Below are 55,606 nucleotides of genomic sequence, written 5' to 3'. Positions count from 1 at the left end.
GTGTTACCGACGTGCTTCCGCTTCTTCAAGGAACCGGCATCAAATACTATCCCTTCGCCGGCAGGATCATCGGCCACCCAAGCGTCTTGGGAGGGTCGATCGCCGACATCACGGCCAGCGCCATCGATCTGGCAAGCCACGACGGCGTCCATGGACTGGACCTGCTTGCCTATCGCTCTCAAACCGACGTGCCGGCGCTGATCAAGTCCGTTCGCGCCTCCGTGAACAAACCGGTGATCGTTGCCGGATCGATCGACAGTGCCGCCCGAATCCGGGCCGTTCTCGGCAGCGAAGCTGCCGGCTTTACGGTCGGCACCGCTGCACTCGACGGCCTCTTTCCGGCATCGCGGCCGGGACTGACGCAGCAATTGTCGGCGATCAGGGCCGCAATGGCAAAAGCGCCCTAACGCGCGCCTAAACCGGCATCCCGCGGCGCCGCCTTGCCCGACAAACCCAGGCCGCGGAGTGCTGCAAGTGTTGCCTTGATCACATCGGCTGCGGATTGATTGACATCGACGACGACCGTCCGGGGCTCGCCGATCGGCTCCTCCAGTGTCGCCAACTGCGTGTCGAGCAGCGATGCCGGCATGAAATGGCCTTCGCGGTGTTGCATTCGGCCGGCGAGGACGTCGCGGCTGCCTTGGAGATAGACAAAGACCAGACCGCCACCGGCACCCTCACGCAACAAGGCGCGATAGCTCCGCTTCAACGCAGAACAGGAAACGACAAGCGGGTCGGTACGTCCGGAAAGCTGCCGGCCGATCTCGCCAAGCCAGGGCCATCGGTCCTCATCGGTGAGCGGGATGCCGGCCGACATCTTGGCGATATTGGTTTGCGGATGCAGGGCATCACCCTCGATGAAAGCATAACCAAAAGCCCGCGCCACCGCCTCGCCGACGGAGGTCTTGCCGCTGCCGGAGACGCCCATGACGACGATCGAACCGGGGAATTTGTCCACGTTGCCAAGGGGGGATGTGTCGGGGCTCGCCATGGATCGTTCGTCTCTCCGGCTCGTGATTGCGACGCCATTTGCTGATAGCGCCGCCCCGGTATCGAGACAAGCCGACTTGCCGCGAAACCGCTTCCGCCTCAGACAAGAGCGCTCCGGCTTTTTGCATTTCCTCAGAGAAACCGGTTCGCAGCTTTCCTTGGAATATCTTAGCTCGCGACACGCGGCCGGGCGATGTCGTTGACGCCCTCGTCGTCCGGCGCCTGGCCGTAGCTCATCCGTCGCATCTGGGCGATCACCCGCTCCATCTCGTCATCGGGCAGAACCGGCGGCTCGCCGAGCGTCAGGGCCTGGACATACATGCGCGAGAGCGTCTCGATCTCGATCGCCATCCACAACGCCGATTCCAGCGTCTTGCCAAGCGAGATCTGCCCGTGCTGGCCGAGCAGGCAGGCCGTGCGATCCCTGAGCGCCACGAGCGCATTGTTGGAGAGCGCCTGGGTGCCGAAGGTCGCATATTCGGCGCAGCGGATCGTCGTCCCGCCGGCAATGCCGGTCATGTAGTGGAAGCTGGGAATGGTCCTGTGATGACAGGCAAGCGTGGTCGCATAGATCGAATGGCAATGAAGAACCACGTTGATATCCGTGCGCTCGCGCAGGATGTCGCGGTGAAAGCGCCATTCGGACGATGGCCGGGGGCCGGTGTAGTTGCCCTGAAAATCCATCTCGACCAGATCTTCCGGCTGCATCGTGTCATAGGCGAGCGAGGACGGCGTGACGAGGAAACCGTCGGGGGTGCGTACCGAAAGGTTGCCGGCCGTGCCCTGGTTGATGCCGCTCGAATTCATCCGGCGGCAGATGTCCACCATCTCGCGACGGAGGGAAAGAATATCGGGCTGGCTCATCGGTGTTTCCTTTCGAAGTGTCATTGAAAAACGGGTTCGGTTTGAAGGCGCGCAACGGCGCGCCACTCTGCGGCGTAATCGGAAATGGCGGCCGTGAGGGGCGGGACATCCGGGGGCTCGGCCAGGTATAGCGGTGCCGGCCGTGTCCGAGTGCGTTGACCGGCTAGCAGAGCAGCACCGGACGCAACGCCGTAAGCATCGAGATTGAACCGGACCTGCCGGCCCGGCAGCAATGCTGCGACGAGACGCACGTAAAGCGGGTCGCGCAGGAAGCTGCCGTCGAGAACGACGAGCGGTCCCGCCCCCAGCGCCTCGACGCATTCGGCAGTCAACAGCGCGCAGTAGATCAGCGCCAGCGCCTTGCGCTCCATCGGCGTCTCCGGCTTGGGACCGATCACGTGCCCATGTCCGGCACTGCCGGGGAACAGACCACTGTCGTCGCCGAAGGAAGGCAACGCCATGGTCTTGCCGGCGATCAGGCGCCGGACAATTTGTTCGGATACCGGCCCGTCCGGCGGGTCCTGCCCCGCCACATGCGAGAATTCACGCCCGCCCATGGTCAGCACGCCGCCGAGCGCATTGCCGAAAACGTCGCTGTTGAGCGTCATGCCCCTGTCTTCATCGAGCCGGTCGAGGGGCGTCTGCCCGCAGAAACCGACAATCCAGGTGCCGGTGGAAATGACGGTGAAATCGCGCAGTCCCGCAGCATGGTAGCGGTAGTGATTGAGGCTGCTGTCGTGCGCGCCGGTAAGGATACGAAGATCCTGCGGCAAGCCATGACGGCGTGCCAATTCCACGCGTACCGGCCCGAGATCCTGCCAGGCGTCGGCAAACGGTGGCATCAGCCGGCCCCAGCCGCGCTGATCGACGATCGGCGCGAAATGCCTCTCCGCCACGTTCCAGAGATGGGACTGGGCGCCGAGCAGGCTTGTCTCCGCGCTCGCCACACCGGAGAGACGCCACGCCCAGTATTGCGGCAGGCCGAGATACCATCGCGCCCGCGAAAACGCCTGCGGTTCACACTCCTGCATCCAGTAGAGCTGCCGGGCCTGATGGGTCGCGGCATGCATCGTTGCACTGCCGCGATCGAAGAAAGAACCGGAGAGCGGAGCATAGCCCGCCCGGATAACCTCGGGCGGCGCCTGTTCATAATCGATCATCGGCAGGGCCGCGCCGTCACCGCTATCCGGATCGTCTCCGACCAGCAGGCCGCCGGAACCATGTCCGGAGGCGACGAAGGTCGAAAGCGGGTGGCGCCGGGCAAGCTGTGCGAGGCCGGAAAAGACCCACTCGCCGATCGCACCAAGATCATGATGACGCCAGGGCGGCCCAGGCAGCAGCGGATTGGGGATGCTGAGCGTCTCAAGCACGACACCATCCGCCGTGACCACATTGAGCTTGACGTTGGTCTTGCCGACGTCGAGCACGGCGATCGTGCCCTCACCGTTGCGTGATGGCGTTGGCATGACGCCGCACCTCCCTCACCGTCCGAGCTGCCAAAGACTTGCCCGCCGTCTAGATCAGCCCGTATTGCCTGGCCTTGTTGCGCAGGAATGGCAGGCCGTTGCCCATCACTTCCTCCTCGTCCTTGGCGACCGGCCGCCAGACAGCGAGGCCGTAAGCCACTTCCGGCGGCATGTTGATGAAGCTCTCCATGGCAAGCCCGCCCTTGAAGCCGATCGCCGAAAGCGTCGCGAAGATCTCGTCCCAGGCGCAGTTGCCGTAGCCCGGCGTGCCGCGGTCGCTCTCCGAAAGATGGATGTATTTGATATGCTCGCGCGCATCGAGAATGCCGGTGCCGATGCCCTTTTCCTCGATGTTCATGTGGTAGGTGTCGAGATGCACGAACACATTGTCGGCGCCGACGCGCCTGATCATGTCGACGGCCTGCCAGCCGGTGTTGATGAGATGGTTTTCGTAGCGGTTGACCGCCTCGACGCCGAGCTCGATGCCGCGCGACTTCGCGTGTTTTGCCGCGGCCTGCAGCACGCGGGCGATGTTGTCGTATTCGGCCTCGGTCGGCGGAACGCCGGTGCGCTCGCCGATGCCGCCATAGATGACGCCGGACAAAGCTTCGCCGCCGAGATCGGCCGTCTTGTCGATCGCGATCTTCAGGTGCTCGATCGCCGCGTCGGGCCGGACCGACGCCCAGGCGCGCTCGGGAAGACCGAGCGAGCAGACGGCGCGCAGCTTGTTCTTTTCCAGGAGCGCCTTGGTGTGGGCGGTGTCGACCGCCGGCGGATTGAGCATCGGAATTTCGATGAAATCGACCTTGTACTTGACCGCGGCTGCGACCGCACGCTCGGCACCCGGCCGATCCCAATTCATGGTCCACATGCTCGTATGGACGCCAAAACCCTGCATGATCACGTTCCTTTTCTGACAAATGAAATTTTGAACTTGGAGGCGGCGAAGCGCAGCACCATGACGCCGACGAGCAACAGGCCCCAGACCGCGGTGGCGAGATGCTGGTTGGCGCCGATCAGGTTGAGCCCTGACGACAGCAACTGCAGCACGACGAGCGCCACGAACACCGGGATCACCCGGCCGAAGCCGCCGAACGGATTGACGCCGCCGAGGAAGCAGGCGAGCACCGTGATCAGCAGGTAGGATTCGCCGTGGCCAATGCGCACCGAGTTGAACCGCGCCAGCATGATGATACCGGCAACGGCACACATCGCCCCGGAGAGCGTGTAAACGAGCACGATCACCTTGCGGGTGTTGATGCCGGAGTAGCGTGTCGCCTCGAGATTGGAGCCGATCATATAGGTGTTGAAGCCGAGCTTGGTGCGGGTCAGAAGCAGATGCCAGGCCAGCACGCAGCCAATGAAGACGATCAGCGGTATCGGTATGCCGGCGATAGAACCGTGCCCCAACGGCCCGATGAAAGCCGGGAAACCCGATACGTCGCCGCCGCGCGTCAAAAACTCGCCGAGACCGCGCAGGAAGATCATCATCGACAGCGAGACGAGGATCGGATGCGCGCGGGTAAACGCGATCACCAGGCCCATGACAACGCCGCTTGCGGCACCGACCATGACGGCAAGGATGCAACCAAGCGCGAAGGCGCCGGCACCGGCATCCGCCCCGCCATTTGCCTGAAGCACCCAGGCGAGTGTCAGCCCGGCGATATTGGCGGTGAAGGTCACGGCAAGGTTCAGGCCGCCGGTGAGGATCGGCAGCAGCATCGCCAGTGTCAGAAGCCCGAGCTCCGGAAGCTGGAACGCGACCGAGCCGAAGGTCGCAGCGCTCAGGAACTGCGGCGAGGCAAGGCCGAACACCAGGATGACCGCGACCAGCGCCAGGCCGGGACCCGCCATCTCCGGTCCGAACCATGCCTTCAGGCGATCCGAAAAGGATGTCATCGGCGTGCACCTTTCTGGCTGGCGAAGGGCAGAAGCCGTTCGATGCTGGTGTTGGAAAGGGTGATGGCGATCAGGATGATGGCGCCGACGATCATCTTGAAGGCGAAGGGAGAAACGCCCATCAGGTTCAAACCGTTCTGGGTGATCGCGATGAGCAGCACGCCGAGCACGCAGCCGAGCACCGAGCCCTTGCCGCCTCCAAGCCTGGCGCCGCCGAGAACGACGGCGGCCAGCACGTCCAGCTCGCGCCCGTAGAGTGCGTTCGGGACCACTTCCTGCGCGTAATGTGCCTGCACCAGGCCGCCGATACCGGCCATCAGCCCGAGCCAGCCGAAGGCAATGAACTGCATGGCGCCGATGTTGATGCCGAAGCGGCGCGCACCCTCCGGATTATCGCCGAAGGCGTAGAGCTGCCGGCCGGTGGTCGTGCGGGTGATCAGCACCCAGGTGGCAATGACGCACAGCACCATCACCAGCACCGGAAGCGTGATCTCGATCCAGCTGCCGTCGGCCGTTTCATGCTCGAACAGCACGACGCGATCCGTCAGCCATTCCGGCAGGTCGTAGATCGACACGCCCTTGGTGAAGAACATCAGGAGGCCGAAGTAGATGTTGAAGGTCGATATCGTCGCGACGATCGAGATGATGCGGAAGCGATGGATCAACAGAGCGTTGATGGCGCCGAGGCAGATGCCGATCGATCCGGCAATTACAAGACCGGAGATCCAACCCCCGCCTCCGATCCAGCCGAGCGCGATCGCCGTGCCGTACTGCACAACCGAGGCGGCGACCGCGAAGGAGATGTCGATGCCGCCGGCGATCAGCACGACCAGCAGGCCGACGGCGAAGATGATGTTGACCGAACTGGTGTTCAGGAGATCGAAGGCGTTGCCGATCGAGAAGAAATTCGTCGTGGCAAACGACAGCACCGTGCAGATGACGGCAATCACGGCGATGAGCGCGACCTCGGTCGCATGGGTGCGGGCGAAACTATGCATAGACCGCCCCTTCGATTTCGGCGAGCGGAACGCTGCGCGGATCATAACTGCCGACGATGCGCCCCTGCGCCATATGCAGGACGCGGTCGGCGTTGAAATAGACTTCGGGGACCTCGTCAGAAATCAGAATGATCGCGAGACCCGTTTCGGCAAGTTTGGCGACGATGTCGAAGATTCCGGCGCGCGCGCCGACATCGACACCGACCGTGGGCGCGTCGAGGATCAACAGCTTCGGATCGGTTGCCAGCCACTTGGCAATGGCGATGCGCTGCTGGTTGCCGCCTGATAGCGTCGAGATCGCATCGCTTTGCAGGCCGATCTTCACGCCGAGATCGGCGATCCAGCCGGCAACGAGCTTGCGCTTGCGCTCATTCGACAGGAAGCCGCCGGAAACGATCTTGCCAAGCGAACTGATGACGAGATTGTCGGCGATCGACTGCGGTTGGATGAGGCCGAGTGACAGGCGATCCTCCGAGAGATAGGCGACACCCGCCTTGATCGCATCGCGGTTGGAGGAGAAATGGACCGACTTGCCCTCAAGGGTGATTGTACCCGTGGCCGGCTGCAGCATGCCGAACAGTGTTTGCGCAAGCTCGGTTCGCCCGGCGCCGAGAAGGCCGGTGATACCCAGCGTCTCGCCGCGCTGGACCGTCAGCGATATGTCGTCGAACTGGCCCGGGCGGCTCAGGCCCTTTACTTCGAGGACGACCGGCTGATCCGGCCTGGATTTGGCGCGAACCTGCTGGTCGAACGTCTTGCCGGTCATCAGCTCGGTGATGCGCGACTGCGTCATGCCGGCGGCGGGATAAACGCCGACCAGCGCGCCATCGCGCAACACGGTAATGCGGCTTGAAATTTCCAGCACTTCCGCCAGGCGGTGGCTGACGAAGACGACGGCGACGCCGGAGGCCGAAAGGCCGCGCACGATGTCGAGCAGGTGGTCGGTTTCCGATTGCGTCAGCGATGCGGTCGGCTCGTCCATGAAGACCAGCTTCGCTTCGCCGACGAGCGCGCGGGCAATGGCCACGATCTGGCGCTGGGCAATGGCATACTCCTTGAGCGGCAGATCGACGTCGAGCGTGATGCCGAGACGCTCAAGTGCGTCCGTCGCGATCTTGCGCATGCGGCCGTAGTCGACAAGCTTCGGCCAGCGGCCGAGAACGGTCTGGAAGGCGATGTTTTCGGCAACGCTCATTTCGGGGAAAAGTGCCAGATCCTGCCAGATCACCTGAATGCCGCGATCCTGGGCAGTCACCGGCGACATGTGCGAGTAGGTTTCGCCGTCATAGTCGATCGAGGCGCCGTCGGCCGGACGATAAACACCGGTGATGATCTTGATCAGGGTGCTCTTGCCGCAGCCGTTTTCGCCGGCAAGGCAATGGACCTCGCCCGGGCGAACGTCGAAGCTCACATTCTTGAGCGCCTTGACGCCACCGAAGGTCATGTTGATGTCGTTGAGGGACAGAAGCGGCTTTTCGCTGCCTCCCGTGATCGCAAGCTGTTGCATGAACGTGTGCCCTAAGGACCGTTTTTGAAGGACGTGCCAGGCCGGCCGAAGCCGGCCCAGCAGCCGGGAGAACCCGGTGCATGCTTCGCTGAGGCTTGGTCGCCCCGGGGATTAAGACATGCAACAATTCAAGGTGCGGCAGCGGCCGGTGCGCGTCTGATGCGGGCCGGCCACTGGGGCAGATCAGAGCCCCATCGCCGCGAGGTCGGCGACCGTATCCTTGTTGATCGGCACGAGCTGATCGACGATGATGTTGCGGTTTTCGAAGTCCGGCTTGACCTTGCCGAGACCTTCGATCTCGTCGCCGTCCTTGACCTCTTCACCCTTCATCAGCTTGTCGGCGAGCGTCACGAACACCTCGCCCGCCTGCTTCGGATTCCACATGAAGCCGCCGGAGATCGCATCCGATTTCACCAGTTTCTGACCCTGGCCTGGCGAGAACGGGCCGAACACGAAGATCTCACCGACCTTGCGGCGCTCTTCGACGGCACGGCCTGCCCCGATCGGTCCCTGGCTGCCGAAGGCGAGGAAGCCTTTAAGGTTCGGGTGGGCCGAGATCAGATCGAGTGCGGTCGAGCGGCTCTTGTCGACGTCCTCCGCCACGCCGTAGCGTTCGCCGACCAACGTCATGTCAGGATGGTTCTTCTTGATATAGGCGATGGCAGCGTCGGCCCAGGCATTGTGCAGCGGCACGGTCAACGAACCGACGAAGACGGCATATTCGCCCTTGCCGCCCATCTTCTCGGCGAGCAGCTTGCCGTGCGCCTCACCGAAACCGGTCGAGGATGCCAGCTCGAAATCCCAGTCGGCGCCCTTCTGGCTCGGCGATTCATGGGTAATGACGATGATGCCCTTTTCCTTGGCCTTGGTCAGAACCGGCTCCAGAACCTTGGCGTCGTTGGGCACCACGCCGATGACCTTCACGCCCTGGGCGATCAGATCCTCGATGGCGCGCACCTGCAGCGCCGGGTCGGCGCTGGTCGGGCCGACCATGAAGGCGTCGATACCGAGCTTTTGGCCCCGTTCCTTGATACCGGCCTCCATGGCGTTGAACCACGGGATGCCGCCGATCTTGACCACGACGCCGACCTTGCCGGCCTCCTGGGCGAATGCGGCAGCCGCACCGGCAAGCGAAAGCGATGTCGCCAGAGCGGCGACCAGAATTTTCTTGATCATGTCTCTCCTCCACCGTTCCCCATGGGGAACACGCCCGGCTGCAAAAGCGCCGGCCTCCAGTTTCAAATCGCAACTGGCTGGGAACGAATTCCCGCCTCCCGGATCGCCGCCTCCTCAGACGGCCCATCATCTTGCACAATCGATATTTCTTGTTTGCACAATCGATGGTGCAAAGACTATTGTGCAGACTTAATCTTTCGTCAAGAGGAAATCGGCACTAAGACGATGAGGGAGGCCCACGATGACGAAGACCAGCAAGAAGAAGGCGACGATCTACGACTTATCGGTGCTGTCAGGCAGCTCACCTTCAACCGTGAGTGCGGTTCTGAACGGAACCTGGCAGAAGCGGCGGATCAAGGAGAGCACGGCGGCACTGATCCGGGATCTGGCGGAGACCCACCAATATACCGCCAACCGCCAGGCACGCGGCTTGCGCAGTTCGCGCTCCGGCCTCATCGGCCTCCTGCTGCCCGTCCATGACAACCGCTACTTTTCCTCGATGGCGCAGACCTTCGAAGCGCATGTCAGAAGCAAGGGGCAATGCCCGATCGTCGTCAGCGCCAGCCGTGACCCGGAAGAGGAACGCAAGACGGCCGAAACGCTGATCTCCTACTCGATCGACGAACTGTTCATCTGCGGCGCGACCGACCCGGATGGCGTGCACGAAGTCTGCGAAACCGTGGGCCTGAGGCACATCAACATCGACCTGCCCGGTACCAAGGTTCCATCCGTCATCAGCGACAACTACCAAGGCGGGCGCATGCTGACGGAGGCGATCATCCGCCACTTCCCAGCGGATCAGCCGCTTCGCCCGGACGAACTCTACCTCTTCGGCGGTCGCGACGACCACGCCAGCCGCGAGCGTATCCGCGGGTTCCGCGCGGTGAAGCGCGAACTATTGGGTGACGATCCGGACGGCTGCATCCAGCCTACCGGCTACGCCCCCAACAACGCCAGACTCGCCTTCGAAGCCTTCTACGAAAAACACGGCAAGCTGCCGCGCGGCGTGTTCATCAACTCCTCGATCAACTTCGAGGGCCTATTGCGCTTCATGGCGGGCCACCCGCACGAGAACTTCGCCGACCTGACCGTCGGCTGCTACGACTACGACCCCTTCGCCTCGTTCCTGCCCTTCCCCGTCATCATGATCCGCCAGGATGTCGAGGGCATGATCACCAAGGCATTCGAGGTGATCGAGGAAGGGCGGCCACAGCCGCGTATTCACCTGATCAGTCCCGAGCTCGTCCAGCCGCGCACCGCGCTGACCGGACCGCTCGACGCGCTCAAGGATATCGGCTGACACTGTGCACCACTGAACTTTCGGCAAATACGCATATTTTCCATCGATTCATCTGTACATACGTCACAAAGCCACGTATTCATTGGAAATGGATGAGATTGACAGAAAAATCATTGGAATTCTCGCGCAGGACTCCCGCAGGTCGCTGACCGATATCGGTGCGGCCGTGGAGTTGTCGCCCTCCTCGGTCAATGAGCGCATCCGCCGGCTCGTCACCAGCGGAGTTGTCCGCCGTTTCACCATCGACGCCGACCACCGCGCGCTCGGGCTTGACGTGCTCGCCTTCGTCTGGGTCGGGCTGTCCCCGGATGCGGATGAGGAAGCGTTTCGCACCTTCATGGCCGACCACCCTTCCGTTGCGGAATGTCACCACGTCACCGGCGCCTGGTCCTATTGCGTCAAGGTACGCATGCCGTCGCTTGGCGATATCGAGCCTTTCCTGGCCGAGCTCAAGCGTCGCCGGTTTCTCGCCCGCAGCGAGACCGTGATTGCTCTTTCGACCGTCAGGGAAACCCAGTTCACCAGCCCGGAGCGCTGAGCGATGTCTGCATTGTTGTTCGCAAAAGGCCTGCTGCTCGGCCTCGCCATTGCCGCTCCCCTCGGCCCGATCGGCGTCTTGTGCATCAACCGCACGCTCGAACGCGGCTTCTGGGCCGGTGTCGCCGGTGGATTGGGAACAGCGCTTGCCGACGCCAGCTACGCGCTGCTGGCAGCCGCCGGCTTTGCCGCATTCGCGACCTTTCTCGCCACGGTGTCGACGCCGCTCAGCCTTGCCGGTGGCGCGTTCATGATCTGGCTCGGCTGGCGAGGGCTGCAACCGAGCCCGGTCGTAGCCACAGCCAAGGTCGGAGCGCGCGATCTCATCCAGACGACCGCAGCGACCTTCCTGCTGACGATCGCCAATCCGCTGACGATCCTGTCTTTTGCCGCGTTCTTTGCGGTCCTTGGTCTGGCGAAAGCCGGTGGACTTGCAAACGCCACCGTCGTCGTTGCCGGCGTCTTCCTCGGCTCGCTCGCCTGGTGGATGCTCTTGAGCGGCGGGATTTCCCTAGCCCGAACCCGCCTGCCCGACAGTTTCGTCACCTGGGTCTCGCGCCTTTCAGGCTTGGTGTTGATTGCCTTCGGCGCAATCGCCATCGGCTCGGTCGTGGTAAGCCTCTTCTAAGGCAACACCCGAAGGAGGCCGCGCCGCCGGTGGCTATTCAGGCCCAGGCCTGGCGCATTCGACATGCCACCATTTCGGGCGCCCGCCTCGATAGCTGTGCGAGACCGGGATGAGGTCGACCGCGTTGGTCTTGTCGAAACAGCCCAGCATCAATGCGACGACGGGCGCATCGTCGATCGCTCCGATCGTGCTGCCGCAGGTGCCGCAGAAGGCCCGGCTGGAGTAATCGGAGGAGCGGTAGGTTGCGGGCGCTCCCCCAGGCCCGGTCCAGGTCACGGCTTCGCTTGGGAATTCGACCCAGGCAACGGTCAGCGCGCCGGAATGCTTTTGGCACAGCTTGCAGGAGCAAGTGTGCGGCTTTCCAGCACGCCCGTTCGCCTCAAAGCGAATTGCTCCGCATATGCACCCACCGGTGTAGGGCTTGATCTTCTTGGTCACCGCTCTTGTCACGCGTCACCTCCAGTTGCAGTTTGAATCGGCCGCAGCATAACTTGTACAAGCGGCTTGGTGTAACTCCGTTGCGACACACGCCATGAGGTTATCCATGCGCATGATTTTAGCGGCAACGGTCATGCGCTATGCATCTTGCGGTGACCCAAAGTTCCTGATCTCGCAGGAACCCCGCTCACGCACCGGCGGTCAATAAAACCATGCACCGATGTCGCGAAATGCACGTTTGCTCTGGTCGCGCCTGTTCCCGTCCCGCCCCGAGTGGCCATCGCCGATTGGCAGGCTGAAGCCGAAGGGCTCGGACGGTTCGCCACCCCTGTCTGCCCAGTAGGCATCGAGATCGGCGACCATCATCCGCCGACGTTTGCGCCGCCGGCGATTGATCACGTGCCTTTCGTTGGAGACGGCATAGAGGTGCGAAGCGTTGCCCTCGGAGGCGAGCCCCTGGAGCGTGAGCAGAACGGCATCCTTTGGCCGTAAGCCACCGAGGTCGCGGGTCGCGGTAATCAGCGCCCGTTTTCCGTCGCCGCCGCGCGGCCCCTGCATGCCGCCGATCACCAGGCTATAGGCATCGTCCCCACAGCGCACGAAGGCAAAACTGACGGTACAAAGCGCGTAGCGATCACTTTGCCGGCTGAGCCTGATCGCAAAGGCACCCTCGTGGCGGCCGCCGCAATGATCGGCGAGCAGCAACTGGACGCGGTAATTTTCGCCACGTCCGCCGACCGTTCCCATCTCCATCGATGTGCCACGCCACAGCGCCATCAACGATCGGCGCGACAGAACTTCGCTCGCGACATCGAAGTGGTTCATCAACAGCTCAAGACGCTGGCTTGAACGCGCACCGTGCAACAGAAATGTCGGCACAGACTTTCGGATGAGATCGTCGTGCGGAAGGCCCAATTTGTAGCGATCGCCGAACGCGCCGAGAAAGCCGAGCCAACGTGTCGTCAGCACCGGATGGCGGGCAAGGCGCATCGAGAAGACGACCGCACGCTTCAATGTCAGCCGCCCGCCGAGTTTGAGAACCTGCCATAGGATCTGCCGGCCCGACCGACCGCGTTCAGGCATATTGGCGGCGGCGACAAAGCCGACGGAGGATGACTGGGTTTCCGCCCTGCCATCGCTGACGTCTGAGGGCGATGGCAAGTCCGATCGAGCGTTACATTCCTGCAAACGACCTTCCAGGGACATGATGTAATTCCTTGAAAGCAAATGCTTGTCCAAGCATCGCCGGGATATCCGGCGCCGCTGGGTTTGCCTGCTGTTTGTCAAGGGAATGCGGAGAAGTGATCGGGAATCGAGCGCCTGTTGGCGGGGCTAGCCATCGGCATGCGCCAGGCCGGCACGCGGCTTACGCCGAACGCGGAACGAATGGCAATCAGGCCCTGTTCAAGGGGATGCCGATGGTGTTCAGGCGAGGCTCTCGCGCGGCAACATGATGGTGATCATCGCCCCGCCACCCGGGCGTGCTCCAAATTCCAGCCGGCCACCATGCGCCTTGGCAATGGCCTGCACCACGGAAAGCCCAAGCCCCGTCCCACCGGTTGCCCGTGAGCGGGACGCGTCCCCGCGCCAGAACAGGTCGATCGAGTGTGTCGAGACATCGTCCGGCAGGCCCGGTCCACGATCGAGCACGCGAATGAAAGCCTCATCCGCGCCACGTGCGCCGGTTTCGCAGCGCAGCACGCCGCCGGACGCCGCATAGCGGCAAGCATTTTCGACGAGCGCCAGCAACGCCTGGCGCAGACGCTGGGAATCACCCGACACGACAGCCGGGACAAGCGCCACCTCCAGCGAGAGACCGGCGGACGCAAGGATGGTACGGGATGCGCCGAGCACCTGCGTCGCCTCGGCAGCGAGATCGACGGCGCCGCGCTGTGTTACGAGCTTCTGGCCAGCGGCGAGCGAGAGCGTGCGCAGGTCCTCAACCAGCGCGGACAGCCCTTCGACCTGCACGAGCAACTGCCGCACGCGCTCCTGTTCGAGCGGGAAGACACCGTCAGCCATGCCCTGCAGGTTGCCTTGCAGGATCGTCAACGGCGTACGCAGCTCATGGGCTACCGCCATCGTGTTGAAGCGCAGGCGGCTTTCCATGCTTTCAAGCTCTGCCGCCAGTTCATCGAACGTTCTCATCAACGTCGCCACTTCTTTCGCCCCCTTGCGCACGGAGCCGACACGGACTGCGAAATCGCCGGCACGCAGATCCTCGGTTGCCTTGGCGAGCAATTCCAGCGGCCGGCTGATTTTGCGGGCAAGCCAATAGCCGATGAGGCTGCAGGTTGCCGCAGCGATGGCGCCGAAGGTGATAATCGACAGATCGATCTGGCTATTGCCCCATTCATCGATTTGCGGGATGTCCGCGACGAGCGCTCGAAGGTGTTCCTCCTGAGGCATGCGGCCGGCGTTGATATCGGTATAGGCTTGAGCAGCGCCGGGCGGCATTCTCGCGAGCATCCGCTCCTCGAGGTCCGACTCGCTCCAAATGACGCCGAAGTAGACGATACAAACACTGACCACGAGCAGGACAGCCTGCAGCATGGCCGTAAGCACGCCGAGCGGCATTCGCGACATTCTGATTTTCATCTCGGCTCCACGAATCGGTAGCCGACGCCGCGAACCGCTGAGAAGAAGCCACAGGCACCGAGATCCTCGAGTTTGCGACGCAGATTGGCGACATGGGTATCGACCGTGCGCGCCAGCGCATCGCTGTCGGGAAGGCAGGCGTCGAGAATGTCGGCCCGGTCAAACGCGTGCGTCGGGCGGCGGATCATGTGCGCGAGGATTCGGAACTCACTCAACGTCAGCGGCAAGGACTGGCGTTTGCCGCTGTTTTCGACAAAGGCAGCGTGGGCATCAAGGTCGACCTCGACATTTTCGAAGCGCAGTACCGTGGCACCGGCGCCGTTTCTGGTCCGCCGCAGCACCGCATTGACGCGCGCCACCACCTCCTGCGGGTTGAACGGCTTGACGACATAGTCGTCCGCACCGAGCCTCAGCCCCGCCAGCCGATCCAGATCCTCGGCAAGGGCTGTGACCATGATCGTCGGCGTGTTGCTCTCCCGGCGGATGCGCGCCAACACCTCGAAACCGTCGAGCCTGGGGATGCGCACATCGAGCAAAACGAGATCAGGCGAAAGCACGGAATGATGGGTGAGCGCGGTTTCGCCGTCCGCCGCCCGCACCGTCCTGAAGCCATCACGCACGAGGTAAGCATCGAGGATCTGCGCGATCTCCGGCTCGTCCTCGACCAAAAGGATGAGACCCTTGTCGACCATCTGCAAACTCCTCGCGCATGTGTTGTAGCAACGAGCTTATGGGATGAAAAAATCCGGCTTGCAATTCATCCTGGCAGCGCTCGACACCGTCGCCGGGCGTTCCGCATCAAGCGTTCTTCGTTTCTCCGCCATTTCTTGACAAATCACGCCGAGTGTCCCCCTGGCACCGTCGGATCCAGTGTCGCACGCACGGTGAACGTGCCCACGAATGCCGATTTTGCGGCCTCATCCCGTTCCACCGACCCACGTAACAAAAGCCCCGGAGCCCTAGGGATCCCGGCCAAGCGAGCGGCGCTGCCGCTTCCCGCTCGAAGGCTCGCTCAGGGCCACCACCAAACCCAAGGGGGAATTCTCATGCCTGTTGAAACGAGCGAACTGACGTCAGCCGACATCGGCAAGATCTTGCAATGTATCCCGCATCGTTATCCCTTTCTGCTGGTCGACAGGCTCGTTTCGATCCGCGGCGAAGAAGGCTGCATCGGGATCAAGAACGTTTCGATGAACGAACCGCAATTCCAGGGGCACTTCCCTGGCAATCCGGTCTTTCCGGGAGTGCTCATCATCGAGGGCATGGCGCAAACTGCCGGTGTCATGTGCGCCGCCGCAAAACTTGCCGAGGGCTTGACGCCAAAGATCATCTACATGCTGACGGTGGACAAGGCGCGGTTTCGCAAGCCCGTTCGCCCGGGTGACGTCATCGAGTATCACCTGACGAAGCTGGCCTATCGCCGCAATGTCTGGCGCTATCGCGCCGAGGCACGCGTCGATGGCGCATGCATTGCGCAGGCCGAGATCTCGGCATACCTCGAGACGGAGAAATAGCGGCCCGACGCCGCAGCTTGACGTTCATTGCCCGCGGCAGGCAGCGATCCGAACAGTCATCCGCTCTTCTCCTCCGCGAAAGGTGCCGCATCGCGCCTCCTTCGTTTCCGGGCCCACAACGATGACCGGGCGGAAAACTCTGCCCGGCAGCCTGGCGCCGCACAGCGAATGCTGATGCGTCTTCCGCTCCGAGCCTTCTCCAGTTGCCCGTCCATCCTTGACAGTCACCAGCAATTCTCGCGCTCGCCCTCCTCCTATCTTCCCTATCGCGAGCATTCGGAATGTCCAGCATCCTGCAACCCACCACGACACCTGCTGCCGGCCATTGGTGGCGGCTTGCCAATCCCCGGACATGGCCCGCCCGACTGCAGGCCCAGATCTACCACCACCCTGTCCAGGCGGCCGCCTCGGCAACGATGTTTGCAGGCTTCGTGGTCATGGCTTTTCCCGGCATCGATCTGGCCGTGTCACGCTGGGCGGCCGCAGGCAACGCGGACTTTCCGTTGTCGCGGGAGCACGCGCTGCGTCTGCTGCGTGATTTCAACCGCGTGATCCCGATCTTGCTCCTGCCCGCGCTTGCGGTCGTGCTTGCCGTGCAGATGGCCAGGCCGCGCGCATGGCTGCCACGTCCGCATAAAATATTGTTTTTCCTGACTTTCTATGCGCTAGGCCCAGGGCTTGTCATCCAGCTTCTGAAAAGGTTGGTTGGCCGCGCCCGCCCTTCCGAGATCGTCGAGTTCGGCGGAACCCTGCCGTTTACGCCCGCCTGGCAGGTTTCCGGCGCGTGCTCGCGCAGTTGTTCGTTTGCGTCTGGCGAATCGGCGACGGCGATTGCCTTGATCGCCTTGGTATTCTTCCTGCCCCTGGCTTGGCGTTGGAAGGCGGTCGTCGCCCTGGTGCCTGTCGTGCTCGTCTTCTCGCTCAACCGCATCGTCTTCGGCGCGCATTTCCTCTCGGATGTCGTGCTCGCCTGGCTGCTGATGCTCTGGATCATGCTCTGGCTTTGGTCCGTGTTTGCAGGCAATGGCGCACGCATCGATGCCGCGCTGACGCGTGGCCGATACCCCATTGCAGCCTGACATCGACGCCGACCTTGCCGCCGGCCGCTTGGCTTTTGATCAGGCGCTGCGCACCGACCGGCGCCAGACGAAGGGGGCGTTAAGCCGCAAGGATTGCGATTGCCCGACGTCCTCGCTCATCAGCCACGCAACCGCCGCCGCCGCGATCTCCTCGATCGGCTGGGAGAACGTGGTCAGGTCGTAGGAACTCCAGGCGGCCTGCGGAATGTCGTCGAAGCCGACGACACAGAGATCCTCCGGGATCGACAGCGAAAACTGATGCCGGGCCGCATCCATGAAACCGAGCGCGACAAGATCGGTAACGCAAAAGACAGCATCCGGGCGCTCGCGACGGGTCATCAGCCGCTGCGCCAGGACCTTGCCGCTTTCATAACCCGTCGGGCCGAAGCGCTCGACGGTCACATCGAGCCCCTGGTCCCGCGCCGCTGCGACAAAACCCGCTTCTCGCGTCATGAGGCTCGGTGTCCCGGCCTCCGAATTGGCAAAGGCAAGCCGGCGACAGCCGGCCCGCAGGAACGCTGTCACGACACTTTGCGCCGTATCATCGTCGTCAAGGTTAATTCTGAGCGGGCCTTGGTGCTCGTCGTCGCGATTGATCAGAACCAGCCGCTGGCCGTTTCTGACGCAGAGATCGACGAGCGACTTGTCGGGCATGCCCGATAGCACGATCGAGGCGTCGGCGCGGTACCGGATCGCCTGGCGCAACGCCATGTCGACGCGTTCGTCGGATCGATCCGTGTTGACGATCATCGCGATTTTGCCGGCATTCTGCAGCTGCTGCGTCAGCGCCTTGATCAGCGCCGAACGGTAGGGCGTGCCCATGTCGGACACGACGAGGCAGACAATGCCGCTTTCGTTGCGCATCAATCCGCGGGCCAGATGGTTGACGTGATAACCAAGCGCTTCGGCCGCCTCCATGACCTTGCGGCGCGTCTCCGGCGCGATGCTGGCGCCCGCTGTGAACGCGCGCGAAACGGCGGAGCGGGAAACGCCGGCCTTCCTTGCCACTTCCTCTGCACTGACGAATATCTTGTCGCTCATCGTGACCCACCATTGCACGGCTTTGCAAACTTCTTGCAACAAATATCAGGCCTGTGCAAGCTTGCACAAACCCAACCGATTAAACTTTCCACTTTCGGCCGAAGTCGGATTGACAACATTCCGATCCCTGTGACACTTTGCACGCGCTTGCATTACTGCGATGTGGAGGCATCGCACCATTGGGAGGAAATTATGAAAGCTGTATCCATTTCGGTTGCGCTTGCCGCAACCGGCCTAGCATTCGCAGCGTCTCAGGCGCAGGCGGCAGGCAGTCTCAATCTGATTTGCTCGGCGGACGTCGTCATATGCGAGCAGATGACCGCCGATTTCGAGAAGGAAAGCGGGATCAAGGTCAACATGGTTCGCCTGTCTTCGGGCGAGACCTATGCCAAAGTGCGCGCAGAAGCGCGCAACCCCAAGACCGATATCTGGTGGGCCGGCACCGGCGACCCGCATCTGCAGGCTGCATCCGACGGCCTGACGCTCGAATACAAGTCGCCGATGCTGGATCAGCTGCAGGATTGGGCGAAGAAGCAGGCCGAAGGCTCGGGCTACCGCACCGTCGGCGTCTATGCCGGCGCGCTCGGCTGGGGCTACAACACCGAGATCTTCCAGAAGAAAGGCTTCAAGGAGCCGAAATGCTGGGCCGACCTGCTGGACGCCTCGCTCAAGGGCGAGATCCAGATGGCAAACCCGAACTCGTCGGGCACGGCCTATACGGCGCTCGCCTCGCTGGTGCAGATCATGGGTGAAGATCAGGCGTTCGACTACCTGAAGAAACTCAACGCCAACGTCGCGCAGTATACCAAATCGGGCTCGGCACCGGTCAAATCGGCCGCCCGCGGCGAGGCCGGCCTCGGCATCGTCTTCATGCACGACGCCGTCGCGCAGACAGCCGAAGGCTTCCCGATCAAGGCAATCGCGCCGTGCGAAGGCACCGGCTACGAGATCGGCTCGATGTCGATCATCCGCGGCGCCAAGAACCTCGACAATGCCAAGGCCTGGTACGACTGGGCGCTGAAGCCTGAGGTGCAGTCGCGGATGAAGGATGCCAAGTCCTTCCAGCTGCCATCCAACAAGAGCGCGGAAGTGCCGAAGGAAGCACCGAAGTTCGAGGATATCAAGCTGATCGACTACGACTTCGCCACCTACGGCGATTCCGAAAAGCGTAAGGCTCTGCTCGAGCGCTGGGACCGCGAGGTTGGCGCCAACGCCAACTGACGCACTTCGGTTTGCGAGCGGCCGGATCGAAGGATCCGGTCGACCGCACCTCGAAAGACCGCAGGTGCCTCCGGCTCTCGCCAGCCGGCCCTGCACCATGATCGACATTCCAATAGTGAAGAGACGCGAGGACCGTGATGGAACATCGCAACCGTAGGCTCGACCTCACGCTCGGGCTTGGGCTGGCCGCATTTTTGGCTGTGCCCTGGTACCGCATCGAGGGAGGCTTCTTCGGCCTTGGCTGGCTTTCCAGCTTTCCCTCCGATGCTGCCGTGGCACCCGGCCTTGCGCAGATCTTTGCCCACGGACATTCGTGGCTCGCCGTCGCGCTCCTGCTTCTCGGCGCCTGCGCCGCCGCCCGGTTTGTCCGCGACCCGGATCGCCGCGGTCTGGTGCTGGCGGTGGCCGGTGCAACCGGCCTCCTGTTCATTGCTCTCCAAGGTCTGGCGATCGGCTTTACCGGCTGGACCTGGACCATCAGCGAGACCCTCTTCGGCCCGCTTGCCGACGGCCAACCTTCTATGGGCGCCGGCGCCGTGCTCGCTGCCCTCGCCTTCATCCTGATCTTTGCATTCGGGCTGGCCGAGCGCGGCGTCATGAAGGGCGATGCCTTCATCGTCGCGTCAATTTCGCTGCTCGTCTGCCTCGTCGTCGTCTTCGTGTTCTATCCCGTCGGCAGCATGTTTGCGGCCTCCGTTCAGGATTTCGACGGCTCGTTCAAGCCGGATGGCTTCCTGCGCAACATTCAGGACGGTTCGATCTGGAGCCTCGGCTGCGTCACCGGCGGCGAGCGTTGCGGTGTCGCCTGGCGCACGCTGTGGCTGGCGCTGATGACTGCGTCCGGCTCGACGTTGCTCGGTCTTGCTTTTGCGCTGGTCGCAACCCGGACCCGATTTCCTTTCAAGAAAGGCATGCGCCTGTTGACGGTCCTGCCGATCATCACGCCGCCCTTCGTCATCGGCCTCGCGCTGACCCTGCTCTTCGGTCGCGCCGGCGTCATAACCGAGTTTCTGTCCGACGCCTTTGGCATCGAGCCCGGACGCTGGCTCTATGGCCTCACCGGCATCTGGATCGCCCAGGTCCTGTCCTTCACCCCGATCTCATTCCTGGTGCTGATCGGTGTCGTCGAGGGCGTCAGCCCGTCGATGGAGGAAGCGTCGCAGACGCTTCGCGCCGACCGCTGGCGGACATTCTGGCACGTCTCGCTGCCACTGATGAAGCCGGGCCTCGCCAACGCCTTCCTGATTGGCTTCATCGAGAGCATGGCCGATTTCGGCAATCCGCTCGTGCTTGGCGGCAGCCATGGCGTGCTGTCGACGGAAATCTTCTTTGCCGTCGTCGGGGCGCAAAACGATCCGTCGCGCGCCGCAGTGCTCGCCATCATCCTGTTGTGCTTCACCCTGTCGGCCTTCCTTGCCCAACGCTACTGGCTGGCGGGCAAGAATTATTCGACCGTCACCGGCAAGGGCGACAGCGGCTCGCATATCGCCTTGCCCCGCTCGCTGTCGATCGGCGTGCACGCGGTGGTGATCCCCTGGATGATCTTCACGGTCGTCGTCTACGGCATGATCCTGTTCGGTGGCTTCGTGAAGACCTGGGGTCTCGATAACTCGCTGACGTTCGAGCACTATATCAAGGCCTTCTCGATCTCGGTGACCGACGGCGTGATCGCGTGGACCGGCGTTGCCTGGAACTCGTTCTGGACGACGATGGAGATCGCGCTGATCTCGGCGCCCTTGACGGCCCTTGTCGGGCTGCTGACCGCCTACCTGATCGTTCGGCAGCGATTTGCCGGACGGGATGTGTTCGAATTCGCGCTTATGCTGAGTTTCGCCATTCCCGGCACCGTCATCGGCATCAGCTACATCATCGCCTTCAACCTGCCGCCGCTCGAAATGACCGGCACGGCGCTGATCCTGGTTGCCTGCTTCGTGTTCCGCAACATGCCCGTCGGCGTTCGCGGCGGCATCGCGGCGATGAGCCAGCTCGACAAGAGCCTTGACGAAGCTTCTCTGACGCTCAGGGCAACCAGCTTCCGCACGCTGCGCAAGGTGATCCTGCCGTTGTTGCGGCCGGCCATCGTCGCTGCCCTCGTGTATTCCTTCGTCCGGGCGATCACGTCGATCAGCGCCGTCGTCTTCCTCGTCAGTGCCGAATACAACATGGCAACGTCCTACATCGTCGGCCTTGTTGAAAACGGCGAGTTCGGCGTGGCGATCGCCTACTCATCGGCCCTCATCGTGGTGATGATCACCGTCATCACCGGCCTGCAACTGCTTGTCGGCGAGCGCAAGCTCCGACGGGAGAACCGCGTCTTCGGCGCGGCTCCGGCCCGCGCCGCCGCCAAGACCCTTTCCCAGGAGAACCCCGCATGAGCACCCCACGCACCGGCTCGGTCGTCTTCCAGAACGTGCGCAAGCAGTTCGGCGCCTTCACCGCCATCCACGACCTTTCGCTCACCATCGAACCCGGCACCCTCGTCACCCTGCTCGGCCCATCCGGTTGCGGGAAGACCACCACGCTGCGCATGCTCGCGGGCCTGGAACACCCGTCCGCCGGCCGGATCCTGATCGGCGGCAAGGACGTCACCATGCTGCCAGCAAACGAACGCGACGTGTCGATGGTGTTCCAGTCCTACGCGCTGTTCCCGCATATGACCTCGCTCGACAACGTCGCCTATGGTCTCGAATCCTCCGGCATGAAGAAGAAGGAGGCGCGCGACCGGGCCGAGGAAGGGCTTAAGCTCGTCGGCCTCGGCGGCCTGGGCCAACGGCTCCCGGCCGAACTCTCCGGCGGTCAGCAGCAGCGCGTCGCCGTGGCGCGCGCGCTGGTGCTCGAGCCGCAGGTGCTGCTGCTCGACGAACCGCTCTCCAACCTCGACGCGCGGCTGCGCCGGCGGGTGCGAACGGAAATCCGCGAGCTGCAGCAGCGGCTTGGCTTTACCGCGGTCTACGTCACCCACGACCAGGACGAGGCGCTTGCGGTCTCCGACCGGATCATCGTGATGAAGGATGGCGAGATTGCCCAGGAAGGCGCGCCCCGCGAACTCTACGAGGCACCGGCATCCGCCTTCATCGCCGACTTCATGGGCGAAGCCAATGTGCTGCCCTGCGAAATCACTGCGTCCGATGCCGGCCTTGCCACCATCCGTGTCGGCGGGCTCGAACATCGGTTGCCGTCGCGCAACGCCCAGCCGGGCCCGTCGAAACTCGCCGTGCGGCCAAATGCCGTGACGCTGACGCCAGCGACCGGCGCGGCACTTCCGGGGACCATCAGCACGGCTGCCTACCTCGGCGGTCATATCGAGTATGAAGTTGAAACTCAGAATGGATTGCTATTCGTGGTTGATGATGCGATCGAGCAGATGCTATCTCCTGCGACCGAAGTCGCCATCGGCTTCCGCGATCGCGGCCTTGCTTTGATTACGGCATAATTTTCGAGACCGACACAGGAAGGACTTTTCGCATGACTTCGCCAATCGCGGGCCTTGAAGCCCGCTTCGCGCTCACCAAGACCGTTGCCGGTGAAGCCGGACGGCTTGCCCATGACTACTTCGTCCAGCGCGAAACACTGGTGATCGAGACCAAGGCTGACGCCCATGACGTCGTCTCGATCGCTGACCGCAACGTCGAGACACTGATCCGCGACCGCATCAGTGCCGCATTTCCTGACGATGGCGCGCTTGGCGAGGAACACGGCCTTGTCAGTGGCACGTCGGGCTTCACCTGGGTGATCGACCCGATTGACGGCACGACGCCCTTCGTCAACGGCATGCCCAACTGGTGCATCTCGATCGCCGTGCTTCATGCGGACAAACCGGTGATCGGCGTGATCCAGTCGCCCTGCCACGACGAGCTCTATGCGGCTGCGGCCGGTCACGGTGCGACGCTCAACGGCAAGACCCTGCGGCTCGATGCGACGCGGACGATCCGCGATGCGGTGACCGGTCTTGGCGCCAACAATCACGTGACACCGGCCGAAGTCGCCGGGATCGTCGAGCGCCTTCTTGAGGCCGGCGGCAACTTCATGCGCAACGGTTCGGGCGCGCTGATGATCGCCTATGTGGCCGCTGGCAGGCTCGTCGGCTACTATGAGCCCTACATGCACGCCTGGGATTGCCTGGCCGGCTATTGCCTTGTCAACGAGGCGGGCGGCTGGTCGCTGCCTTTCCCGACACAGGGCGACGCCTTGACCCGGGGAAGCGCCGTTCTGGTCGCAGCACCTGGCGCGATCGACGACCTGCTCAAGGTCGCGCAGCTGGAACGCAAGGCAGCCTAAAGCTTTACGACGCCGAACGCGATCAGCGCGCCTGCTTGTCGGTCTTGGCCGCCAGCAGGTTGACGAGCTCCATCGGGAACGGAAAGACGATCGTCGAGTTCTTTTCGCCGGCGATCACGTTCAAGGTGCTCAAATAGCGCAACTGCATGGCTTCAGGCTGCCGGGCAAGGATCTCGGCAGCCTCGAGCAGTTTTGCCGCCGCTTGCTGTTCGCCCTCGGCATTGATGACCTTGGCGCGGCGTTCGCGCTCAGCCTCGGCCTGGCGGGCGATGGCACGGACCATGCTTTCGTTGATGTCGACATGCTTGATCTCGACGGTCGCAACCTTGATGCCCCAGGCATCTGTCTGGCTGTCGAGAATCTTCTGGATATCCTCGTTCAACCGGTCGCGCTCCGCCAGCATTTCGTCGAGATCATGCTTGCCAAGCACCGAGCGCAATGTCGTCTGGGCGAGCTGGCTCGTCGCCATCATGAAATCCTCGACCTGGATCGTCGATTTTTCGGCATCGATCACCCTGAAGTAGAGGACCGCGCTGACACGGACCGACACATTGTCGTGCGAGATGACATCCTGGCTTGGAACGTCGAGCACACGGGTTCTGAGATCGACCCGCACCATCTGCTGAACATAGGGAAAGAGCAGGATCAGTCCCGGCCCTTTCACGCCGGTGAAGCGACCGAGGGTGAAGACGACGCCGCGTTCATATTCGCGCAGGATCCTGATCGCATAGGCGATCACGATCAGGACAAAAAACAGGATCGCCAGATAGGGAGCGAGGCTCCCAAGCATGTTCATGATCTCTACTCCTTCTACCGCAGGCGTCAGGCCTTCGCCTGGTCGCGCGCGACCTCAAGCGTCAGCCCGTTGCGGCCAACCACCTTCACGTTCTCTCCGGTTGTAAGCGCCTCGCTGCTGACGGCCTGCCAGCGCTCGCCGTGGGCAATGACATAGCCCTTGGCACCGGCCCAACTATCGACCTTGCCGGCGATCCCGATCATCTGCTCAGCTCCCGTGGCGACGGCACGGCGGCGGGAACCGAAGGCGAGGCGCCCGACGAGCAGACTGAAGCCGAGGCTGGCGATGCCGACACCGGCAAGCAACTGCCAGGATACCCCCAGCCCCGGCGTGTCCGTATCGAAAAGGATCGCGGCGCCAAGAACGATCGCCAGGGCACCGCCCGTCCCGAGCACGCCGAACGAAGGCGAATGTGCCTCTGCAACCAGCAGGCCGATGCCGAGCAGGATCAGGCCGACGCCGGCATAGCTGACCGGCAGAACGGCCAATGCGTAGAGGCCAAGCAGCAGACTGATCCCGCCGACCGTACCCGGCACGACGGATCCGGGCGTCAGGAACTCGAAGATCAGTCCATAAATGCCGATCATCATCAGAATGATCGCGATGTTCGGGTCGGTGATGACCGCAAGCAGACGCGTGCGCCAGTCGGGTACAAAAGCCTCCACGCCAAGCCGTGACGTTTCAAGCGTGATATCCGCCTGCCCGACACGGACAGTCCGCCCCTGCGCCTGCTTCAGCAGGTCGTCGATGGAAACGGCAGTGAAATCGACGACTTTCTGTTGAACGGCCGCCACTGCCGACAGGCTCGCAGCCTCGCGTACCGCCCGCTCGGCCCAATCGGCATTGCGCCCACGCAACTCGGCCAATCCGCGGATATAGGCGACGGCATCGTTCACCAGCTTTGCCTCACTTGCCGACTGGGTTTGCTGCGGTTGGCCTGCGGTGTCCTTGTCGTTTTCGCCTGGATGCTCATCCTCTTGTCGGCCAAACATGTCTCCACCAATGGCGATCGGCGTTGCCGCCCCGAGATTGGTTCCCGGCGCCATGGCGGCGATATGGCTTGCATAGAGGATATAGGTGCCGGCACTGGCAGCCCGCGCTCCGCTCGGCGCGACGAAACTGGCAACGGGAACCGACGAGGCGAGGATCGCCTGGATGATCTCGCGCATCGACGTATCGAGACCACCGGGCGTGTCCATTTGCAAAACGACAAGCGGCAGGAGCCGGTCGTTGGCCCGCTGCAAACCGCGTTTGACGTATTCAGCCGTTGCCGGACCGATTGCCCCCTTCAGATTGAGCACCAAGGCAACCCGCTCGGTTTCTGGCGCGGACGCTGCTGGAAACACGCATGTCGATATCAGGGCAAGCAACAGGCTGAGGATTCGCAACATCCGTCGTCAAAGCCTCGTATTGCGGGCGCCTTCGGCGAAGACGTCCCGCGGAGGCAATATTAGCACACCATAAAGTTAAGACGAAGCACAACACACCACCGCTCTCCGGACGGTGAGCAGGATGACAAAGTCCCGCATCGGGGCTATCTGCATGTCAGGACAACCGCATTGCTTCGCAGAAATGAACGCCATGGCGTGCTTGCCGACACGAGCCGCCTTCGACCTCTAGAGGAAACCCGCCCGCTTGGAGACAACACTCTATCTGCCGATCAAGCGCTTCCTCGAAAAGGCCGGATATTCCGTCAAGGGCGAGATCGGCGGCTGCGATATCCTTGCGCTCAGCGACGACGAGCCACCGCTCGTCGTGATCTGCGAATTGAAGCTGACGTTCAATCTGGAGTTGGTCTTGCAGGCGGTGGATCGGGCCAATGCCGGTGACGAGGTCTGGATCGCAGCACGCGTCTCGGCCAAGGGCAAGGGGCGCGAGAGCGACCGGCGCTTTCGCGATCTCTGCCGCCGGATCGGGCTCGGCATGCTCGCGGTTGCCGACAACGGCACGGTCGATGTGATCGTCGCAGCCTCTGCGGCCATGCCGCGCAAGAACCTGAAGAAGCGGGCGCGTCTCATCAAGGAGCACCACCGTCGCAAGGGCGATCCGACGCTCGGCGGCAGCACGCGCTCCCCGATCATGACGGCCTACCGCCAGCAGGCGCTTGCCTGCGCCGCCGCCTTGCAGAGCGGACAGCTGCGTCCGCGCGATCTGCGCGAAGCCGCCCCTGACGCCGCCAAGATCCTGCAAGGCAATGTCTATGGCTGGTTCGAACGGGTCGATCGCGGTGTCTATGCGCTCACTGAAGTCGGAGCGGAAGCGCTTCGGCGCTGGCCGCAAGGTCCTGTTTCGGGCACGTCAGAGACCGAGACAATGGCAACAGCGTCCGAAGACTGAACTGGCGCGGAGAGCACAGATGAACCTTCCCCTTCGGCTGCTCTGTCTTGGCCTCGGCTGGCTGATGGTCGGCTTCGCCGTCGCCGGCATCTTCCTGCCGATCCTGCCAACCACGCCGTTTCTGTTGCTGGCGGCGGGCCTGTTTGCCCGCGCCTCGCCACGGCTCGAGCGCTGGCTGCTGGAGCATCCGACATTCGGCCCTTCGTTGCGCCTCTGGCGCGAAAGCGGCGCGATACCCGCGCGAGCAAAAAAGATAGCCCTCGCCCTGATGGCGGTAAGCTTCGTCTTCTTCTACGCTGTCAGCAAGCCGAGCCTGCTCCTCGCGGCCGCCGTAGCAGGTGCGATGCTGCTACCGGCCCTATTCATCATCACTCGGCCGAGCGCCTGAGGGCTCGGGCTGGCGACAGGCACGCAAACACAAAGAGGTCGTCGGCCTGACGCAACCGATTATTCGCCGGGTCCAGCTTCAATCCTCTTGTCACCCGGATCAGTGGTGTCGTCGTTCAAGCCGCTCTTGAAACTGCGAATGCCTTTGGCGACGTCACCCATCAACTCCGGGATCTTGCCGCGGCCGAACAACAACAGCGCGACTGCCAGCACGATCACCCAATGCCAGATGCTAAAAGATCCCATATCGTTGCTTCCCTGATCCTGTCAGCCATCACGACGCCCGGCAACGGTCACCCGCCGCCGACCATCGAGACGCTAGCAGGCTATGGGGCACCAATCTTTGTCGGTTCGCAAACATTGAAAGGCGGCCACGGCCACTCGCTGCGTCGATCCGATCTCTGACCCTTGGCGCTTAGGCCCCATCAAAAGTTGCTGGCGTGAAGCTCCATCATCGCGCGGCGGAGGTCGTCGATCGGCGTCATGCCCGATGTCGTTGTGCCTTCCAGCTCCTTCGGCATCTTCCAGCCGGGATCTATGCCCTGCATGTTGGGCAATTCATGGGCGATGCCCTTGTGGCAATCGATACAGGTTGCCTTGCCGGACAGCAGGTAGCGCGTGTGAATGGTGGCGGCGCGTTCCGTCTGTTTCTGCAGGTCCATGGCCACGGACGAATGGCAGTTGCGGCATTCCAGGCTGTCATTGGCCTTCAGGCGCGCCCATTCGTGCTGGGCGAGTTCGAGGCGCTTTTCGAGAAATTTGGGCCGCGTGCTGATGGTCCCGAAGATCTTGCCCCAGACCTCCTTCGACGCCTGCATCTTGCGGGCGATCTTGTCGGTCCACTGGTGCGGTACATGACAGTCTGGACAAGACGCACGCACGCCGGAACGATTGGAGAAGTGGATCGTGCGCGTCAGCTCCTCATAGACGTTGTCCTTCATCTCGTGACAGGAGGTGCAGAATTTTTCGGTGTTGGTGATCTCGAGTGCCGTATTGAAGGCCCCCCAGAACATCACGCCACCGACGAAGCCGCCGAGCGTCAGAAACCCGAGGCTCAGCGTGCCCGCCGGCGTGCTGACAAGCCGCCACGCCCACAGGATAAGTCTCTTAATCCGCTCCATGGGCTCACTCGCTTCCGGCCGGCTTGACGCCGAGTTCGCTCATGTCCTTGAAACCATTGTCGACCAGCGGGCGAACATCCGCCTGCGGCACATGGCATGCAGTACAGAAATAGCGCCGCGGCGAAACGTCAGCGATCATCTGCCCATCGCGGGTCATGTAATGCGTCACGCTGATCATCGGCGCGCCGCTATCCTGCGTGAACTCGCGCTTGTGGCAGGAGAGGCAGCGATTCGTATTGACCGAGAGCTGATAACCCTCGATCGAATGCGGGATGATCGGCGGCTGGTCCGGATAGGCGCGCATCTTGCGTTTGTCGTCGACCACCCATTTCGGCAAGGTCGCGGCCGCCCCGGTTTCCATCTGCGGCGTCGGGCCTTCAAGCTGTGGCACCATTTGCTGGACGACCTGGGCAATCGCCGTCGTCGCTGCAAACAGGGCGAGGCCGATGGCAACGACCATCCATTCGGGTCGCTTCAAGCGACGGAGACGATCTTGACTGCGCATTTTTTGAAATCCGTCTGTTTGGAGATGGGATCCGTTGCGTCGAGTGTCACCTTGTTGATCAGCTGGCTCGCATCGAACCAGGGCACGAAGATCACGCCGGGCGGCATGCGGTTGCGGCCGCGCGTGTCGATGCGCGAGCGGATCTCGCCGCGCCGCGACAGGATCCGCACTTCCGCGCCCTGGTTGATGCCGCGTTTGCGGGCGTCGTCCGCGTTCATGAAGCAGCGGGCACCAGGGAACGCGCGGTAAAGCTCCGGAACGCGCATGGTCATCGAGCCCGAGTGCCAGTGTTCGAGCACGCGGCCCGTCACCAGCCAGAGATCGAACTCCTCGTCGGGCGATTCTGCCGGCGGCTCATAAGGCACCGCGAGAATGACCGCCTTACCATCCGGGCGACCGTAGAATTTGACGCCTTCACCGGCCTTCACATAGGGATCGTAGCCCTCACGGTAGCGCCAACGTGTCTCCTTGCCGTCGACCACCGGCCAGCGCAACCCGCGCTCCTCGTGGTAGCGGTCATAGGGCGCCAGATCGTGGCCATGACCGCGACCGAAGGTGGCATACTCCTCGAACAGTCCCTTCTGGAGGTAGAAGCCGAAGGCTTGGGCCTCGTTGTTGGCATAGTCTCCGCTGACTTCGCTCAAGGGGAAGCGATTGACCTCGCCGTTCTGGAACAGGACGTCATGCAGGGTCTTGCCCTTGAACTCCGGATTGGCCGCAAGGATTTCGGCCGGCCAGACTTCGTCGGTGATGAAGCGCTTGGAGAACTCGACCAGCTGCCAGAGGTCCGAGCGCGCCTCGCCCGGTGCCTGCACCAGCTGGTGCCAGACATGGGTGCGGCGCTCGGCATTGCCGTAGGCGCCTTCCTTTTCCACCCACATGGCAGCCGGCAGGATCAGGTCGGCGCTCATCGCCGTGATCGTCGGATAGGCATCGGAGACGACGATGAAATTCTCCGGGTTTCGGTAGCCCTGCCAGGTTTCATTGCTGGTGTTGGGAGCGGCCTGGATGTTGTTGTTGACCTGGACCCAGTAGAAGCTGAGCTTGCCGTCTTTCAGCATCCGATCCTGCTCGACAGCGTGATAACCAGGCTTTTCCGGGATGATCCCGTGCGGAATGCGCCAGATCTCCTCGGCGTGCTTGCGATGTTCCGGATTGGTCACGGTCATGTCGGCAGGCAGGCGATGGGCAAACGTGCCGACCTCGCGCGCCGTGCCGCAGGCGGAAGGCTGGCCGGTCAGCGAGAACGGGCTGTTGCCGGGCTCCGAGATCTTTCCGGTCAGGAGGTGGATGTTGTAGACCATCTGGTTGGCCCAGACGCCGCGCACATGCTGGTTGAAGCCCATGGTCCACAGCGACATCACCTTGCGCTGCGGGTCGGCGTAAAGCTCGGCCAGTTCCTCAAGGAAAGCCGGATCGACGCCGGTTAGTTCGGCGGTCTTCTTCAAGGTGTATTCCGACACGAAGGTTTTGAACGCCTCGTAGTCCATCGGCTCCATCTTGCCGGGGTCGGACGAATTGGCGGCCTTCACCTCGACCGGGTTGTCCGGCCGCAGGCCGTAGCCGATATCGGTGACGCCGCGCATGAAGGTCGTGTGCTTCTGGACGAAGTCCTCGTTCACCCGGCCCTTCTCGATGATGTAATTGGCGATGTAGTTGAGGATCGCCAGATCGGTGCCGGGTTTGAACACCATCGGGATGTCGGCGAGGTCCATGCTGCGATGGGTGAAGGTCGACAGCACCGCCACCTTCACATGCGGCTGGCCAAGCCGGCGATCGGCAAGCCGGGTCCACAGGATCGGATGCATCTCCGCCATGTTCGAGCCCCAGAGCACGAAGGCGTCCGCATGCTCGAAGTCGTCGTAGCAGCCCATCGGCTCGTCCATGCCGAAGGTGCGCATGAAGGCGTAGGCAGCCGAGGCCATGCAATGGCGGGCATTGGGGTCGAGGTTGTTGGAGCGGAAGCCGGCGCGCATTAGCTTGGTCGCCGCATAGCCTTCGAAGATCGTCCACTGGCCGGAGCCGAACATGCCGACGGCAGTCGGCCCTTTCTCCTTCAGCACCTTCTTGCACTGTTCGGCCATGACGTCGAAGGCTTCGTCCCAGCTCACCGCCTCGAACTCGCCGTCCTTGCTATACGCGCCGTTCAGCTTGCGCAGCATCGGCGTCTTCAGCCGGTCGGTGCCATACATGATCTTGGAGAGGAAATAGCCCTTGATGCAGTTGAGGCCGCGATTGACCTCGGCCTGCATGTCGCCGTGGGTGGCGACGACCTGCCCTTCCTTGACGCCGACCATCACGCCGCAGCCGGTGCCGCAGAAGCGACAGGGCGCCTTCGACCATTTGATTTCGAGCGCGCTGATGCCGCCGGGCACGGGTTGGGCGGCGGCAGGCAGCGCAATGCCGGCGGTGGCGGCGGCGATGCCGGCCGCGTGTGCCTTCAAGATGTCACGCCGCGTCAGTTCGGTGGTCATCGTCCGTCACTCCTTCCGTTTCGACATGTTCGAAAACCATGTTGGCGGCCACCACGCCGTCAAGCGTGGAGATCGTCGACAGGGCTTCGCCAAGCATGCCGGTACTCGTTCCCTCGATGACGACGACAATCTTGCCGCCCTCGTGTCCGTAAACCTCGACATTTTCCATGCGCGCCAGCGCGGCAAGGACTGCGTCCGCCATCGCCGGAAGAGCGACGACGACAGCGCTTGAGACATGATATTGCCGGGAACGATCAGGCATGGATGTCCTCCTCGTGCCGCTCGACGATGCCGATGGCGCTCACCGGACAGACGCCGATACAGGCGCCGCATCCACTGCAGCTGTCGACGTTCACATCAGGCAGGAATGGGCCGCCGGCCCGAGGGCGGAAGCGGATCGCCTCCTCAGGGCAGGCATCGCGGCAGGATTGGCAGGCGACATTGTTGCGTGCGAGACAGCCATCGCCGATGGCAACGACATGGGCGAGCCGCGTCGAGCCCAACACGGCGAATACCGGCTCCGGACAGACCCGCGCACAATCGCCGCAGAACGTGCATTCGCCGCCGGAAAAGTCGAGCGTCGGACGTTCGTCCCGTAATGAAATGATGTGGGTGGGACAGTGTTCCACGCACCGGCCGCACCCCGTGCACGCCGTCAGGCTTTCAAGCGTGACGCCCGGCGGCAGAACGCGTTTTCGCACTGCCTGCCGACCGAGAAACAATCCACGTCTGGTTGTCACCGCCCCCATCGATTACCTCAATGCCCGAGCGGGCCCGGAGGGCCAAAGATCATTTGATAGAACCAGACCAGGAAACCGTAACCGGCGACCGTGCCAACGGCAACGATCGGCCAGATGCCGAAAGCCAGCACGAGAAACGTCAGGAGCTCCTGGCGCCGGCGCGAGCGCGGCTCCTGCTCGGTCAAGTGCTGTGGAGGTACTTCTGACACGTCAGGCTCCCGGGCTCGTTGATCCGGAAGCATAGTAACAACCCGTGACGGAAAATAAAGCGGAACAAACTATACAATTATATTCATGTACAAAAATAACATCTGTCAATTCAAAGGGATATTTACCCCAGCAATTCCAGTGGTTCTTTGCAAATCAGGAGCAAGAACCACACTTCGTATTTTCGTAAATCACCATATGAAGGGAACAATGAAAGAACGACAGCCCACCGCAGGGCATCGGTGAAAGCGTCAGCCGTGCGCAGCTTGGTGACGTCGAAGGCATTGGATTTTGAAGAGAACTTGGCGATTCGCCGGTTCACCGATCGTAGATTTGCCGTAGCGAACAGGTTGTCGCACGACAATACTGTGCGCCGCCCAGCGGTTTTTCTTCCTCCCCGAACGACACGTCGGCCGTGCCACCTTCCCCGCGATTGCCGGTTGACAACCCGCATGAGATCAGGACACATATTGCATTACAAAGGGATCAATTCCTTAATAAGGGAATATACGGAGGACTAGGGGTGCCGGACTTGCTTGTGAGCTTGTATTCGCCGACGCTCGCCAATCTCAAGCGGAAAACCGACACGACAGGCATTCGCATTCGCCCGGCGCTTCCGCCCGAAATGCAAGTTGTCGTCGAATGGGTAAGGCAAAACTTCAGTGACAATTGGGCGAGCGAGGTTTCCGTCGCGTTTTCCCGCCAGCCGATTGCCTGCCTGATTGCGGTGGAAGGCGGAAAGCTGCTCGGCTTTGCCTGTTACGACACGACGGCACGCGGCTTCTTCGGCCCGACCGGGGTGTCGAGCGAAAGTCGTGGCCGCGGTATCGGCGTCGATCTGCTGGCCGCGTCGCTCGAGACCATGAAGACGCTCGGACACGCCTATGCCTTCATCGGCGATGCCGGTCCTGTCGATTTCTACGCCAAAACCATCGGCGCGGTCGCCATCCCCGCCACCGACAAGGGCATCTACGAAGGCATGCTTCGTAGCCCATCCAAATAATCATCTGAACATCGGAGCTTTCCCATGGCATCGACGCCGCTTGCCCTTTTCGTCGGACTTCCGAATCCCACACTCTCGGACGACGAGTTCGCGCTGTTTCGCGAAACCAATCCGCTCGGCCTCTTCGTCGGCCGCCGCAACCTGCGCGAGCCCGGCCAGGTCAAGGTCCTGATCGAGCGCTTCCGCGAGGCTGTCGGCCGTGAAGACGCGCCTGTCTTTACCGACCAGGAAGGCGGCCGCGTCCAGCACCTCGACGCCGGCCCCTGGCCGCTGTTCCGCAGCTTCGGCCAGTTTGCCGAATTGGCCCGCCATGACCTTGACCTCGGCCGCAGGGCGCTTCGCCTGTCATCGCAGGCCATGGGCACGATGATGACCGAACTCGGGCTTACCAGCGGCTGCTCGCCGGTTCTCGACCTCGTCTTCGAAACGACCAGCTCCGTCATCGGTGCGCGCTCCTTCGGTTCGGATCCCGATTTCATCGCAGCCCTTGGCCGCGAAGTGGTCGACGGCCTGCTCGAGACCGGCAACATGCCCGTGATGAAGCACATCCCCGGCCATGGCCGCGCGACGCGCGATTCCCACAAGGAGCGCCCTGTCGTCGACGCATCGCGCGAAACGCTCGAAGCGACTGATTTCAAGCCTTTCGTTGCCCTCAAGGATACGCCCTGGGCGATGGTCGCCCACGTCGTCTACTCCGCCTATGACAGCGAGCTGCCGGCCTCGATCTCGCCGACCATGCACGACGTGATCCGCAAGGACATGGGCTATGAGGGCGTGCTGGTCTCCGACTGCATCTTCATGGAATCGCTGCGCGGCACCTTGCCGGAGCGCGTGAAGCAGGTGCTCGACGCAGGCTCCGACATCGCACTCCACAGCCACGGCGACCTGGCCGAGAGCGAGGCTGCCGCCAGGGCCGCCCGCCCGCTGACGGAGGCTGCCCAGAAGCGGATCGCCGCCGGGCAGAGCCGGCTCGGCAAGCTCAAGGTCGATGTTCGCACGGCGCATGCCGAAGTCGAAGACATGTTCAACAGCGTTCTCGTCGCCTGACGGGAACGCCTTTCACCAATCAAGGGGGGAGAAACCATGAAAAAATCCATTCTCTGGGCAGCCACCGCGCTGACCCTTTTCGCTGCACCGGCGACGGCGCAGTCGGTCCTGACCGTCAACATCGAGCCGGCCACCACCTGGGTTCGCAACTTCAACCCGTTCAACCAGACATCGGCGCGCCAGAGCACACTCGACTTCATCTATGAGCCGCTGATCGTCTTCAATCGCTTCGACGACAACAAGCCGGTGTTCCGCCTTGCGGAAAGCTTCACGCTGTCCGACGACCTGAAGTCGATCGACTTCAAGCTGCGCCCGAACCTGAAATGGTCTGACGGCAAGCCGCTGACGGCTGCCGACGTCAAGTTCACCTACGATTACCTGAAGAAATTCCCGGCGCTCGATTTCGTCAGCATCTGGACGTTCATCACCGGTGTCGAGGCCGTCGACGGCCAGACCGTGCGCTTCACGCTCGCCAATCCGAGTTCGCTTGCCGCCGAGCAGCTGGCTCAGCTGCCGATCGTGCCGGAGCATGTCTGGAAGGATATCGCCGAGCCGGTGACCTTCGCCAACGAGACACCTGTCGGCAGCGGCCCGATGACGGAAATCCCGCGCTTCACCGGACAGACCTATGACCAGTGCCGCAACCCGCATTACTGGGATGCAGCGACCCTGAAGGTCGACTGCATGCGCTTCCCACAGCTCGCCGACAACAACCAGATCCTGACTGCGACCGCGTCGGGCACGCTCGACTGGGGTGTTTCCTTCATCCCGGATATCGAGAACGTCTACGTTGCCAAGGATCCGGAGCACTTCCATTTCTGGTACTCGCCGAGCAGCATGGTGGCATTCCTCTTCAACCAGGAAACCGCCAACGAGAACAACCGCAAGGCCTTCAACGACGTAAAGTTCCGTCGCGCGGCCTCGATGGCGCTCGACCGCGGCACCATGGTCGACGTTGCAGGCTACGGCTATCCGACGCTGAACGAAGATCCGGCCGGCATGGGCGAACTCTACAAGACCTGGGCCGATCCCTCGGTCGCAACCGATTTCGGCACCTACGGCAAGTATGACGCCGATGCCTCCAAGGCGCTGCTTGACGAAGCCGGTTATGTCGACAAGGACGGCGACGGTTTCCGGGACAATCCGGACGGCAGCAAGATCGCCTTCTCGATCATCGTGCCGAGCTCCTGGACCGACTGGATCGACACGGTGACGATCGCTGTCGAAGGCCTACAGGCCGTCGGCCTCGATGCCAAGATCGAAACGCCGGAAGAAGCTGTCTGGACCGGCAACCTCATCAACGGCACGTTCGACGCCGCGATCAACAGCCTGCCGGCATCCGCCTCGCCCTATTACCCCTACAAGCGCGCCTTCAGCGCCTCGGACAAGGGCAAGACGCGCTTTACCGCGCAGCGCTGGTTCAACGCCGACGTGGAAAAGCTCGTGACCGAGTTCACCCACACGGCCGACCTCGCCAAGCAGAAGGAAGCCATGAACAAGGCCCAGCGCATCGTTGCCGAAAACATGCCGATGATGCCGGTGTTCAACAATCCGAACTGGTACCAGTACAACACCAAGCGCTTCGAAGGCTGGGTGACGGCGGAGACCCCCTTCGTCAACCCGTCGATCACCCGTAACAACCCGGCGCGACTGCTGCACTTGCTGGCACTTAAGCCGGTCAACTAAACATCCCAGGACTGGCGGGAGCGGCTCACGATCGGGCTGCTCCCGCCTCCGCGCCGGCCTCGAGAGCAGACCCGCTCCGCGATCAAGGGCCTGCGCCGTTTCAAAGCGTTTCTGCCGCCTATCCTGCCGGTAACAGGATCAAGGCGCAGTCGATGGAGTCCCCATGGCTTTCCTGCTTCGCCGCCTATGCTTCTATCTGGCAGCCTTCGTCGCGGCGGCGACGATCAACTTTTTCCTGCCGCGGCTGATGCCCGGTGACCCAGTGCAGATCATGTTTTCGAGCGCAGGCGCGGAACTTCCGCCTGAAAGCCTGCAAGCGCTGAAACTGACCTTCGGCTTCGTCGACGGCCCGCTGTGGCAGCAATACCTGACCTATCTCGGCAGCATCTTCAGCGGCGATCTCGGCCGCTCGATCAAGTATTTCCCGCTGCCGGTGTCGACGGTTCTGGGCAATGCGCTGGTCTGGACTGTTGGCCTGATGGGCACGGCGACGATCATCAGCTTCACGCTCGGCACCTTCCTCGGCATCCTCGCCGCCTGGCGCCGCGGCAGCCTTTTCGACGTCATCGTTTCGGTGGGTGCGATCTTCGCGACCTCGGTTCCAGCCGTCGTCACCTCGCTGATCGTTGTGTTCTTCTTCGGCTTTACGCTGAACTGGTTCCCGACGGGTTATGCCGCCGACCCGGCGCTCGATCCGGCCTTCACGCTGCAATATATCGGCAGCGTGCTCTACCACGGCCTCCTGCCGATGCTGACGCTCTGCACGGTGCTGACCGGCGGCTTCGCCGTCACCATGCGCAACAACATGATCAACCTGCTCGGCGAGGACTATATCGTCATGGCCCGGGCGAAGGGCCTTTCGGACGGCCACGTGATGCTCTGGTACGCGGCGCGCAACGCGCTGCTGCCGACCGTGTCGAGCCTGGCCATCGCCATCGGCACTGTTCTCGGCGGCTCGCTGGTGACCGAAGTCGTGTTCAACTATCCGGGCCTCGGCAACATCCTCTACCAGGCGATCCTTGCCCGCGACTACCCGGTTATCCAGGGACAGCTCTTGATCATGACCGCGACTATGCTGGTTGCCAATTTCATCGTCGACGTCAGCTATGTGCTGCTCGACCCCCGACTGAAGAAGGCTTGAGATGAAGACCAACCCCTTCGGATTGATCCGCAATCGCAAGGCTCTGGTCGGCGTCGGCATCATCGCCTTCATCCTTCTCGTGGCGATCGCCGCACCGCTCCTCACCCCCTACGATCCGGGCGCGCGCGTCGGACGGCCGCATCAGGCGCCCTCGCTTGCCCACTGGCTCGGCACCACCCGCATCGGCCAGGATGTGTTCACGCGGCTGATCTATGGCGCCCGTACCTCGCTTGCCGTCGGCTTCGGCGCAGGCCTGCTCATCACCATCGTCGGCACGGCACTCGGCATTCTCGCCGGCTATCGCGGCGGCAAGGTCGACGAGGTCATCAGCTTCTTCACCAACATGGTGCTGGTGGTTCCCAACCTGCCGCTGCTCCTGGTGCTCGCGGCCTTCATCGGCCAGGCCAGCCCCTGGGTCATCGCGCTGATCCTTGGCGGAACGTCCTGGGCCTGGGGCGCGCGCGTCACCCGCGCCGAGACGCTTTCCGTCAAGCAGAAGGACTACGTCAAATCGGCGGAGATGATGGGCGAGCCGCGCTGGCGCATCATGACCTTCGAGATCTTTCCCAACCTGATCTCGATCGTCGGCATCAACTTCATCGGAAGCGTCATTTTCGCGATCATCACTCAAGCGACGCTGGAGTTTCTCGGCCTTGGCGATCCGAAGGTCGTCTCCTGGGGCACCATGCTCTATGCCGCGCAGAAAGCGTCTGCGCTTTCGGTCGGCGCCTGGTGGGACATTCTCACGCCCTGCTTCGCGCTTGCCTTCCTCGGCATCGGCCTGTCGCTTCTGAACTTCGCCGTCGACGAAATCGCCAATCCGCGGCTGCGGACCGGCAACCGTCTCGGGCGCTGGTCCGCGCTCATTCGCTCCGGGGAGGGCCGCCTGTGACCGCGCCACTGCTATCGGTGAAGAACCTGACGATCGATTATATCGGCGAGGAGAAGGACTTTCGCGCCGTCGACAATGTCTCCTTCGACGTTGCGCCGGGCGAAGTCTTCGGCCTTGCCGGCGAATCCGGCTGCGGCAAGAGCACCATCGCCTTTGCCATCAGCCGACTGCACAAGCCACCGGCACTGATCCGGCGCGAAAGCACCATCCTGCTGAACGGCCGCGACGTGCTCGACCTCCATGACAGAGCCTTGCGCGATTTCCGCTGGCGCGAGGTCGCCATGGTGTTCCAGAGCGCGATGAACTCGCTCAATCCGGTATTGCGGATCGAGCAGCAGTTCTATGACGTGCTGAAGACCCACAAGAACATGAGCCGGGCACAGGCGCGCGACCGCACCGCCGAAATGCTGAAGCTCGTCGACATCGCGCCGGATCGCATGCGCGACTACCCGCATCAGTTTTCCGGCGGCATGCGCCAGCGCATCGTCATCGCCATCTGCCTGGCGCTCGACCCGCGGCTGGTGGTCATGGACGAGCCGACAACGGCGCTCGACGTCGTCGTCCAGCGAGAAATCCTGCAGCGGATCAACGAGCTGCGCCGCAGCCTCGGCTTTGCCGTGCTGTTCATCACCCACGATCTCGGCCTGATGGTGCAGTTCTGCGACCGCATCGGCATCATGCTCGCCGGCAAACTCGTCGAGCAGAACACGGCGGAAGCGATCTACGGATCGCCTGAGCACGACTACACCAAGCAACTCTGGGCTTCTTTCCCGTCGCTCCATGGAGGCGTCCTGCTATGACCGGCCAGCCTATCCTTGCCCTCGACAGGGTCACCAAGACATTCGGCAATGGGCCGGGCGCTGTTCATGCGGCGCGTTCGATCTCGTTCTCCCTGCATGCCGGCCGGGCGCTGGCACTTGTCGGCGAGTCCGGTAGCGGCAAGACCACGTGCGCCCGCATGGCGATGCGCGAATACCTGCCAACGGACGGAAAAATCCTGTTCAAGGGCAAGGCGGTCGAAGCCGCCAACGCCGCAGAGGCGGCCCACTACCGACGCGCGGTGCAGATGATTTTCCAGGATCCGTTCGCCTCGCTCAATCCCGCCCACACCATCGCCTATCATCTGAAGCGGCCGCTGCTGCTGCACCGCCCTGACGTCAAGCGGTCAGAGATCGACGCGACGGTGCGTGCGCTGCTGCAGCAGGTGAAGCTAGATCCCGACCTTGTCGCGCCGAAATACCCGCACGAGCTTTCCGGCGGCCAGCGCCAGCGTGTCAACATCGCCCGTGCGCTCGCCGCCAAGCCGGAAGTGATCGTCGCCGACGAGCCGACGTCGATGCTCGACGTCTCCGTTCGCCTCGGCGTGCTCAATCTTCTGAGTGAGATGAAGCAGGAGATGAAGCTTGGCCTGCTCTACATCACTCATGACATCGCCACTGCCCGCTATGTCGCCGAGGAAATCGCAGTCATGTATGCCGGCCAGATCGTCGAGTGGGGCAATGTCGGCAAGGTGATCGACAGCCCCGCCCACCCCTATACCAAGCTCCTGCTTTCCGCGGTCCCCGACCCGGACATCCGCTTCGACGACCCGAGCGTGCGGCTGCGCCCGGAGGATGTGGAAGACATCCGCCGCCAATCGGCCATGACCCAGGATAGGATTGTCGAGGTCGACACCGATCATTTTGTCCGCGCCGCCTGAAGCAGCTCCGACTTCCAGCCTGCCGACCGGGCTTCCTCCCAGGACTTAAAAACACAACGCCCCGCTTTAGAGCGGGGCGTTGTGTTTGGGCAATCGTTGCCGATCGCGCATTCCTGGCAGCTAAGCCGGTTGTGGCGTGCCGCTTGGGCACGCCACAAGCCATGCTCAGGCCGCCTTCATCTGCTTTTCGACGTCGGTCGGAACCGTGGAGATCGTCTTCAGGATCTGCGCAGCGATCTGGTAGGGGTCACCCTTGGAGTTCGGGCGGCGGTCCTCAAGATAGCCCTTGTAGTCGTTGTTGACGAAGCTGTGCGGAACGCGGATCGAGGCACCGCGGTCAGCAATGCCGTAGCTGAACTGGTGGATCGAGGCGGTTTCGTGCTTGCCGGTCAGGCGCATGTGGTTGTCGGGACCATAGACGGCGATGTGGTCGGCGCGGGCTTCGGCGAAGGCCGCCATCAGGGTTTCGAAATACGCCTTGCCGCCGACTTCGCGCATGTAGGTGGTCGAGAAGTTGGCGTGCATGCCCGAACCGTTCCAGTCGGTGTCGCCGAGCGGCTTGCAGTGGTATTCGACGTCGATGCCGTATTTTTCGGTCAGGCGCTGCAAGAGGTAGCGGGCAAGCCAGATTTCGTCGGCGGCCTTGCGCGAGCCCTTGCCGAAGACCTGGAATTCCCACTGGCCCTTGGCGACTTCGGCGTTGATGCCTTCATGGTTGATGCCGGCGGCCAGGCAGATGTCCAGGTGCTCTTCGACGATTTTGCGGCCGATGTCGCCGACATTGCTGTAGCCGACGCCGCAGTAGTAGGGGCCTTGCGGCGCAGGGAAGCCGGCATCCGGGAAGCCGAGCGGACGGCCGTTCTGATAGAAGAAATATTCCTGCTCGAAGCCGAACCAGGCGCCATCGTCATCAGCGATCGAAGCGCGGGTGTTCGACGGATGCGGCGTCTTGGCATCGGGCATCATGACTTCGCAGAGAACGAGCACGCCGTTCTTGCGCTCCGGGTCCGGATAGACGGCAACCGGCTTCAGCACGCAGTCGGAGCTGCTGCCTTCGGCCTGCATCGTCGAGGAACCGTCGAAGCCCCAGAGTGGAAGCTGTTCAAGCTGCGGAAAAGCGTCGAATTCCTTGACCAGGGTCTTGCCGCGTAGGTTGGGGGTCGGCTGGTAACCGTCGAGCCAGATGTATTCGAGCTTAAACTTTGTCATTTCTTTCTCTCACATGACGCCAGGAATGGCTTGGTTCCGAAGCGGCTGGGCAATCCAGATGGCTGCCCGACGACCGTTAGACATAAGAAAGCATTAATCGTGCCAGTTCGCTTTGCCTGGCCAAAACACGAAAAATCAATGCCCGCGGCATCCGCCGTCACAGCGCGAGCGGCGGCGCAAGACTAAGGATGAAGCGGACTGCACAGAAAATAGGCACCATCAGCCACGCTTTGAGGCACGGCCGCGAGCAAACCGCTGCCAAAGAAGCCGTGGGGCGGCAAGGCGGCCGCCGGGGCGTTACCGCCCCGTCGACAAGGGCCGTCAAAGACACTGCTCGAAAAACAAGCGCCCGTCGCAAGCCAGACAGAAACGACGCCGCCAGACGCGTGGCTACCGGGTAATCATCGTCAGCACGCGATAGAGCCGCTCGTCGGTCGACTGGGCGACGTTGAAGCGCAGAAATCCTGATGCCGCGCCGGAATGGCTGAAGGCATTGCCGGGTGCCAGCACGACATCGTGCGCCAGCGCCTTCTGCGCCAGTTCCGACGCATCGAGGCCGTCCGGCAGCCTGCACCAGAGGAACATGCCGGCCTGCGGCTCGATCCAGGGCGTGATCCCAACTGCAGCCAGCCGCATGGCCGTCTCGGTCATCGTCCGCGTCAGGCGCAGACGCAGCGCCTCCATATGCTTTCGATAGCTGCCATCCCGCAACAAGGTCAGCACCAACTCGGCGGCGAGGTTCGGGCCGCCGAATGTGGTGGCGATCTTGAGGTCGATCAGCCCCTCGATCCAACTCCGGGGAGCTGCGATGTAGCCGCAGCGCATGGATGCGGACAACGTCTTGGAAAAACTGCCAATCTGCACCACACGGTCGAGGCCATCGAAAGCGGCCAGCCGCGGTGCCGGCTCATGCTCGAAATCGGCAAAGATATCGTCCTCGACGATGGTCAAGCCCGCCTGTTCGGCCAGCCGTAACAGGCGATGCGCAACCACGGGAGAGAGCGTGGCGCCGGTCGGATTGTGGACGGCGGAATTGGTGATGTAGAGGCGGGGGCGATGGGCTTCCAGCACTTCAGAGAACCGATCGAGATCGGGACCGACAGGCGTGTAGGGCACGCTGACGACATTGACGCGGTGCGCTCGCAGCAGCGCCTGGAAATTGAAGTAGCAGGGATCGTCGACCATGACGGTGTCGCCGGGTTCGAGCAGGAACCGGCAAAGCAGATCGATCGCCTGGGTGCCTGACTCTGTCAGGATGATCTGATCGGGCGATGCCTCGACTCCATGTTCGGCGAGGCGCCGCGCCAGCAGCTGCCGCAAGGGCAGCAAGCCGAGCGGCGTGCCGTATTCCGTCAGGCTCGCCGTCTCCGCGCGCGCGATCGAGCGCAGCGCCCGCCTGAGTGCTGCCTCTGGCATCCACGACGCCGGCAGCCAGCCGCAGCCGGGCTTCAGCACCTCGGCATCTGTTTCAAGCGCCTGACGCGAAACCCAGAGCGGATCAATCGCGCGATCGACCCGCGGACCGACCTCGGTCAGCGACAGCGGCGCCAGGGGTGCAGACACGAAAAAACCGGAACCGGGCCGCGAGCGGATCGTGCCCTCGGCGGCAAGACGCTCATAGGCTTCCACGACCGTCGACTTGGAAACCCGCATCGTCGTCGCGAGCGCCCGAATGGAAGGAAGCTTGGCACCCGGCGTCAACGATCGCCCGGCAATGCGTTGCCGGATCGTACCCATGACGCCCTCGAGCAGCGTCTCGCTACCGGACGCCGTTTGCTGAAATGCCATCTGTATTGGACCTTAATGCAGCACAGTTTGGCGAAACTGTACCGCATTGTCTCTGGAAGAGCCACTGTCTCCAACCGATACATGTAGAAAAGGAGACGACAATGGACAGAGCGACCACAGGCTGGTTAAACGGCTTCCTCGGAGTATTGATTTTCAGCGGCTCGCTGCCGGCCACACGCGCTGCCGTCATGGACTTCGACCCGGTATTCCTGACCGTCGCACGCGCGGCGATCGCCGGCGCCCTTGCGCTCTGCCTGCTCCTCGTCTTTCGCCAACCCAAGCCGACGCGCGCCGATCTCATGTCACTGGCAATCGTCGCCTTTGGCGTCGTCCTTGGCTTCCCGCTTTTGACCGCACTGGCGCTTGAGCATGTGACATCGGCCCACTCGATCGTCTTCGTCGGCTTGCTGCCCTTGGCCACCGCCCTCTTCGGGGTGCTTCGCGGCGGCGAACGGCCGCATCCTGCCTTCTGGCTGTTTTCCTGCCTCGGCAGCGCGCTTGTTGCCGGTTTTGCGCTGACGCAGGGCTTTTCCGCCTCGCCGGTCGGCGACCTCCTGATGCTCGCGGCCATCATCGTCTGCGGCCTTGGATATGCCGAAGGTGCTGCCCTGTCGCGCAAGCTCGGCGGCTGGCAGGTGATCTGCTGGGCCCTGGTGCTGTCGCTGCCCGTCATGATCGGCATCGGTCTTTTCACCAACGCACCAGCCGTTGAGATGGTGAATGGCCCTGCATGGGCAGGACTTGCCTATGTCTCCGTCTTCAGCATGCTGATCGGCTTCGTCTTCTGGTATCGCGGGCTGGCCCTCGGCGGCGTCGCGGGCGTCGGGCAATTGCAACTGCTGCAGCCGTTCTTCGGCCTGGCGCTGGCGGCAGTCCTACTCCATGAACCGGTGAGCGGAGCGATGCTGGCCGTGACCGGCGCCATCGTGCTTTGCGTCGCCGGGGCCAAGAAGTTCGCGAAATAAGCAGCAGCCAAGCCGCCGTCGTCAGAGGTGATCGACCTCTTGAGCCTTTTGCTCAAGAGGTCGATGAAGGTCTGAACCTTGGCCGTGGGTGCCCTACCCTCGCGCCACAGGATGTGGATCGGGACAGGCGCAGGCTCGAACTCCTACAGCACAATCTCGATCCTTCCCTCTGTAATCAGGTGTTCGATACAGCGCACCTGCCAACACGCCCTACCGTCTCGGCGAGGCCGTGAACATCCGGATCGATGCAGCCAGATCACCCCTGTTTGACGACGCTGGCAAGGTGATCGCAGCGAGCCGATAGGGCTCGCTGTGCGACTTGTCTCACGCGCCCCAGGTCGTTTCCAGCACCCGGATCCAGTTGCCGTGGCAGATTTTCGCCAGCGCTGCTTCGTCGTAACCGCGCTTGCGCAAGAGGTCGACGAGCAGCTGCAGATCGGCCGCGTCCCGCAGCGCCGCGGGGATCGTGGTGCCGTCGAAATCAGAGCCGAGCGCGACATGGTCGAGGCCGATACGGTTGGCGATATAGTCGATGTGATCGGCCAAAAGGTCGAGGCTGGTGTCCGGGTTCCTGATGCCATCGGACCGCAGGAACAGGACACCGAAATTGATGCCGGCAAGGCCGCCCGTGCCCTTGATGGCGTCGAGCTGGCGATCCGTGAGGTTACGGCTGTGCGGGCAGAGCGCATGCACGTTGGAATGGGAGGCGACCAGCGGCGCGTTTGAAAGCGCGGCGATGTCCCAGAAACCCTGCTCGTTCATGTGCGACAGGTCGACCATGATCTTCAACTCGTTACAGGCCCGGATCAGGTCCTTGCCGCTCTCCGTCAAGCCCGGACCGATATCCGGCGACGACGGGAAACGGAACGGAACGCCATAGGCAAAGATGTTCGGCCGGCTCCAGACAGGCCCAAGCGTGCGCAGGCCGGCAGCGTGCAGCACATAAAGCGCATCGAGACCAGCGTCGAAGGCTTCGACGCCTTCAATGTGGAGCACCGACGCAAACACGCCGTCGGCGATGGCCTGGCGGATGTCGGCTGCCGACCGGCAGATCTTCAGACGGCCGCCAGCCTGGCGCTCAAGACGCATCAGCAGGCTCGCCATACCGAGCGTGCTCTTCAGCGCATCCCCTTGCTCCGGCGTTGCGAAGTCGCCATTGGGGTCCTTCTGCATGCTGGGAGAAGAGACATAAACGGCGCAAAGACCGCCGGCGAGCCCGCCGTTCTCGGCCTTGATGAGGTCAATGTGGCCGGAGCTGCCGCCGTCTATAAAGCGGGCCTCAGCGCCTGGCTGCTGCGAGTGCCACAAGCGCGACAGCACATCGTTATGTCCATCGAAGACCGGGATTTTCGCCTGTGTTGCCAATTGGGGATCGCCTTTCAACCTGTTTGCCGGCCACGCCGGCCGGTTGCGCGTGACTCATCGCATCGTCGTGCGCGAGCATAATCATCCGCCAGCCCTAGGGGAAAGCCATCCATCGGCGCAAATGCAAACCATGCATAGGCCTTGCCGAAATTGGAATTGGTCGCCCCCAGCCATGTTGTGCTTAATCCGCCACCTAACAAGGGCAAACGGCTGACATCGAGGTTATCTGCAAAAACCTCACGCCAGCCGTTCGCATGACGTCAAGTCCGAGAAGGGGATATTTCCGATGATTTCCAGACGCAACCTGTTGATCGGCGGCGCTGCTGTGCCGTTTCTGTCCTATGTCAGCCTGGTGCCGGCCTTTGCCGAAACCCCGAAAGACATCCTGGTTGTCGCCCAGCAGCTCGACAATATGACGAGCCTCGATCCGCACGAGAGCTTCGAAGCGGTCGGCAGCGAAATCTGCGGCAATATCTACCAGAAGCTGGTTCACCCCAACCTCGACGATGCCAACAAGGTCGACCCGACGCTCGCCGAATCCTGGGAAACGGACGCCGACAGCAAGGTCTTCACCTTCAAGCTTCGCGCCGGCGCCACCTTTGCCAGCGGCGCGCCGGTAACGGCCGAAGATGCAGCCTTCTCGCTGCAGCGCGCGATCAAGATGAACAAGGGCCCGGCCTTCATCATCGCCCAGTTCGGCTTCACGCCGGAGAATGTCGAAGAGCGCATCGTCGCCGTCGACGGCTCGACCCTTCGCCTCACGCTCGAGCAGCCGGCCTCGCTCGCCTTCCTGCTCTATTGCCTGTCGGCCAACGTCGGCAGCATCCTGGAAAAGAAGGTCGCGCTCGAAAACGAAGTCGACGGCGACCTGGGCAATGCCTGGCTGCAGAAGAACACCGCCGGTTCGGGCGAATTCGCGCTGCAGTCCTGGAAGCCGAGCGAGAGCGTCGCGCTGACGGTCAATCCGAACGGCCCCTACAAGGGCAATATCAAGCGCATCATCCTGCGCCATGTCGCCGACCCATCGTCGCAGCTCCTGATGCTGCAGAAGGGTGACGCCGATATCGCCCGCAACCTCAGCTCCGAGCAGCTGCGCACCCTGCAGGGCGACGAGAACTACACGCTCGTTCGCAAGGGTGTGGCCTCGCTCGTGCTGATCTCGCTCAACCAGAAGCAGACGAACCTGGCAAAGCCTGAAGTCTGGCAAGCGGTCAAGCACGCGCTCGACTACAAGGGCATGCAGGAAAACATCGTGCCCCTCACCCACAAGATCCACCAGAGCTTCCTGCCGGAGGGCTATCCCGGCGTCGTCAACGATACGCCGTTCGTGAAGGACGTGGCCAAGGCCAAGGCACTCATGGCCGAGGCTGGCCTCGAAGCCGGTTTCGACATCGTCATGGATCACTATTCGGCACAGCCCTATCCGGATCTGGCGCAGGCGATCCAGGCAAATCTCGCCGAGATCGGCATTCGCGTCCAGTTGCAGGCGGCCGAAAACCGCCAGGTTCTGACGAAGATGCGCGCCCGCGAGCACCAGATGGCGCTTTCGGCCTGGGGTTCGGACTACTTCGACCCGCACGCCAATGCCGACGTGTTCAACATCAACCCCGACAATTCGGATGATGCCAAGTCGCGCCCCTTCCTGTGGCGCTCGTCGTGGCAGGATGCCGAGATGGCGAAGAAGGCCGAGGCCGCCCGCGACGAGAAGGATCCGGCAAAGCGCATCGCGCTTTACGAGGAGCTGCAGCGCGCCCACATGGAGCACAGCCCCTTCATCTTCATGCTGCAGACGACGACCACTGCCGCCTGCCGCAAGTCGGTTGCCGGCATCCGGCTCGGCACGCTCTCTGACGCCCACTCCTATGCAGAGGCGTCCAAGGCTTGAACAAGCGTATTCGAAGCTTTTCCGCAACGTTGAGCAGCGTCTTCCTGACGCTGCTCGGCCTGACGATCGTCACCTTCATGATCGGGCGTGTCATGCCGGTCGACCCGGTGATCGCCGCGGTCGGCGACAACGCGTCCGAGTCAGTGATCGCCCAGGCCCGCATCGAGATGGGGCTCGACCAGCCGTTGATCGTGCAGTTCTTCCGCTATCTCTGGCAGTTGCTGCATGGCGATCTCGGCATGTCGATCCTGACCCGCAACCCGGTTTCCACCGATATCGCCCGGTTCTTCCCGGCAACGCTGGAGCTGGCAACGGCAGCACTGCTTCTGTCGGCGGCAATCGGCATTCCGCTCGGCGTCTGGGCGGCCGTCCGTCAGGGCAAGTTCGTCGACCAGGCGATCCGGGTCGTGTGCCTCGCCGGTCACTCCGTTCCCGTCTTCATGTTGTCGCTGATCTCGCTGCTGATATTCTACGCGACGCTTGGCCTCGCGCCGGGACCCGGCCGCCAGGACGTCATCTTCGACGGCATGATCGATCCGGTCACCGGCCTGTTGACGATCGACACGCTGATTGCCGGTGACTGGGATGCCTTCCGTGATGCCGTCGCCCACATGGCGCAGCCGGTCTGCATTCTCGCCTATTTCAGCATGGCCTATATCACCCGCATGACCCGGGCCTTCATGGTCGATGCGCTGAAGGGCGAGTTCGTCATCACGGCGCGCGCCAAGGGACTGTCCGCCTCGACCGTTATCTGGAGCCATGCCTTCCCGACGGTTGCCGTGCAGCTGGTGACGGTGCTGGCGCTCACCTATGCCGGCCTTCTCGAGGGCGCCGTCGTCACCGAAACGGTGTTCAGCTGGCCGGGCCTCGGCCAATATCTGACAGTGTCGCTGATGAACGCCGACATGAACCCGGTGGTCGGAGCGACCTTGCTGATCGGCCTCATCTATGTCGGCCTCAACCTCATAGCCGACCTTCTCTATCGTGTACTGGATCCCCGCGTCCGATGATGCTTACGACCTTTCGAAACTGGGCGCTGGATGAAACGCCCGCCTCCCGCACCCAGGCCTCCTGGGGCCATCGCTATCGCATCTGGCTGAAGCTCAGGTCCAACCCGCTGGCGATGATCGGGCTTGCGATCATCCTCGTCTTTTCGCTGCTTGCTTTGCTTGCTCCGGTTCTGGCGCCGCACGACCCGGCGATCCAGAACCTGGCCAACCGGCTCGCCGCTCCAAGTGCCGCCCATTGGCTCGGCACCGACGAGCTCGGACGTGACATCTTCTCACGCATCCTTTTTGGCGGCCGGGTGACCCTCGGCATGGTCGTTTCCGTGGTCGTTCTGGTGGCGCCGATCGGCCTTGCCGTCGGCTGCATCGCCGGCTATTTCGGCGGCATCGTCGATACAGTGCTGATGCGTGTTACCGACGTCTTCCTCGCCTTCCCGCGCCTCATTCTGGCGCTGGCCTTCGTCGCGGCCCTGAAGCCCGGCGTCGAAAGCGCCGTTCTCGCCATCGCGCTCACCGCCTGGCCGCCCTATGCGCGTCTTGCCCGCGCCGAAACCATGACAGTGCGCCGCAGCGATTTCATCGCCGCCTGCCGGCTGACCGGCGCTTCACCCTGGCGCATCATCATGCGTCATGCCGCACCGCTGTGCGTGCCGAGCCTGATCGTGCGCATCACGCTCGACATGAGCTCGATCATCATCACCGCCGCAAGCCTCGGCTTCCTCGGCATGGGGGCGCAGCCGCCGTCGCCGGAATGGGGCGCGATGATCGCCACCGCCAAGCGCTTCATCTTTGATCAATGGTGGGTTGCAACCGTGCCCGGCATCGCGATCTTCCTCGTGTCGCTCGCCTTCAACTTCCTCGGTGATGGATTGCGCGACGTGCTCGATCCGAAGGGAGACTGAGCATGCTCGTTGATATCCAGAACCTCCGCATTGCCTTCGAAAGCCGCTCCTCGCGCTTCGAGGCAGTGCGCGGCATCTCGCTCTCGCTCGGCGCGGAGAAGCTCGGCATCGTCGGCGAGTCCGGCTCGGGCAAGAGCCTGACGGCCCGCGCGCTGATGAAGCTGCTACCCTCCAATGCCGCCATCACCGCCGACCGCCTCTCCTTCGACGGCATCGATGTACTCTCTGCCTCGGAAAAGCAGATGCGCCAGATCCGCGGCAAGCGGGCGGGCTTCATCCTTCAGGATCCGAAATACTCGCTGAACCCGGTGATGAACATCGGCCGGCAAGTGTCTGAAGCCTGGCGCACCCACAAGGGCGGCAGCAAGAAGCAGGCACTGGAGGCAGCGATCCACCTTCTCGACCAGGTCAAGATCCGCAACCCGCGCGAAGTTGCCGCCTCCTATCCGCATGAGGTCTCGGGCGGCATGGGCCAGCGGGTGATGATCGCGATGATGCTGGCACCCGATCCGGAGCTGCTGATTGCCGACGAACCGACGAGCGCGCTCGATGCGACCGTACAGGCGGAAATCCTGCGGTTGATCGAGGAACTGGTGTCGGAGCGCAACATGGGCCTCATTCTCATCAGCCACGACCTGCCGCTCGTCTCGCATTTCTGCGACCGCGTCGCGGTGATGTATTCGGGACGGGTCATGGAGGAACTGAAAGCCTCGGAACTGCTGAATGCGCGCCATCCCTATACCAAGGGGCTCCTCAACTGCATGCCCTCCCTTACGCATCCCAGGGACCGGCTGCCTGTTCTCAACCGCGATGCTTCGTGGCTTACCGCATGATCGACGTTGAAAATCTCCGCATCAGGTTCGGCGACCGCGAGGTCGTCAAAGGTGTCTCGTTTTCGGTGAAGAAGGGCGACAGCTTCGGCATCGTCGGTGAAAGCGGCTCGGGCAAGTCCACCATCCTCAGGGCGATGGCCGGGCTCAATGAAAGCTGGGAAGGCCGCATCGCCTTCGGCGGAGAGCCAGCCCAGCTGAAGCGTCCGCCGGCCTTCTTCCGCAGAGTGCAGATGGTGTTCCAGGACCCTTACGGCTCGCTGCACCCGCGCCAGACGATCGACCGTATTCTCAGCGAATTGCCGCTCGTCCACGGCATGGAAAACATCGACAAGCGCATCGTCCAGGCATTGTCCGACGTCGCCTTGCCGCAGGCCGCCCGCTTCCGCTTTCCACACCAGCTGTCCGGCGGCCAGCGCCAGCGTGTGGCGATCGCTCGCGCACTGATTGCCGACCCGCAGGTGCTCCTGCTCGACGAGCCGACGAGCGCGCTTGACGTCTCGGTGCAGGCAGAAATCCTCAACCTCCTGTGCGACCTTCGCGAAGCGCGCGGTCTCACCTACATTCTCGTCAGCCATAACCTCGCCGTCATCGCCCATCTCTGCGGCCAGGTCGGCGTCATGCTGAACGGTGAAATGGTGGAACAACTGAGCGCGCAGGATCTGCGAACGGGCAAGACGAGCCATGCCCATACGACGGAACTGCGCATGCTGAGCGTCGGGCTGGAAGAGCCCGCCTGACCTCGGCCCTGTCGTGGCAACAAGCACAATGGAAGACACCATGCCGGCACATCTCGATTGGCACGCAGCATCCTCCACCGCAAAGGCATTTGCCGCGCAGTGGGCAGAAAACGAACCGGGCGGCGCGATCATCGGCTTCGACGACAGCGGCATCCGCTTTTCGCATGCGCACGGCGTCGAGAGCCTGTCGACGCTCACGCCGTTTTCGGCTGAAAGCGTCGTGCGCTATGCCTCGGTCACCAAGCACTTCTTCTGCGCCATGGTTCTTCAACATGAGGACATCATCAAGCTCGACGACCGGCTTGGCCAGCATCTGCCTGAACTCGCCCCGCCGCTTGCTGACGTGACGGTCGGTCAGGCGCTCGACATGAGCGGCGGCTTGCCGGACACGCGCGAATGCCTGTCGCTGCTTGGCCTTTCCGTCTACACCGAAACCGAGGCCGCACCGCTTCTTGAGTTTCTGGCTCGGTTGCAACGGCTGAATTTCGACGCCGGCAGCGAAGTCTCCTATTCCAACACTGGCTATCGCCTCGTCGAGGCGGCGCTGGAGCGCAACGGTTTTGCTTTCGACGACTTCATCCAGAGCGCCGTTGCCGGACCGCTCGGCGTCACGTTCAAGGCGCCCGACGTCTGGAACGATCCCGTCGCGGCCCTGGTGCCGGGCTATTGGCACAACGGTAAACGCTGGCAGCTTTCCGCCGCCGGTCTGCATATCTCCGCCTCCGGCAGTCTGACGGGGAGCGCCAATGCGTTGACCGCCTGGCTTCAGGCATTGATGCGTGGCCAGGGACATTTCGAAGGCGTGCTGGAAAAGTTGCAAGCGACACGCTTCCTGGCAAACGGACGGGCGAGCGGCTATAGCCTAGGCCTACGCCTGTCGACGCTCGGCGATCGCAGCTTCGTCGGTCATGGCGGATCGCATCCCGGCTACAAGACCTATTTCCTCCTCGACCCGGAAAGCCGTTCGGGCTTCGCCGTCGTCTCCAATCGCGAAGACACCAACGGCAACAAGACCGCGCTCGAAAGCATGGCGGCACTGACCGGCCTGCCACTGCCAACGCCGGCAACGGGTATACCCGACGGCCTCTATGTGACGGAACAGGGTCCGTGGTGGCTTGAGATCAAGGGCAGCGTCTGCACCTATCTCGATGCCGACGACACGCTTTACGACGACGGCGACGGTTGGGCATCGTCGCGCTCGGCCTCTTCCCCGATGCGGTTGCGGCTGGAGGGATCGGCGCTTGTCGGCGAGGCGGGCCATGCGGCGAGGCGCTTCCTGCCTGTTGCCGCCGAGCAAAGGGTGCCGCTATCGCTTGCCGCAACGTGGCGGTCGATGGAAGGGGCCGAGTTCGAAGTCCGCGATGGTGCGGTGGTGATGGGCGTCGGTCCGGTGCGCCACGTCATGCCGCTGACGGCGCTTGGTAACGGCCGCTTCCTTTTCACGCTTCACGATGGTCCGTGGACGAAGCGCGTCTGCCTGCATGTCCTGGACGACGACAGGGTGGAACTCGTGCTCAACCGCGCCCGGATGATGGAATACCACCGTCGGGGCTGATTTTTGTTGAAGCCCGTCGAACAGTGCCTAAAAGGGGTCATGCTCCCGCTGCAAGGCGGGAAGTGACGTCTTTTCAGGAGTGCATGCTTTGGAAATCAAGTGGCTCGAAGACTTTCTGGCGCTGGCGAGCACGCTCAATTTTTCAAAGGCGGCCGACGAACGGCACGTCACCCAATCCGCCTTCAGCCGCCGGATCAAGCAGCTCGAAGCATGGGTCGGCGCCAGTCTCGTCGACCGCGCCACCTACCCTTCGCGGTTGACCGAAGCGGGCCAGAAATTCGTGCCAGTGGCGCAGGAGACCCTTCAGCACCTCTACCAGTCCCGGCGCAACCTGCAAAAGGAAGAGGGCTCGGACGCCAAGACGATCAAGGTGACGGCCCTCCACACGCTCTCCTTCACCTTCTTTCCCGACTGGATGAACCGGATCAACAAGAAGGCCGGCCCGGTGTTCTCGCGGCTGCGCCCGGACTCCGGCAGCATGGAGGAAAACCTCAACTCGCTGGTCGACGGTTCCTGCGATTTCCTCCTGACCTATGCCCATACCCAGGTGCCGCTGCTCCTCGACCCGCAAGCGTTCGAACACCGCTCGCTCGGCCACGAAAAGATCATTCCGGTCTCGGCGCCCAACGAGGCCGGATCCGCCGCCCACCTTTTGGAAGGCGGTACCAAGCCCTTTCCCCATATCAGCTATGAGAAGTCTTCGTTCTTCGGGCAGTTGCTGGGGGAACTGGTCGGCGCCGACTTGCCGCCGTTCCAACGGGTGCATGAGGGCAGCATGTCGGTCGGTCTGAAGGCGATGGCGCAGGCCGGATGGGGCATCGCCTGGGTGCCGGAAAGCCTGATGGTGGCCGAGCTTGCCTCCGGCGCTCTGGTGCGCGCCGCCGATCCGCGCTGGGATATCAGCGTCGAAATCCGGCTCTACCGCGCTAAGGACAACCGGCGCCCGATCGTCGGACGCATCTGGCAGTCGCAGGAGACAGTTGCCGCTTGAAGGAGGTATGAAGGGCTCCTGTCAGGAAGCACTTCATACCGTCGTCTTAAAGGTTACCCCTCTCGCCGACCGTTAGATCGCCGTCCGGCGGGCATTTTCCAGATAAAGTTCACGCAACCGCTTGACCATCGGCCCGGGCGTGCCGTCGCCGACCGGCTTGCCGTCGATGCGCGTCACCGGCACGACGAAATTCGACGCGCTCGTCAGGCAGGCCTCGCGGGCGGAGAGCGCCTCCTCCAGCGAGAACGGCCGCTCTTCGACCGTCAGTCCCTGTTCGCGCGCCAGTTCCAGTGCGGCAAGCCGGGTGCAGCCGGGCAGCGTCGCGTTGCTGTTGCCGCGGGTCACGATCCTGCCGTCATCCGTGACGATATAGGCCGTCGAAGATGCGCCTTCGGTCACGAACCCGTCCTCGATCATCCAGGCTTCGTCGCATCCTTCAGCCTTGGCGATGCGCTTGGCCATCACCTGCGGCAGCAGACAAACGCTCTTGATATCGCGTCGCGCCCAGCGCTGGTCGGCAACCGACTTGACGGAAACGCCCTTGTCGACAGCCGCCACGTGCTCAAGCGTCTTGATCTGGGTGAAGAGCAGCAGCGTCGGCTTGATTTCACCTGAGAACAGGAAGTTGCGATCCTCGGCACCACGCGTCAGCTGCAGGTAGACGACGCCCTCGACCAGGTTGTTGTCGCGCACCAGCCGCCGCTCGATCTCGACGATCTCGGCAACGGACACCGGGAGCGGAACATCGATTTCGCGGGCGGAGCGTTCGAGCCGCGCCATATGCAGGGCGCTGTCGATCAGCTTGCCTTCCAGCACCGCGGTCACTTCATAAATGCCGTCGCCGAACAGGAAGCCGCGGTCGAAGACCGAAAGATGCGCCGCGTGCTCGGAAACGAACTCGCCGTTCAGATAAACGATACGGCCGGTCGGGTTGGACATGGTAACTCCGTCTGAGGGAAGTGAATTAGGCCTTGAGGGCTTCAAGCCGGTCGAGCGAGATCGCCTCGACCGAACTCGCTTTGCCGGTAGCGGCGTTGAAACCGGTCGTGGATTGCGCCGTGAGCAGCGAATTGAGGATCGCCTCTTCGCTCGCCTCGATCGTCGCTTCGAACAGCGGCGAGATCAGGTCGTTCGGCAGATCGGGATAGCTGGCGATCCCCGCGCGTCTTTCGCGCGTGCGGCGGAGGGATTCGGCTGTCGAAAATGCCAGGGCATAATCGCCGGAGCCGTTGCTGAGGGCAGCACCGGTGCGGGCAAGGCCGCCAAAGGCGCGCTCGGCCAGGCGCTTGAGGTTGCGCGCCGACAACGGCGCGTCGGTGGCAACGACGATGACGATCGAGCCGTCGCGATCATGGCCGGAAGGCGCATCATAAGGCTGGCCGCAGATCATCAGGCGGCCGCCATAATTGGACTGAACCAGCACGCCGACGGTGAAGATCTCACCCGCCGCCTTGACGCGACGCGAACTGGTACCGATCCCGCCCTTGAGACCGAAGGCGACCGTGCCGGTGCCGGCGCCGATGGCGCCCTCTTCGACCGGGCCGGGCTTTGCCGTAGCAAGCGCCGTGCCGATCTCGTCGATGGTCGGGCGGCCGGCGCGGATATCGTTCAGCCTGGAATCATTGGTCTCACCGACAACGGCATTGAGCGACACCACCTTTTCGTTGCCCGGCTGGGCGAGTGTCCATCCGATGATCGCCTCGATCGCCCGCCCGGTCGCAAGTGTGTTTGTCAGAACGATGGGTGTTTCAAGTTCGCCGAGCTCGGCGATCTGGGTGGAACCGACGAACTTGCCGAAGCCGTTGAGCACCGCCAACGCTGCCGGCACCTTGTCCTGGAACAGATTGCCGTGGTGGGGAAGGATGGCGGTGGCGCCAGTGCGGATCCTGTCGCCCTCGACGACCGTCGCATGGCCGACTGCCACACCGGCGACGTCGGTGATCGCGTTCAAAGGCCCGGTTTCATGGACGCCCGGGCAGAAACCGAGATCGCGGAGTCTTTGACGCGTGATTGCTGACATGTAGCCTTTTCCCCATCTGCCAGAGGGCGATCCGCCGCTAACGACCGTCGCCTTGTTTGGCTGGAAGCTACTCTTCCCCGCGACAAAACGGCATCGCAAAAATGGAATAGTTCTATGAGAACTCCGCAAGACGACCGGACGGCTCGTCTCCCCGGAGAAGAGCGGTTCGCGGGAACCGGCTCAGTTGGGCGGCAGGCGGCGGCTTTTCCAAGCCGTTTGCGGAATGATCGCGCCGATGGCGAAGCTGAAGGACGTGACCGCAACCGTTTCGAGATTGACCTTGCACTTGAAGTCGACATCGTACCAGTTGCCCTTGCTGCGATAGGCACCACCGCTCGCGTCGATCTGCTCCTTGCCGATAAACCCGCCGGATGGCCCGAAGGGCACGAGCATATCGGGAAAGTCTTCCGGTCGCTGATGGCGGATCTGCTCCAGGGCTTCGATGTTGCAGAGCTGGAGGATTCGCTTCTTGACCGGCAGCTGGCCCATCGCCTGCTTGACGCGCGGATCCGCGATCGACTTTGCCGAGAACAGCTCCTCGGCCTTGACGAACCGGTCGGACAGCAGCTTCGCCGTCGCTTCGGCCTTGCCGTCCGTTGCGTCGCTCTTCTCCTTGTCGGCGTCGGATTTGCGCACGGGCACCGGGTCCGTTTTGGCCACCGCCTTTGCCGCCTCGGTCGTGGCAGCCGCTTTTTCCTCCGCAGCACTTTTGTCGCCGCTGGCAGTGCTCGACAGGACGGCAACTTGCTGCTGAGCCGGCTTTTCCGTCTCCGGTTGCTC

At 62.8% G+C, this 55,606-nt stretch carries 55 protein-coding genes (2 of these 55 cut by a window edge); 27 read left to right on the top strand and 28 right to left on the bottom strand.

The annotated features are described in order from the left end of the window. A protein-coding gene (locus BLJAPNOD_RS22595) for a 4-hydroxythreonine-4-phosphate dehydrogenase (RefSeq protein WP_115421562.1) crosses the window boundary here: on the top strand, positions 1 to 407 show its 3' portion. Its footprint begins 277 nt before the window's first position; only the last 407 of its 684 coding nucleotides appear in the window; its start codon lies off the left edge, out of view; it ends in the stop codon at positions 405 to 407. On the opposite strand, the gene BLJAPNOD_RS22590 is transcribed toward BLJAPNOD_RS22595, so the two are convergent. From BLJAPNOD_RS22590 to BLJAPNOD_RS22555, 8 genes are all read right to left on the bottom strand, one after another. Beyond that, on the bottom strand, positions 404 to 991 hold the full coding sequence (locus BLJAPNOD_RS22590) for a gluconokinase (RefSeq protein WP_115421561.1): 588 nt from the start codon (positions 989 to 991) through the stop codon (positions 404 to 406). The genes BLJAPNOD_RS22595 and BLJAPNOD_RS22590 overlap by 4 nt on opposite strands. A 167-nt stretch (positions 992 to 1,158) precedes the next feature. After that, positions 1,159 to 1,854 carry a class II aldolase/adducin family protein gene (locus tag BLJAPNOD_RS22585; RefSeq protein ID WP_115421560.1) on the bottom strand — a complete coding sequence of 232 codons (696 nt, stop codon included), beginning with the start codon at positions 1,852 to 1,854 and terminating at the stop codon, positions 1,159 to 1,161. 20 nt (positions 1,855 to 1,874) lie between these two features. After that, positions 1,875 to 3,320, bottom strand: coding sequence for an FGGY family carbohydrate kinase (locus BLJAPNOD_RS22580; RefSeq protein WP_115421559.1), 1,446 nt, complete (start codon positions 3,318 to 3,320; stop codon positions 1,875 to 1,877). 49 nt (positions 3,321 to 3,369) lie between these two features. Further along, complete coding sequence (locus BLJAPNOD_RS22575; RefSeq protein WP_115421558.1) at positions 3,370 to 4,218, bottom strand: sugar phosphate isomerase/epimerase; 849 nt, start codon at positions 4,216 to 4,218, stop codon at positions 3,370 to 3,372. 2 nt (positions 4,219 to 4,220) lie between these two features. Beyond that, positions 4,221 to 5,219, bottom strand: coding sequence for an ABC transporter permease (locus BLJAPNOD_RS22570; RefSeq protein ID WP_115421557.1), 999 nt, complete (start codon positions 5,217 to 5,219; stop codon positions 4,221 to 4,223). Then, positions 5,216 to 6,217 carry an ABC transporter permease gene (locus BLJAPNOD_RS22565; RefSeq protein WP_115421556.1) on the bottom strand — a complete coding sequence of 334 codons (1,002 nt, stop codon included), beginning with the start codon at positions 6,215 to 6,217 and terminating at the stop codon, positions 5,216 to 5,218. The genes BLJAPNOD_RS22570 and BLJAPNOD_RS22565 overlap by 4 nt, the downstream gene beginning before the upstream one ends. Then, a complete protein-coding gene (locus BLJAPNOD_RS22560; protein ID WP_115421555.1) occupies positions 6,210 to 7,724 on the bottom strand; it encodes a sugar ABC transporter ATP-binding protein in 1,515 nt (504 codons plus the stop codon). Before BLJAPNOD_RS22560 ends, BLJAPNOD_RS22565 begins: the two co-directional genes overlap by 8 nt. 183 nt (positions 7,725 to 7,907) lie before the next feature. Further along, positions 7,908 to 8,900 (bottom strand): autoinducer 2 ABC transporter substrate-binding protein, encoded by a 993-nt coding sequence (locus tag BLJAPNOD_RS22555; protein ID WP_115421554.1) that lies wholly within the window; start codon positions 8,898 to 8,900, stop codon positions 7,908 to 7,910. A gap of 241 nt (positions 8,901 to 9,141) precedes the next feature. Here BLJAPNOD_RS22555 and BLJAPNOD_RS22550 point away from each other — a divergent pair, with 241 nt between their 5' ends. The 3 genes from BLJAPNOD_RS22550 to BLJAPNOD_RS22540 all read left to right on the top strand — a co-directional run bounded on the left by BLJAPNOD_RS22550 (position 9,142) and on the right by BLJAPNOD_RS22540 (position 11,365). Beyond that, a complete protein-coding gene (locus BLJAPNOD_RS22550) occupies positions 9,142 to 10,200 on the top strand; it encodes a LacI family DNA-binding transcriptional regulator (RefSeq protein ID WP_077502482.1) in 1,059 nt (352 codons plus the stop codon). Positions 10,201 to 10,288: 88 nt separating this feature from the next. Continuing rightward, entirely contained in the window at positions 10,289 to 10,738 is a 450-nt protein-coding gene (locus tag BLJAPNOD_RS22545; RefSeq protein ID WP_077502483.1) for an Lrp/AsnC family transcriptional regulator, read from the top strand. A 3-nt stretch (positions 10,739 to 10,741) separates the two neighbouring features. Beyond that, a complete protein-coding gene (locus tag BLJAPNOD_RS22540; protein ID WP_199566014.1) occupies positions 10,742 to 11,365 on the top strand; it encodes a LysE family transporter in 624 nt (207 codons plus the stop codon). 33 nt (positions 11,366 to 11,398) lie between these two features. Here BLJAPNOD_RS22540 and BLJAPNOD_RS22535 read toward each other — a convergent pair whose 3' ends face one another. The 4 genes from BLJAPNOD_RS22535 to BLJAPNOD_RS22520 all read right to left on the bottom strand — a co-directional run bounded on the left by BLJAPNOD_RS22535 (position 11,399) and on the right by BLJAPNOD_RS22520 (position 15,093). Next, positions 11,399 to 11,815, bottom strand: a complete 417-nt coding sequence (locus tag BLJAPNOD_RS22535; RefSeq protein WP_244611052.1) for a GFA family protein — start codon at positions 11,813 to 11,815, stop codon at positions 11,399 to 11,401. Positions 11,816 to 12,004: 189 nt separating this feature from the next. Then, a complete protein-coding gene (locus BLJAPNOD_RS22530; RefSeq protein ID WP_147294568.1) occupies positions 12,005 to 13,009 on the bottom strand; it encodes a DUF535 family protein in 1,005 nt (334 codons plus the stop codon). A 219-nt stretch (positions 13,010 to 13,228) separates the two neighbouring features. Beyond that, on the bottom strand, positions 13,229 to 14,401 hold the full coding sequence (locus BLJAPNOD_RS22525; protein WP_244611051.1) for an ATP-binding protein: 1,173 nt from the start codon (positions 14,399 to 14,401) through the stop codon (positions 13,229 to 13,231). After that, entirely contained in the window at positions 14,398 to 15,093 is a 696-nt protein-coding gene (locus BLJAPNOD_RS22520) for a response regulator (protein WP_115421552.1), read from the bottom strand. Before BLJAPNOD_RS22520 ends, BLJAPNOD_RS22525 begins: the two co-directional genes overlap by 4 nt. 354 nt (positions 15,094 to 15,447) lie before the next feature. On the opposite strand from BLJAPNOD_RS22520, the gene fabZ reads away from it, so the two are divergent. Together fabZ and BLJAPNOD_RS22510 are read left to right on the top strand one after the other, a co-directional pair. Then, positions 15,448 to 15,915, top strand: a complete 468-nt coding sequence (gene fabZ / locus BLJAPNOD_RS22515; RefSeq protein WP_115421551.1) for a 3-hydroxyacyl-ACP dehydratase FabZ — start codon at positions 15,448 to 15,450, stop codon at positions 15,913 to 15,915. Positions 15,916 to 16,196: 281 nt separating this feature from the next. Beyond that, positions 16,197 to 16,994, top strand: coding sequence for a phosphatase PAP2 family protein (locus BLJAPNOD_RS22510; protein ID WP_115421550.1), 798 nt, complete (start codon positions 16,197 to 16,199; stop codon positions 16,992 to 16,994). 39 nt (positions 16,995 to 17,033) lie between these two features. On the opposite strand, the gene BLJAPNOD_RS22505 is transcribed toward BLJAPNOD_RS22510, so the two are convergent. Continuing rightward, complete coding sequence (locus BLJAPNOD_RS22505; RefSeq protein WP_077502491.1) at positions 17,034 to 18,035, bottom strand: substrate-binding domain-containing protein; 1,002 nt, start codon at positions 18,033 to 18,035, stop codon at positions 17,034 to 17,036. Positions 18,036 to 18,227: 192 nt separating this feature from the next. On the opposite strand from BLJAPNOD_RS22505, the gene BLJAPNOD_RS22500 reads away from it, so the two are divergent. From BLJAPNOD_RS22500 to BLJAPNOD_RS22485, 4 genes are all read left to right on the top strand, one after another. After that, entirely contained in the window at positions 18,228 to 19,256 is a 1,029-nt protein-coding gene (locus BLJAPNOD_RS22500; RefSeq protein ID WP_077502492.1) for an ABC transporter substrate-binding protein, read from the top strand. Between the two features lie 137 nt (positions 19,257 to 19,393). Next, complete coding sequence (locus BLJAPNOD_RS22495) at positions 19,394 to 21,631, top strand: iron ABC transporter permease (RefSeq protein ID WP_115421549.1); 2,238 nt, start codon at positions 19,394 to 19,396, stop codon at positions 21,629 to 21,631. Beyond that, positions 21,628 to 22,689, top strand: a complete 1,062-nt coding sequence (locus tag BLJAPNOD_RS22490; protein ID WP_115421548.1) for an ABC transporter ATP-binding protein — start codon at positions 21,628 to 21,630, stop codon at positions 22,687 to 22,689. Before BLJAPNOD_RS22495 ends, BLJAPNOD_RS22490 begins: the two co-directional genes overlap by 4 nt. A gap of 32 nt (positions 22,690 to 22,721) precedes the next feature. Then, a complete protein-coding gene (locus BLJAPNOD_RS22485) occupies positions 22,722 to 23,534 on the top strand; it encodes an inositol monophosphatase family protein (RefSeq protein WP_115421547.1) in 813 nt (270 codons plus the stop codon). A gap of 22 nt (positions 23,535 to 23,556) precedes the next feature. Here BLJAPNOD_RS22485 and BLJAPNOD_RS22480 read toward each other — a convergent pair whose 3' ends face one another. Both BLJAPNOD_RS22480 and BLJAPNOD_RS22475 read right to left on the bottom strand, forming a co-directional pair. Continuing rightward, entirely contained in the window at positions 23,557 to 24,330 is a 774-nt protein-coding gene (locus BLJAPNOD_RS22480) for a slipin family protein (RefSeq protein ID WP_115421546.1), read from the bottom strand. Between the two features lie 26 nt (positions 24,331 to 24,356). Continuing rightward, entirely contained in the window at positions 24,357 to 25,721 is a 1,365-nt protein-coding gene (locus BLJAPNOD_RS22475) for a nodulation protein NfeD (RefSeq protein ID WP_115421545.1), read from the bottom strand. A 244-nt stretch (positions 25,722 to 25,965) separates the two neighbouring features. Here BLJAPNOD_RS22475 and BLJAPNOD_RS22470 point away from each other — a divergent pair, with 244 nt between their 5' ends. Both BLJAPNOD_RS22470 and BLJAPNOD_RS22465 read left to right on the top strand, forming a co-directional pair. Continuing rightward, on the top strand, positions 25,966 to 26,667 hold the full coding sequence (locus BLJAPNOD_RS22470) for a DUF2161 family putative PD-(D/E)XK-type phosphodiesterase (RefSeq protein ID WP_115421544.1): 702 nt from the start codon (positions 25,966 to 25,968) through the stop codon (positions 26,665 to 26,667). 19 nt (positions 26,668 to 26,686) lie between these two features. Beyond that, entirely contained in the window at positions 26,687 to 27,055 is a 369-nt protein-coding gene (locus BLJAPNOD_RS22465; RefSeq protein WP_077502499.1) for a YbaN family protein, read from the top strand. Positions 27,056 to 27,114: 59 nt separating this feature from the next. On the opposite strand, the gene BLJAPNOD_RS22460 is transcribed toward BLJAPNOD_RS22465, so the two are convergent. The 7 genes from BLJAPNOD_RS22460 to napE form a co-directional block, all read right to left on the bottom strand. Next, entirely contained in the window at positions 27,115 to 27,300 is a 186-nt protein-coding gene (locus tag BLJAPNOD_RS22460) for a twin-arginine translocase TatA/TatE family subunit (protein ID WP_077502500.1), read from the bottom strand. A 179-nt stretch (positions 27,301 to 27,479) separates the two neighbouring features. Continuing rightward, positions 27,480 to 28,175 carry a NapC/NirT family cytochrome c gene (locus BLJAPNOD_RS22455; protein WP_077502501.1) on the bottom strand — a complete coding sequence of 232 codons (696 nt, stop codon included), beginning with the start codon at positions 28,173 to 28,175 and terminating at the stop codon, positions 27,480 to 27,482. Positions 28,176 to 28,179: 4 nt separating this feature from the next. Further along, positions 28,180 to 28,680, bottom strand: coding sequence for a nitrate reductase cytochrome c-type subunit (locus BLJAPNOD_RS22450; RefSeq protein WP_077502502.1), 501 nt, complete (start codon positions 28,678 to 28,680; stop codon positions 28,180 to 28,182). Then, positions 28,650 to 31,154, bottom strand: coding sequence for a periplasmic nitrate reductase subunit alpha (gene napA / locus BLJAPNOD_RS22445; RefSeq protein WP_077502503.1), 2,505 nt, complete (start codon positions 31,152 to 31,154; stop codon positions 28,650 to 28,652). The genes BLJAPNOD_RS22450 and napA overlap by 31 nt, the downstream gene beginning before the upstream one ends. Next, entirely contained in the window at positions 31,129 to 31,416 is a 288-nt protein-coding gene (locus BLJAPNOD_RS22440) for a chaperone NapD (RefSeq protein ID WP_077502504.1), read from the bottom strand. Before BLJAPNOD_RS22440 ends, napA begins: the two co-directional genes overlap by 26 nt. Next, positions 31,409 to 31,894, bottom strand: a complete 486-nt coding sequence (napF, locus tag BLJAPNOD_RS22435; RefSeq protein ID WP_244611050.1) for a ferredoxin-type protein NapF — start codon at positions 31,892 to 31,894, stop codon at positions 31,409 to 31,411. The genes BLJAPNOD_RS22440 and napF overlap by 8 nt, the downstream gene beginning before the upstream one ends. A gap of 17 nt (positions 31,895 to 31,911) precedes the next feature. Next, a complete protein-coding gene (napE, locus tag BLJAPNOD_RS22430) occupies positions 31,912 to 32,103 on the bottom strand; it encodes a periplasmic nitrate reductase, NapE protein (protein WP_244611049.1) in 192 nt (63 codons plus the stop codon). A 521-nt stretch (positions 32,104 to 32,624) separates the two neighbouring features. On the opposite strand from napE, the gene BLJAPNOD_RS22425 reads away from it, so the two are divergent. From BLJAPNOD_RS22425 to BLJAPNOD_RS22395, 7 genes are all read left to right on the top strand, one after another. Next, complete coding sequence (locus tag BLJAPNOD_RS22425; protein WP_115421541.1) at positions 32,625 to 33,104, top strand: GNAT family N-acetyltransferase; 480 nt, start codon at positions 32,625 to 32,627, stop codon at positions 33,102 to 33,104. A 24-nt stretch (positions 33,105 to 33,128) separates the two neighbouring features. Beyond that, positions 33,129 to 34,151 (top strand): glycoside hydrolase family 3 N-terminal domain-containing protein, encoded by a 1,023-nt coding sequence (locus tag BLJAPNOD_RS22420; protein WP_077502508.1) that lies wholly within the window; start codon positions 33,129 to 33,131, stop codon positions 34,149 to 34,151. A 36-nt stretch (positions 34,152 to 34,187) separates the two neighbouring features. Then, on the top strand, positions 34,188 to 35,837 hold the full coding sequence (locus BLJAPNOD_RS22415; protein ID WP_115421540.1) for an ABC transporter substrate-binding protein: 1,650 nt from the start codon (positions 34,188 to 34,190) through the stop codon (positions 35,835 to 35,837). Positions 35,838 to 36,000: 163 nt separating this feature from the next. Continuing rightward, the gene (locus BLJAPNOD_RS22410) at positions 36,001 to 36,978 is read left to right on the top strand and encodes an ABC transporter permease (RefSeq protein ID WP_077502510.1); all 978 of its coding nucleotides are present in this window, start codon (positions 36,001 to 36,003) and stop codon (positions 36,976 to 36,978) included. Position 36,979: 1 nt separating this feature from the next. Beyond that, complete coding sequence (locus BLJAPNOD_RS22405) at positions 36,980 to 37,870, top strand: ABC transporter permease (RefSeq protein WP_115421539.1); 891 nt, start codon at positions 36,980 to 36,982, stop codon at positions 37,868 to 37,870. Further along, positions 37,867 to 38,670, top strand: coding sequence for an ABC transporter ATP-binding protein (locus BLJAPNOD_RS22400; protein WP_115421538.1), 804 nt, complete (start codon positions 37,867 to 37,869; stop codon positions 38,668 to 38,670). The genes BLJAPNOD_RS22405 and BLJAPNOD_RS22400 overlap by 4 nt, the downstream gene beginning before the upstream one ends. Further along, positions 38,667 to 39,569, top strand: a complete 903-nt coding sequence (locus BLJAPNOD_RS22395) for an ABC transporter ATP-binding protein (protein WP_115421537.1) — start codon at positions 38,667 to 38,669, stop codon at positions 39,567 to 39,569. The genes BLJAPNOD_RS22400 and BLJAPNOD_RS22395 overlap by 4 nt, the downstream gene beginning before the upstream one ends. Before the next feature lie 165 nt (positions 39,570 to 39,734). On the opposite strand, the gene BLJAPNOD_RS22390 is transcribed toward BLJAPNOD_RS22395, so the two are convergent. Together BLJAPNOD_RS22390 and BLJAPNOD_RS22385 are read right to left on the bottom strand one after the other, a co-directional pair. Beyond that, entirely contained in the window at positions 39,735 to 40,778 is a 1,044-nt protein-coding gene (locus BLJAPNOD_RS22390) for a glutamine synthetase beta-grasp domain-containing protein (RefSeq protein ID WP_115421536.1), read from the bottom strand. Between the two features lie 390 nt (positions 40,779 to 41,168). Further along, complete coding sequence (locus BLJAPNOD_RS22385; protein WP_115421535.1) at positions 41,169 to 42,566, bottom strand: PLP-dependent aminotransferase family protein; 1,398 nt, start codon at positions 42,564 to 42,566, stop codon at positions 41,169 to 41,171. A gap of 101 nt (positions 42,567 to 42,667) precedes the next feature. On the opposite strand from BLJAPNOD_RS22385, the gene BLJAPNOD_RS22380 reads away from it, so the two are divergent. Beyond that, entirely contained in the window at positions 42,668 to 43,531 is an 864-nt protein-coding gene (locus BLJAPNOD_RS22380) for a DMT family transporter (RefSeq protein WP_115421534.1), read from the top strand. A gap of 324 nt (positions 43,532 to 43,855) precedes the next feature. Here BLJAPNOD_RS22380 and BLJAPNOD_RS22375 read toward each other — a convergent pair whose 3' ends face one another. Next, positions 43,856 to 44,896 (bottom strand): dipeptidase, encoded by a 1,041-nt coding sequence (locus tag BLJAPNOD_RS22375; protein ID WP_115421533.1) that lies wholly within the window; start codon positions 44,894 to 44,896, stop codon positions 43,856 to 43,858. 286 nt (positions 44,897 to 45,182) lie between these two features. Between BLJAPNOD_RS22375 and BLJAPNOD_RS22370 the strand changes: the two genes are divergently transcribed. The 7 genes from BLJAPNOD_RS22370 (at position 45,183) to BLJAPNOD_RS22340 (ending at position 52,806) form a co-directional block, all read left to right on the top strand. Further along, positions 45,183 to 46,781, top strand: a complete 1,599-nt coding sequence (locus BLJAPNOD_RS22370; RefSeq protein ID WP_115421532.1) for an ABC transporter substrate-binding protein — start codon at positions 45,183 to 45,185, stop codon at positions 46,779 to 46,781. Next, positions 46,778 to 47,791, top strand: a complete 1,014-nt coding sequence (locus BLJAPNOD_RS22365; protein WP_115421531.1) for an ABC transporter permease — start codon at positions 46,778 to 46,780, stop codon at positions 47,789 to 47,791. Before BLJAPNOD_RS22370 ends, BLJAPNOD_RS22365 begins: the two co-directional genes overlap by 4 nt. Then, positions 47,788 to 48,690: a nickel transporter permease gene (gene nikC, locus BLJAPNOD_RS22360; RefSeq protein WP_077502522.1), complete on the top strand. Its 903-nt coding sequence runs from the start codon at positions 47,788 to 47,790 to the stop codon at positions 48,688 to 48,690. Before BLJAPNOD_RS22365 ends, nikC begins: the two co-directional genes overlap by 4 nt. A gap of 2 nt (positions 48,691 to 48,692) precedes the next feature. Next, the gene (locus BLJAPNOD_RS22355) at positions 48,693 to 49,523 is read left to right on the top strand and encodes an ABC transporter ATP-binding protein (RefSeq protein WP_077502523.1); all 831 of its coding nucleotides are present in this window, start codon (positions 48,693 to 48,695) and stop codon (positions 49,521 to 49,523) included. Next, positions 49,520 to 50,260 carry an ABC transporter ATP-binding protein gene (locus BLJAPNOD_RS22350; RefSeq protein WP_115421530.1) on the top strand — a complete coding sequence of 247 codons (741 nt, stop codon included), beginning with the start codon at positions 49,520 to 49,522 and terminating at the stop codon, positions 50,258 to 50,260. The genes BLJAPNOD_RS22355 and BLJAPNOD_RS22350 overlap by 4 nt, the downstream gene beginning before the upstream one ends. A 40-nt stretch (positions 50,261 to 50,300) precedes the next feature. Beyond that, positions 50,301 to 51,815 (top strand): serine hydrolase domain-containing protein, encoded by a 1,515-nt coding sequence (locus BLJAPNOD_RS22345; protein ID WP_115421866.1) that lies wholly within the window; start codon positions 50,301 to 50,303, stop codon positions 51,813 to 51,815. A gap of 88 nt (positions 51,816 to 51,903) precedes the next feature. Next, the gene (locus tag BLJAPNOD_RS22340) at positions 51,904 to 52,806 is read left to right on the top strand and encodes a LysR substrate-binding domain-containing protein (protein WP_115421529.1); all 903 of its coding nucleotides are present in this window, start codon (positions 51,904 to 51,906) and stop codon (positions 52,804 to 52,806) included. A 72-nt stretch (positions 52,807 to 52,878) separates the two neighbouring features. Here BLJAPNOD_RS22340 and BLJAPNOD_RS22335 read toward each other — a convergent pair whose 3' ends face one another. From BLJAPNOD_RS22335 to BLJAPNOD_RS22325, 3 genes are all read right to left on the bottom strand, one after another. Further along, positions 52,879 to 53,745, bottom strand: coding sequence for a D-amino-acid transaminase (locus tag BLJAPNOD_RS22335; protein WP_115421528.1), 867 nt, complete (start codon positions 53,743 to 53,745; stop codon positions 52,879 to 52,881). A gap of 25 nt (positions 53,746 to 53,770) precedes the next feature. Beyond that, a complete protein-coding gene (locus tag BLJAPNOD_RS22330) occupies positions 53,771 to 54,826 on the bottom strand; it encodes a P1 family peptidase (protein ID WP_115421527.1) in 1,056 nt (351 codons plus the stop codon). A 180-nt stretch (positions 54,827 to 55,006) separates the two neighbouring features. Beyond that, positions 55,007 to 55,606 carry the 3' portion of a DUF930 domain-containing protein gene (locus BLJAPNOD_RS22325; RefSeq protein ID WP_115421526.1) on the bottom strand. 438 nt of this gene lie beyond the right edge of the window, so only the last 600 of its 1,038 coding nucleotides appear in the window; the start codon falls outside the window, past its right edge; its stop codon occupies positions 55,007 to 55,009.

This window comes from Ensifer sp. M14, from assembly GCF_003355565.1.
Lineage (GTDB): Bacteria > Pseudomonadota > Alphaproteobacteria > Rhizobiales > Rhizobiaceae > Ensifer.
This window is presented reverse-complemented; position numbering and strand designations above follow the sequence as displayed.

Excerpts from the sequence above, each read along its gene's own strand:
- BLJAPNOD_RS22490 (WP_115421548.1), top strand. The coding sequence starts at position 21,628 with ATGAGCACCCCACGCACCGGCTCGGTCGTCTTCCAGAACGTGCGCAAG.
- nikC (WP_077502522.1), top strand. The coding sequence starts at position 47,788 with ATGATGCTTACGACCTTTCGAAACTGGGCGCTGGATGAAACGCCCGCC.
- BLJAPNOD_RS22335 (WP_115421528.1), bottom strand. The coding sequence starts at position 53,745 with ATGTCCAACCCGACCGGCCGTATCGTTTATCTGAACGGCGAGTTCGTT.
- BLJAPNOD_RS22440 (WP_077502504.1), bottom strand. The coding sequence starts at position 31,416 with ATGCCTGATCGTTCCCGGCAATATCATGTCTCAAGCGCTGTCGTCGTC.
- BLJAPNOD_RS22540 (WP_199566014.1), top strand. The coding sequence starts at position 10,742 with ATGTCTGCATTGTTGTTCGCAAAAGGCCTGCTGCTCGGCCTCGCCATT.
- BLJAPNOD_RS22380 (WP_115421534.1), top strand. The coding sequence starts at position 42,668 with ATGGACAGAGCGACCACAGGCTGGTTAAACGGCTTCCTCGGAGTATTG.
- BLJAPNOD_RS22350 (WP_115421530.1), top strand. The coding sequence starts at position 49,520 with ATGATCGACGTTGAAAATCTCCGCATCAGGTTCGGCGACCGCGAGGTC.
- BLJAPNOD_RS22385 (WP_115421535.1), bottom strand. The coding sequence starts at position 42,566 with ATGGCATTTCAGCAAACGGCGTCCGGTAGCGAGACGCTGCTCGAGGGC.
- BLJAPNOD_RS22570 (WP_115421557.1), bottom strand. The coding sequence starts at position 5,219 with ATGACATCCTTTTCGGATCGCCTGAAGGCATGGTTCGGACCGGAGATG.
- BLJAPNOD_RS22355 (WP_077502523.1), top strand. The coding sequence starts at position 48,693 with ATGCTCGTTGATATCCAGAACCTCCGCATTGCCTTCGAAAGCCGCTCC.
- BLJAPNOD_RS22450 (WP_077502502.1), bottom strand. The coding sequence starts at position 28,680 with ATGCGCAGTCAAGATCGTCTCCGTCGCTTGAAGCGACCCGAATGGATG.
- BLJAPNOD_RS22345 (WP_115421866.1), top strand. The coding sequence starts at position 50,301 with ATGCCGGCACATCTCGATTGGCACGCAGCATCCTCCACCGCAAAGGCA.
- BLJAPNOD_RS22390 (WP_115421536.1), bottom strand. The coding sequence starts at position 40,778 with ATGACAAAGTTTAAGCTCGAATACATCTGGCTCGACGGTTACCAGCCG.
- BLJAPNOD_RS22370 (WP_115421532.1), top strand. The coding sequence starts at position 45,183 with ATGATTTCCAGACGCAACCTGTTGATCGGCGGCGCTGCTGTGCCGTTT.
- BLJAPNOD_RS22500 (WP_077502492.1), top strand. The coding sequence starts at position 18,228 with ATGAAAGCTGTATCCATTTCGGTTGCGCTTGCCGCAACCGGCCTAGCA.
- BLJAPNOD_RS22560 (WP_115421555.1), bottom strand. The coding sequence starts at position 7,724 with ATGCAACAGCTTGCGATCACGGGAGGCAGCGAAAAGCCGCTTCTGTCC.
- BLJAPNOD_RS22410 (WP_077502510.1), top strand. The coding sequence starts at position 36,001 with ATGGCTTTCCTGCTTCGCCGCCTATGCTTCTATCTGGCAGCCTTCGTC.
- BLJAPNOD_RS22590 (WP_115421561.1), bottom strand. The coding sequence starts at position 991 with ATGGCGAGCCCCGACACATCCCCCCTTGGCAACGTGGACAAATTCCCC.
- BLJAPNOD_RS22485 (WP_115421547.1), top strand. The coding sequence starts at position 22,722 with ATGACTTCGCCAATCGCGGGCCTTGAAGCCCGCTTCGCGCTCACCAAG.
- BLJAPNOD_RS22475 (WP_115421545.1), bottom strand. The coding sequence starts at position 25,721 with ATGTTGCGAATCCTCAGCCTGTTGCTTGCCCTGATATCGACATGCGTG.
- BLJAPNOD_RS22520 (WP_115421552.1), bottom strand. The coding sequence starts at position 15,093 with ATGGTCGACAAGGGTCTCATCCTTTTGGTCGAGGACGAGCCGGAGATC.
- BLJAPNOD_RS22530 (WP_147294568.1), bottom strand. The coding sequence starts at position 13,009 with ATGTCCCTGGAAGGTCGTTTGCAGGAATGTAACGCTCGATCGGACTTG.
- BLJAPNOD_RS22420 (WP_077502508.1), top strand. The coding sequence starts at position 33,129 with ATGGCATCGACGCCGCTTGCCCTTTTCGTCGGACTTCCGAATCCCACA.
- BLJAPNOD_RS22550 (WP_077502482.1), top strand. The coding sequence starts at position 9,142 with ATGACGAAGACCAGCAAGAAGAAGGCGACGATCTACGACTTATCGGTG.
- BLJAPNOD_RS22460 (WP_077502500.1), bottom strand. The coding sequence starts at position 27,300 with ATGGGATCTTTTAGCATCTGGCATTGGGTGATCGTGCTGGCAGTCGCG.
- BLJAPNOD_RS22480 (WP_115421546.1), bottom strand. The coding sequence starts at position 24,330 with ATGAACATGCTTGGGAGCCTCGCTCCCTATCTGGCGATCCTGTTTTTT.
- BLJAPNOD_RS22415 (WP_115421540.1), top strand. The coding sequence starts at position 34,188 with ATGAAAAAATCCATTCTCTGGGCAGCCACCGCGCTGACCCTTTTCGCT.
- BLJAPNOD_RS22455 (WP_077502501.1), bottom strand. The coding sequence starts at position 28,175 with ATGGAGCGGATTAAGAGACTTATCCTGTGGGCGTGGCGGCTTGTCAGC.
- BLJAPNOD_RS22510 (WP_115421550.1), top strand. The coding sequence starts at position 16,197 with ATGTCCAGCATCCTGCAACCCACCACGACACCTGCTGCCGGCCATTGG.
- BLJAPNOD_RS22525 (WP_244611051.1), bottom strand. The coding sequence starts at position 14,401 with ATGAAAATCAGAATGTCGCGAATGCCGCTCGGCGTGCTTACGGCCATG.
- BLJAPNOD_RS22545 (WP_077502483.1), top strand. The coding sequence starts at position 10,289 with ATGGATGAGATTGACAGAAAAATCATTGGAATTCTCGCGCAGGACTCC.
- BLJAPNOD_RS22395 (WP_115421537.1), top strand. The coding sequence starts at position 38,667 with ATGACCGGCCAGCCTATCCTTGCCCTCGACAGGGTCACCAAGACATTC.
- BLJAPNOD_RS22565 (WP_115421556.1), bottom strand. The coding sequence starts at position 6,217 with ATGCATAGTTTCGCCCGCACCCATGCGACCGAGGTCGCGCTCATCGCC.
- BLJAPNOD_RS22505 (WP_077502491.1), bottom strand. The coding sequence starts at position 18,035 with ATGAGCGACAAGATATTCGTCAGTGCAGAGGAAGTGGCAAGGAAGGCC.
- BLJAPNOD_RS22585 (WP_115421560.1), bottom strand. The coding sequence starts at position 1,854 with ATGAGCCAGCCCGATATTCTTTCCCTCCGTCGCGAGATGGTGGACATC.
- BLJAPNOD_RS22495 (WP_115421549.1), top strand. The coding sequence starts at position 19,394 with ATGGAACATCGCAACCGTAGGCTCGACCTCACGCTCGGGCTTGGGCTG.
- BLJAPNOD_RS22580 (WP_115421559.1), bottom strand. The coding sequence starts at position 3,320 with ATGCCAACGCCATCACGCAACGGTGAGGGCACGATCGCCGTGCTCGAC.
- BLJAPNOD_RS22465 (WP_077502499.1), top strand. The coding sequence starts at position 26,687 with ATGAACCTTCCCCTTCGGCTGCTCTGTCTTGGCCTCGGCTGGCTGATG.
- BLJAPNOD_RS22330 (WP_115421527.1), bottom strand. The coding sequence starts at position 54,826 with ATGTCAGCAATCACGCGTCAAAGACTCCGCGATCTCGGTTTCTGCCCG.
- BLJAPNOD_RS22405 (WP_115421539.1), top strand. The coding sequence starts at position 36,980 with ATGAAGACCAACCCCTTCGGATTGATCCGCAATCGCAAGGCTCTGGTC.
- BLJAPNOD_RS22555 (WP_115421554.1), bottom strand. The coding sequence starts at position 8,900 with ATGATCAAGAAAATTCTGGTCGCCGCTCTGGCGACATCGCTTTCGCTT.
- fabZ (WP_115421551.1), top strand. The coding sequence starts at position 15,448 with ATGCCTGTTGAAACGAGCGAACTGACGTCAGCCGACATCGGCAAGATC.
- napA (WP_077502503.1), bottom strand. The coding sequence starts at position 31,154 with ATGACCACCGAACTGACGCGGCGTGACATCTTGAAGGCACACGCGGCC.
- BLJAPNOD_RS22575 (WP_115421558.1), bottom strand. The coding sequence starts at position 4,218 with ATGCAGGGTTTTGGCGTCCATACGAGCATGTGGACCATGAATTGGGAT.